This is a genomic window from Streptomyces sp. NPDC055815, assembly GCF_053616475.1.
This window is the reverse complement of the sequence record NZ_JBSHDU010000023.1, coordinates 55,995-105,827: the sequence shown is the minus strand read 5'-3', so window position 1 is coordinate 105,827 and position 49,833 is coordinate 55,995. Positions and strand designations below refer to the sequence as shown.

General features: G+C 71.8%; 55 protein-coding genes (1 of these 55 cut by a window edge). 24 read left to right on the top strand and 31 right to left on the bottom strand.

The genetic code is table 11. The features are described 5' to 3' along the window. Positions 1–209: 209 nt before the first annotated feature. Positions 210–2,009, bottom strand: coding sequence for an asparagine synthase (glutamine-hydrolyzing) (gene asnB / locus ACWGN5_RS17315; protein ID WP_453515801.1), 1,800 nt, complete (start codon positions 2,007–2,009; stop codon positions 210–212). Positions 2,010–2,155: 146 nt separating this feature from the next. Between asnB and ACWGN5_RS17310 the strand changes: the two genes are divergently transcribed. The 5 genes from ACWGN5_RS17310 to ACWGN5_RS17290 all read left to right on the top strand — a co-directional run bounded on the left by ACWGN5_RS17310 (position 2,156) and on the right by ACWGN5_RS17290 (position 6,807). Next, positions 2,156–2,881: a PIG-L deacetylase family protein gene (locus ACWGN5_RS17310; RefSeq protein WP_453515798.1), complete on the top strand. Its 726-nt coding sequence runs from the start codon at positions 2,156–2,158 to the stop codon at positions 2,879–2,881. A gap of 69 nt (positions 2,882–2,950) precedes the next feature. After that, entirely contained in the window at positions 2,951–3,919 is a 969-nt protein-coding gene (locus tag ACWGN5_RS17305) for a hypothetical protein (protein ID WP_453515795.1), read from the top strand. A 193-nt stretch (positions 3,920–4,112) separates the two neighbouring features. Then, positions 4,113–6,098, top strand: a complete 1,986-nt coding sequence (locus tag ACWGN5_RS17300) for a calcium-binding protein (RefSeq protein ID WP_453515792.1) — start codon at positions 4,113–4,115, stop codon at positions 6,096–6,098. A gap of 223 nt (positions 6,099–6,321) precedes the next feature. Then, a complete protein-coding gene (locus tag ACWGN5_RS17295) occupies positions 6,322–6,486 on the top strand; it encodes a hypothetical protein (protein WP_453515789.1) in 165 nt (54 codons plus the stop codon). Positions 6,487–6,504: 18 nt separating this feature from the next. Beyond that, the gene (locus tag ACWGN5_RS17290) at positions 6,505–6,807 is read left to right on the top strand and encodes a hypothetical protein (protein WP_453515786.1); all 303 of its coding nucleotides are present in this window, start codon (positions 6,505–6,507) and stop codon (positions 6,805–6,807) included. Between the two features lie 58 nt (positions 6,808–6,865). Here ACWGN5_RS17290 and ACWGN5_RS17285 read toward each other — a convergent pair whose 3' ends face one another. Together ACWGN5_RS17285 and ACWGN5_RS17280 are read right to left on the bottom strand one after the other, a co-directional pair. Beyond that, on the bottom strand, positions 6,866–7,627 hold the full coding sequence (locus ACWGN5_RS17285) for an MBL fold metallo-hydrolase (protein ID WP_453515784.1): 762 nt from the start codon (positions 7,625–7,627) through the stop codon (positions 6,866–6,868). Next, positions 7,624–8,208: an NADPH-dependent FMN reductase gene (locus ACWGN5_RS17280; RefSeq protein ID WP_453515782.1), complete on the bottom strand. Its 585-nt coding sequence runs from the start codon at positions 8,206–8,208 to the stop codon at positions 7,624–7,626. Before ACWGN5_RS17280 ends, ACWGN5_RS17285 begins: the two co-directional genes overlap by 4 nt. A 133-nt stretch (positions 8,209–8,341) precedes the next feature. Between ACWGN5_RS17280 and ACWGN5_RS17275 the strand changes: the two genes are divergently transcribed. The 3 genes from ACWGN5_RS17275 to ACWGN5_RS17265 are packed head-to-tail and all read left to right on the top strand — an operon-like array spanning position 8,342 to position 11,087. Further along, on the top strand, positions 8,342–9,220 hold the full coding sequence (locus ACWGN5_RS17275) for a pirin family protein (RefSeq protein WP_453515780.1): 879 nt from the start codon (positions 8,342–8,344) through the stop codon (positions 9,218–9,220). After that, entirely contained in the window at positions 9,217–10,377 is a 1,161-nt protein-coding gene (locus tag ACWGN5_RS17270; protein WP_453515778.1) for an MFS transporter, read from the top strand. Before ACWGN5_RS17275 ends, ACWGN5_RS17270 begins: the two co-directional genes overlap by 4 nt. 44 nt (positions 10,378–10,421) lie before the next feature. Then, positions 10,422–11,087 carry a TetR/AcrR family transcriptional regulator gene (locus ACWGN5_RS17265; protein WP_453515775.1) on the top strand — a complete coding sequence of 222 codons (666 nt, stop codon included), beginning with the start codon at positions 10,422–10,424 and terminating at the stop codon, positions 11,085–11,087. Here the strand turns inward: ACWGN5_RS17265 and ACWGN5_RS17260 are convergent. After that, complete coding sequence (locus ACWGN5_RS17260) at positions 11,041–12,393, bottom strand: amino acid permease (RefSeq protein WP_453515773.1); 1,353 nt, start codon at positions 12,391–12,393, stop codon at positions 11,041–11,043. The genes ACWGN5_RS17265 and ACWGN5_RS17260 overlap by 47 nt on opposite strands. A gap of 125 nt (positions 12,394–12,518) precedes the next feature. Between ACWGN5_RS17260 and ACWGN5_RS17255 the strand changes: the two genes are divergently transcribed. Both ACWGN5_RS17255 and ACWGN5_RS17250 read left to right on the top strand, forming a co-directional pair. Continuing rightward, positions 12,519–12,755 (top strand): type II toxin-antitoxin system VapB family antitoxin, encoded by a 237-nt coding sequence (locus ACWGN5_RS17255; protein ID WP_453515771.1) that lies wholly within the window; start codon positions 12,519–12,521, stop codon positions 12,753–12,755. Continuing rightward, the gene (locus ACWGN5_RS17250; RefSeq protein ID WP_453515770.1) at positions 12,752–13,159 is read left to right on the top strand and encodes a PIN domain-containing protein; all 408 of its coding nucleotides are present in this window, start codon (positions 12,752–12,754) and stop codon (positions 13,157–13,159) included. Before ACWGN5_RS17255 ends, ACWGN5_RS17250 begins: the two co-directional genes overlap by 4 nt. 129 nt (positions 13,160–13,288) lie before the next feature. Here the strand turns inward: ACWGN5_RS17250 and ACWGN5_RS17245 are convergent, their stop codons facing one another. The 5 genes from ACWGN5_RS17245 to ACWGN5_RS17225 form a co-directional block, all read right to left on the bottom strand. Further along, positions 13,289–13,918, bottom strand: a complete 630-nt coding sequence (locus ACWGN5_RS17245) for a LysE family transporter (protein WP_453515767.1) — start codon at positions 13,916–13,918, stop codon at positions 13,289–13,291. Beyond that, positions 13,915–14,226, bottom strand: a complete 312-nt coding sequence (locus ACWGN5_RS17240; protein WP_453515764.1) for a DUF2087 domain-containing protein — start codon at positions 14,224–14,226, stop codon at positions 13,915–13,917. Before ACWGN5_RS17240 ends, ACWGN5_RS17245 begins: the two co-directional genes overlap by 4 nt. 43 nt (positions 14,227–14,269) lie before the next feature. Then, entirely contained in the window at positions 14,270–14,554 is a 285-nt protein-coding gene (locus ACWGN5_RS17235) for a hypothetical protein (RefSeq protein WP_453515763.1), read from the bottom strand. Between the two features lie 103 nt (positions 14,555–14,657). Beyond that, positions 14,658–15,635, bottom strand: coding sequence for a hypothetical protein (locus ACWGN5_RS17230; protein WP_453515761.1), 978 nt, complete (start codon positions 15,633–15,635; stop codon positions 14,658–14,660). Further along, positions 15,632–15,988 (bottom strand): hypothetical protein, encoded by a 357-nt coding sequence (locus ACWGN5_RS17225; RefSeq protein WP_453515759.1) that lies wholly within the window; start codon positions 15,986–15,988, stop codon positions 15,632–15,634. The genes ACWGN5_RS17230 and ACWGN5_RS17225 overlap by 4 nt, the downstream gene beginning before the upstream one ends. Positions 15,989–16,315: 327 nt before the next feature. On the opposite strand from ACWGN5_RS17225, the gene ACWGN5_RS17220 reads away from it, so the two are divergent. Next, positions 16,316–17,278: a hypothetical protein gene (locus tag ACWGN5_RS17220; RefSeq protein WP_453515757.1), complete on the top strand. Its 963-nt coding sequence runs from the start codon at positions 16,316–16,318 to the stop codon at positions 17,276–17,278. Here the strand turns inward: ACWGN5_RS17220 and ACWGN5_RS17215 are convergent. From ACWGN5_RS17215 to ACWGN5_RS17205, 3 genes are read right to left on the bottom strand one after another with little or no spacing between them, the layout of a single operon-like run. Next, entirely contained in the window at positions 17,236–18,021 is a 786-nt protein-coding gene (locus ACWGN5_RS17215; RefSeq protein ID WP_453515755.1) for an ABC transporter permease, read from the bottom strand. The two genes, ACWGN5_RS17220 and ACWGN5_RS17215, sit on opposite strands and share 43 nt — an antisense overlap. Continuing rightward, positions 18,018–18,974 carry an ATP-binding cassette domain-containing protein gene (locus ACWGN5_RS17210; RefSeq protein ID WP_453515753.1) on the bottom strand — a complete coding sequence of 319 codons (957 nt, stop codon included), beginning with the start codon at positions 18,972–18,974 and terminating at the stop codon, positions 18,018–18,020. The genes ACWGN5_RS17215 and ACWGN5_RS17210 overlap by 4 nt, the downstream gene beginning before the upstream one ends. A gap of 43 nt (positions 18,975–19,017) precedes the next feature. After that, positions 19,018–19,683 carry a DUF4097 family beta strand repeat-containing protein gene (locus ACWGN5_RS17205; RefSeq protein WP_453515750.1) on the bottom strand — a complete coding sequence of 222 codons (666 nt, stop codon included), beginning with the start codon at positions 19,681–19,683 and terminating at the stop codon, positions 19,018–19,020. 253 nt (positions 19,684–19,936) lie between these two features. On the opposite strand from ACWGN5_RS17205, the gene ACWGN5_RS17200 reads away from it, so the two are divergent. Then, positions 19,937–20,698, top strand: a complete 762-nt coding sequence (locus ACWGN5_RS17200) for a helix-turn-helix domain-containing protein (RefSeq protein ID WP_453515749.1) — start codon at positions 19,937–19,939, stop codon at positions 20,696–20,698. Here ACWGN5_RS17200 and ACWGN5_RS17195 read toward each other — a convergent pair. From ACWGN5_RS17195 to ACWGN5_RS17120, 16 genes are all read right to left on the bottom strand, one after another. Continuing rightward, positions 20,667–21,596 (bottom strand): thioesterase domain-containing protein, encoded by a 930-nt coding sequence (locus tag ACWGN5_RS17195; RefSeq protein WP_453515747.1) that lies wholly within the window; start codon positions 21,594–21,596, stop codon positions 20,667–20,669. The two genes, ACWGN5_RS17200 and ACWGN5_RS17195, sit on opposite strands and share 32 nt — an antisense overlap. 38 nt (positions 21,597–21,634) lie before the next feature. Further along, the gene (locus ACWGN5_RS17190; protein WP_453515745.1) at positions 21,635–22,297 is read right to left on the bottom strand and encodes a maleylpyruvate isomerase family mycothiol-dependent enzyme; all 663 of its coding nucleotides are present in this window, start codon (positions 22,295–22,297) and stop codon (positions 21,635–21,637) included. Then, entirely contained in the window at positions 22,297–23,691 is a 1,395-nt protein-coding gene (gene ahcY, locus ACWGN5_RS17185) for an adenosylhomocysteinase (protein WP_453515743.1), read from the bottom strand. Before ahcY ends, ACWGN5_RS17190 begins: the two co-directional genes overlap by 1 nt. Continuing rightward, positions 23,684–24,547: a methylenetetrahydrofolate reductase [NAD(P)H] gene (gene metF, locus ACWGN5_RS17180; protein WP_453515740.1), complete on the bottom strand. Its 864-nt coding sequence runs from the start codon at positions 24,545–24,547 to the stop codon at positions 23,684–23,686. Before metF ends, ahcY begins: the two co-directional genes overlap by 8 nt. Further along, the gene (metH, locus tag ACWGN5_RS17175; RefSeq protein ID WP_453515738.1) at positions 24,544–28,002 is read right to left on the bottom strand and encodes a methionine synthase; all 3,459 of its coding nucleotides are present in this window, start codon (positions 28,000–28,002) and stop codon (positions 24,544–24,546) included. The genes metF and metH overlap by 4 nt, the downstream gene beginning before the upstream one ends. Next, complete coding sequence (locus ACWGN5_RS17170; protein ID WP_453515735.1) at positions 27,999–28,982, bottom strand: carbohydrate kinase family protein; 984 nt, start codon at positions 28,980–28,982, stop codon at positions 27,999–28,001. The genes metH and ACWGN5_RS17170 overlap by 4 nt, the downstream gene beginning before the upstream one ends. Before the next feature lie 5 nt (positions 28,983–28,987). Next, positions 28,988–30,319 carry a methionine adenosyltransferase gene (gene metK / locus ACWGN5_RS17165; protein WP_453515732.1) on the bottom strand — a complete coding sequence of 444 codons (1,332 nt, stop codon included), beginning with the start codon at positions 30,317–30,319 and terminating at the stop codon, positions 28,988–28,990. Further along, positions 30,316–30,567, bottom strand: coding sequence for a phosphopantetheine-binding protein (locus ACWGN5_RS17160; protein ID WP_369145678.1), 252 nt, complete (start codon positions 30,565–30,567; stop codon positions 30,316–30,318). The genes metK and ACWGN5_RS17160 overlap by 4 nt, the downstream gene beginning before the upstream one ends. A gap of 18 nt (positions 30,568–30,585) precedes the next feature. Continuing rightward, positions 30,586–31,041 (bottom strand): holo-ACP synthase, encoded by a 456-nt coding sequence (acpS, locus tag ACWGN5_RS17155; protein ID WP_369145677.1) that lies wholly within the window; start codon positions 31,039–31,041, stop codon positions 30,586–30,588. Position 31,042: 1 nt separating this feature from the next. Continuing rightward, positions 31,043–31,915, bottom strand: coding sequence for a hypothetical protein (locus ACWGN5_RS17150; RefSeq protein ID WP_453515729.1), 873 nt, complete (start codon positions 31,913–31,915; stop codon positions 31,043–31,045). 31 nt (positions 31,916–31,946) lie between these two features. Further along, entirely contained in the window at positions 31,947–32,837 is an 891-nt protein-coding gene (locus ACWGN5_RS17145) for a diiron oxygenase (RefSeq protein ID WP_453515726.1), read from the bottom strand. A 24-nt stretch (positions 32,838–32,861) separates the two neighbouring features. Continuing rightward, positions 32,862–33,905, bottom strand: a complete 1,044-nt coding sequence (locus ACWGN5_RS17140; RefSeq protein WP_453515725.1) for a class I SAM-dependent methyltransferase — start codon at positions 33,903–33,905, stop codon at positions 32,862–32,864. Beyond that, positions 33,902–34,744 carry a class I SAM-dependent methyltransferase gene (locus ACWGN5_RS17135; protein WP_453515723.1) on the bottom strand — a complete coding sequence of 281 codons (843 nt, stop codon included), beginning with the start codon at positions 34,742–34,744 and terminating at the stop codon, positions 33,902–33,904. The genes ACWGN5_RS17140 and ACWGN5_RS17135 overlap by 4 nt, the downstream gene beginning before the upstream one ends. A 73-nt stretch (positions 34,745–34,817) precedes the next feature. Then, positions 34,818–35,357, bottom strand: coding sequence for a MaoC family dehydratase (locus ACWGN5_RS17130; RefSeq protein WP_453515720.1), 540 nt, complete (start codon positions 35,355–35,357; stop codon positions 34,818–34,820). 105 nt (positions 35,358–35,462) lie between these two features. Continuing rightward, the gene (locus ACWGN5_RS17125; protein WP_453515717.1) at positions 35,463–36,641 is read right to left on the bottom strand and encodes a trans-sulfuration enzyme family protein; all 1,179 of its coding nucleotides are present in this window, start codon (positions 36,639–36,641) and stop codon (positions 35,463–35,465) included. 80 nt (positions 36,642–36,721) lie between these two features. Beyond that, positions 36,722–38,158 (bottom strand): MFS transporter, encoded by a 1,437-nt coding sequence (locus tag ACWGN5_RS17120; protein WP_453515715.1) that lies wholly within the window; start codon positions 38,156–38,158, stop codon positions 36,722–36,724. Positions 38,159–38,303: 145 nt separating this feature from the next. Here ACWGN5_RS17120 and ACWGN5_RS17115 point away from each other — a divergent pair, with 145 nt between their 5' ends. From ACWGN5_RS17115 to cpt, 3 genes are all read left to right on the top strand, one after another. After that, positions 38,304–39,008, top strand: a complete 705-nt coding sequence (locus tag ACWGN5_RS17115) for an HD domain-containing protein (protein WP_453515714.1) — start codon at positions 38,304–38,306, stop codon at positions 39,006–39,008. A 135-nt stretch (positions 39,009–39,143) separates the two neighbouring features. Further along, positions 39,144–40,352, top strand: a complete 1,209-nt coding sequence (locus tag ACWGN5_RS17110; RefSeq protein ID WP_453515712.1) for a Cmx/CmrA family chloramphenicol efflux MFS transporter — start codon at positions 39,144–39,146, stop codon at positions 40,350–40,352. 65 nt (positions 40,353–40,417) lie between these two features. Beyond that, a complete protein-coding gene (gene cpt / locus ACWGN5_RS17105; protein WP_453515807.1) occupies positions 40,418–40,939 on the top strand; it encodes a chloramphenicol phosphotransferase CPT in 522 nt (173 codons plus the stop codon). Positions 40,940–40,961: 22 nt separating this feature from the next. Here cpt and ACWGN5_RS17100 read toward each other — a convergent pair whose 3' ends face one another. Further along, positions 40,962–41,423: an AfsR/SARP family transcriptional regulator gene (locus ACWGN5_RS17100; RefSeq protein WP_453515709.1), complete on the bottom strand. Its 462-nt coding sequence runs from the start codon at positions 41,421–41,423 to the stop codon at positions 40,962–40,964. 554 nt (positions 41,424–41,977) lie between these two features. On the opposite strand from ACWGN5_RS17100, the gene ACWGN5_RS17095 reads away from it, so the two are divergent. From ACWGN5_RS17095 to ACWGN5_RS17070, 6 genes are all read left to right on the top strand, one after another. Further along, complete coding sequence (locus ACWGN5_RS17095) at positions 41,978–44,365, top strand: cyanobactin maturation protease PatG family protein (RefSeq protein ID WP_453515707.1); 2,388 nt, start codon at positions 41,978–41,980, stop codon at positions 44,363–44,365. Positions 44,366–44,410: 45 nt separating this feature from the next. Next, positions 44,411–44,593, top strand: coding sequence for a hypothetical protein (locus ACWGN5_RS17090; RefSeq protein WP_453515705.1), 183 nt, complete (start codon positions 44,411–44,413; stop codon positions 44,591–44,593). Between the two features lie 47 nt (positions 44,594–44,640). Further along, on the top strand, positions 44,641–44,841 hold the full coding sequence (locus tag ACWGN5_RS17085; RefSeq protein ID WP_453515703.1) for a hypothetical protein: 201 nt from the start codon (positions 44,641–44,643) through the stop codon (positions 44,839–44,841). A gap of 59 nt (positions 44,842–44,900) precedes the next feature. Then, positions 44,901–45,101: a hypothetical protein gene (locus tag ACWGN5_RS17080; protein ID WP_453515701.1), complete on the top strand. Its 201-nt coding sequence runs from the start codon at positions 44,901–44,903 to the stop codon at positions 45,099–45,101. A gap of 75 nt (positions 45,102–45,176) precedes the next feature. Then, the gene (locus ACWGN5_RS17075; protein WP_453515699.1) at positions 45,177–45,413 is read left to right on the top strand and encodes a hypothetical protein; all 237 of its coding nucleotides are present in this window, start codon (positions 45,177–45,179) and stop codon (positions 45,411–45,413) included. Positions 45,414–45,505: 92 nt separating this feature from the next. Next, positions 45,506–46,852 (top strand): hemopexin repeat-containing protein, encoded by a 1,347-nt coding sequence (locus ACWGN5_RS17070; protein ID WP_453515697.1) that lies wholly within the window; start codon positions 45,506–45,508, stop codon positions 46,850–46,852. 9 nt (positions 46,853–46,861) lie between these two features. Here ACWGN5_RS17070 and ACWGN5_RS17065 read toward each other — a convergent pair whose 3' ends face one another. Both ACWGN5_RS17065 and ACWGN5_RS17060 read right to left on the bottom strand, forming a co-directional pair. Continuing rightward, positions 46,862–47,131 (bottom strand): DUF4031 domain-containing protein, encoded by a 270-nt coding sequence (locus ACWGN5_RS17065; RefSeq protein ID WP_453515695.1) that lies wholly within the window; start codon positions 47,129–47,131, stop codon positions 46,862–46,864. 13 nt (positions 47,132–47,144) lie between these two features. Next, positions 47,145–47,501 (bottom strand): hypothetical protein, encoded by a 357-nt coding sequence (locus ACWGN5_RS17060; protein ID WP_041130492.1) that lies wholly within the window; start codon positions 47,499–47,501, stop codon positions 47,145–47,147. Positions 47,502–47,612: 111 nt separating this feature from the next. Between ACWGN5_RS17060 and ACWGN5_RS17055 the strand changes: the two genes are divergently transcribed. The 3 genes in view from ACWGN5_RS17055 to ACWGN5_RS17045 are tightly spaced (at most 49 nt apart) and all read left to right on the top strand, a layout consistent with a single transcriptional unit that may run on beyond the window. Continuing rightward, positions 47,613–48,530 carry a MurR/RpiR family transcriptional regulator gene (locus tag ACWGN5_RS17055; protein ID WP_369145657.1) on the top strand — a complete coding sequence of 306 codons (918 nt, stop codon included), beginning with the start codon at positions 47,613–47,615 and terminating at the stop codon, positions 48,528–48,530. 49 nt (positions 48,531–48,579) lie between these two features. Continuing rightward, entirely contained in the window at positions 48,580–49,500 is a 921-nt protein-coding gene (gene murQ / locus ACWGN5_RS17050) for an N-acetylmuramic acid 6-phosphate etherase (RefSeq protein ID WP_453515693.1), read from the top strand. Positions 49,501–49,533: 33 nt separating this feature from the next. Continuing rightward, positions 49,534–49,833, top strand: partial view of a PTS transporter subunit EIIC gene (locus tag ACWGN5_RS17045; protein ID WP_453515691.1) — the 5' end (the start) only. The gene runs 1,224 nt beyond the window's last position; 300 of the gene's 1,524 nt are visible here — the first part of the coding sequence; it begins with the start codon at positions 49,534–49,536; its stop codon lies beyond the right edge, outside the window.

The window sequence follows — 49,833 nt, the reverse complement described above, 5'->3', positions numbered from 1 at the left end:
GGAACGCGGAGGCGCCGCTGGGCGCGCCGTCCCGTGTGCCCACCCGTCCCGCCCCAGCGGGACGATTGCCCACACGGCGGTGGGCCGGGGCACCGCCCAGCCCCGGCGCGGGCCCCGCCGGCGGCGGCGCACCGCCCACCCCCGGCGCGGGCCCCGCCGGGGACGCCGCACCGCCCGGTGCGGGTTCGGGACGGGAAGGTCCCGGGGGTTCAGGCCGCACAGCCCACCGGGATTCGCATGCCCTGGACGACCTCCGTCCACAGCTCGTGGACCGCCAGGGCCCACAGCGCCTGGGCGTCGTGCTGCGAGGGATGGGCCAGATGCCGGGCCAGGAGTTTCGCGGCACGGTCCGCGCGGATCTTCCCGCCGAGGACCAGCCGCGCCGGCGACAGCAGTTCGCGGACGAGGTCGAGCAGCGGCCCGCCGGGCGCGAGCATCGCCGCCACCGGCAGGGTGAAGGGCTGCTTCGGGCGGCGGAGGACCGACGCCGGGAGGAGTTCCGCACCCGCCTCGTACAGCGCCCGCTTCCCCGTCCGCTCCCCCACGGGAAGGGCGCGCGCGTGGGCCACCACGGACGGCTGGCAGAAGGGCAGGCGGGCCTCCACCGCCCAGGCCATGGACAGGTGGTCCAGGCGCCGCAGGTGGTAGGCCGGGAGCCGCCATCGCGTCTCGAAGGCGGTCATCGCGGTGAGCCGGTCCGCGCCGGCGGCCTCGGCCGAGCGCAGCTCCTGCTCGATGCGGTCGGCGGCGGAGCCCGTATCGGCGATGTAGGCGCGGTAGTGGGAGGTGTAGAGGTGTTCGCGGAGCAGCCGCGGGGCCGCCGCGAGCGCGTCCGTGTAGGCGGCGGCCCAGTCGGGCCCCGCCGCCGGCGCGGCCCGCATCCGGTCGTATCCGCCGAAGAGTTCGTCGGCGCCGTCCCCGGCGAGGGCGACGGTGAAGCCGTTCTCGCGGACGGCCCGGAAGAGGGCGTAGGTGGAGAGGGTGATGGGGTCGGCGTTCGGCTGGCCGAGGTGGCGGACGGTCCGGGTGAGGAGCGAGCCGAGTTCGTCGGGGTCGACGGCGACCTCGTGGTGCACGGTCCGGGCGCGGCGGGCGACGGCGCGGGCGTAGGCGGCTTCGGAGTCGGGCCACCGGCCCCGGTAGGTGAGGTGGAAGGTGTGCAGCGGCGGCGCGTCCGTCTCGCGGGCGTGCTCGGCGGCGAGGGCGGTGACGAGCCCGGAGTCGAGGCCGCCGCTGGTGACGGCGCAGACGGGCACTTCGGCGCGGGCGAGCCGGCGCACCTCGTGCCGCAGGACGTCCTGGGTGTCGCCGACGCCCCTCGCGCGGTAGGGCCCGCGGCGGCGCACGACAGGGGCGGATCCCGGCCGTACGAGCGCGGTGGCGCCCGGCGGCAGGACGTCGACCCCGTCGAGTGCGGTGTGCGTCGAGAAGGACGTGCGGGTGGCGAGGAGCGTGTCGAGGGCGTCCTCGCGCGGGGAGATCCGTACCCCTTCGAAGGCGAGGAGGGCGGGGATCTCGGAGGCGAAGCGGGTGGATCCGTCGTACGGGTCGTGGTGCAGGTGGAGCGGCTTCATGCCCATGTCGTCGACGGCGAGGACGAGTCGGGTGGAGCCGGGCCGCAGGTCGAGGACGGCGACGGCGAACATGCCGTCGAGGTGTTCGGCGAAGGCGGGACCGTACTCGGCGTAGAGCGCGGGGAGCACCGTGCCGTCGCAGCGGTCGGGGAAGCGGTGGCCGCGGGCGGCGAGGGTGCGGCGGAGCTCGGCGTGGTTGTAGATCTCGCCGTTGAGGACGGCGAGGATGCCGGGCAGGTGGGGCAGCCGGTAGGGCTGTTGTCCGCCGCAGGGGTCGGTGACGGCGAGCCGGTCGCAGCCGAGCGACCAGCCGGGGCCGCTGAGCACCTGGTGCTCGTCGGGCCCGCCGTGGCGCTGGCGGGCGGAGACCGCCGCGAGCTGGGCCGGATCGGGGCGGTCAGCCCCGGCGGCGAAGGAGCCGAGGATCCTGCACATACCGGTCACCCTCCAAGCACGTCACGAAACCCGTTGCACCCAATGATTTGAATCTACCAAGTTTTTGAATGGCGCGTAAGTGCCATGTCCTGTTCACGCCACGGCTTGGCCTTGCGACGCCCCCGCCACCCCAACAGGCTGACCCCATGGAGGACTTCAACCGGACGGCCCCCGAGTCCCTGCTGGTCGTGGCCGCACACCCGGACGACATCGAGTTCTGCGTCAGCGGCACCGTCATGCAGTGGATCGAGCGCGGCACCCGCGTCACGTACTGCATCGTCACGGACGGCGGCGCGGGCGGCTATGACGCAGCGCTCCCCCGCCAGGCCATGGCGGACCTGCGCCGCGCCGAACAGGTCCACTCCGCCAAGCTCAGCGGCGTCGCCGACGTGCGCTTCCTCGGCTACCCCGACAGCTTCGTGGAGCCCTCCGTGGAGCTCCGCCGCGACCTGTGCCGGGTCATCCGCGAAGTACGGCCGCAGCGGGCCGTCATCCCGTCGCCCGAGATCAACTGGGCGCGCGTCGCCGACCTCCACCCCGACCACCGCGCCGTCGGGGACGCCTGTCTGCGCGCCGTCTACCCCGAGGCCCGCAACCCCTTCGCCCACCCGGAACTCCTCAAGGAGGAGGGCCTGGAGCCTTGGACCGTCCACGAGCTGTGGCTGATGACCGGGCCGACCCCGAACCAGTACGTCGACGTCACCTCCGTCTTCGACCGCAAGGTGGAGGCCCTGCGCATCCACACCTCGCAGACGGCCCACTTCGACGACCTGGCGGGCCTCCTGCGCACCTGGCTCGGCGAACACGCGACGGCCGGCGGACTGCCCCCCGGCCGCATGGCGGAGGCCTTCCAGATCGTCCACATCGACTGAGCCTTGTCGCCTCTCGGGGCCCGTGAGACCGTGCCTTCAACGCGCTGTCTTCCGGGGGGAGTTCAGAACATGGCACTGGAGAGGTCGGACGCGGACAAAGGCCTGATGGAGTCGTACGCACTGCCGTGGGTGGAGGCGAACGAGGACGACGCCCACGCGGCGGCCGACCGTCTCCGCCCCTTCGGCTCGAAGTTCGCCGACGACCGGGCGGACGCGGCCAAGGCGGTCGAACGGCTCGTCTCCAGCGGCCAGGGCGAGGCGACCAAAGCGCTCGAAGAACACTGGGCGGGCCTGTCGGGCCAGTTCACCCAGGTGTCCACGGCGGCCGGAGTGATCGCCGACGGCATGGACTCCTGCGGCGACATCGCCCGGGCCTCCAAGAACGCCGTCCTCGACCTCGTCCACAACCTCCGGTCGACGATCTCCCGCATCGGCGCGGCGGAGATGCCGAGGATCAGCGACGCCTCCCTGCAGGCGCAGGCCGCGGAGGCGGACAAGGCCAGGCCCGGGATCCAGGCCGAGGTCGACTCCGCGACCACCCGAGGCGCCGAGCACATCAAGAGCGTGCGGAACGACGCCGACGTCATGGCGCTCAAGTCCATCGCGGGACTGCCCGCGGGCTCGGGCTCCGGCTCCGGCTCCGGCTCCGGCTCCGGCTCCGGGACGGGCAAGCGGGGCGCCGACAGCATGCACCTGGCCTCCGCGGGCGGCTCCTTGTGGGGAGGCGACCTGATCCACGACGAGGACGAGCACAAGCGTGCGCGCAAGCGGCTCGGCGAGATCGCCGACCACATCCGCGACACCAGCTCGCTGCCCCTCGCCCAGGCCGGCCTCCACCTGACCGAGCTCGGCGCGAGCGGCGCCCTCGGCGCCTCCCTGGCCGCCGGTCTCCGTCCGCTCCTCGACGACCTCGTCCTCGCCTCCCGGGCTCTTGCCGACCACCTGACCGGACCCCTCTCCGGGGCGATCAAGGCGGCCGCCGAGGAGCAGAAGCGGCAGGACGACGAACTCAAGGAGCGCTTCGGCTGGTGGAAGTGAGGGGCGCGCAAGCGTGAGGCGCGGGTGCTCCTGACTCCTGGGGGGGCACTGCTCACCCCCGGGGGTTCTCCTCACCCCTGGGGGTGGCGCGACGCCGTCCAGTAGGCGCAGTCCGGCCCGCCGTGGACCGCCCGTCCGTCGCCGTCGCAGAAAGCTGTGGCCCCGCAGCTTCCGACGGACGGAGAGGTCTCGCATGCCCCTGCAATCCCCCTGGCGCCGGGCCGTGCGCGCCGGCGCGACCGGCGTCGCGGCCCTGGCACTCGTCCTGGGCCTGCCCGCCTCGGCGACGGCCGCGCCCGGCGATCTGGACCCCACCTTCGACGGCGACGGCAGGGTCGTCACGGACCTGGGCGGCTACGCGGGCGCCGACGGCATGGTCGTCCTGCCCGACGGCAGGATCGTCACGATGGGCGACGGATTCACCCTCGACACCTCCGGCGACTTCACGCTGACGCGGTACCACCCGAACGGCACGCTGGACACGAGCTTCGGCGGCGACGGCATCGTCACCACCGACTTCGGCGCCAACGAGGAGGGCCGGGGCGTGGCCCTCCAGCCCGACGGCAAGATCGTGGCGGTCGGCGCGTCCACCGACATCGCCGCCAACAGCTTCTTCGCGGCCGCCCGCTACAACGCCGACGGCAGCCTGGACACCACCTTCGGCGAGGGCGGCCGGGTGCTCACGGACGTCGACGTCGACCAGATTGAGATCGCCGAGGTGGTGGCCGTCCAGTCCGACGACAAGATCGTCGCCGGCGGATCGAGCGGCGGCGTGTGGTCGCTGGTGCGCTGGACCGCCTCCGGCGTCCCCGACCCGACCTTCGACGGCGACGGCATCGTCACCGGAACGTTCGGTCCCAGCTGCTGTGCCTGGGTCCGCGATCTGGTGCTGCAGCCCGACGACAAGATCCTCGCCGCCGGGGTGGGGAACGGCGTCACCCTGGCCCGCTACAACACCGACGGCAGCCTGGACGCGACCTTCGACGGCGACGGCCGCGTGACCACCGGCACCGGATCCGCGGAGGGCGTGGCGCTGCAGCCCGACGGCAGGATCGTCACCGCCGGCAAGAGCGGGAACACCTTCCTGGTGCGGCGGTTCACCGCCGCCGGTGCGCCGGACCCGAGCTTCGACGGCGACGGCGTCGTCACCACGGCCTTCGGGCCGGAGGACGGCGGTGCGGCGGACGTGGCGCTGCAGTCCGACGGCCGGATCGTCGCCGCCGGCACCTACGCGGGCGACTTCGCGCTGACGCGGTACAACACGGGCGGCAGCCTGGACCCGGACTTCGGCGGCGACGGCCGGGTGACCACCGACTTCGGCGGCCCCGAGGACCAGGCCGCGCAGGTGGCGGTACAGGCCGACGGCAGGATCGTCACGGCGGGGCTCGCCGGCGAGGACATCAGCTCCACCGAGAACCGGGCCCTGGCCCGCTACCTGGGCGGTGGCGGCGTCGAGCCGCCGGCGAACGTGGACGTGGCGGTGACGAAGAACGGGCCCGCCACGGTCAGCATCGGCGACACCGCCACGTACACCGTCGGCGTGGCGAACAACAGCACCACGACCGCGGCGACGAACGTCCAGCTCACCGACACCCTGACGGGGACGGCGACCATCCTGTCGGCGACCACCGACCGGGGCACCTGCACCGTCACCACCGGCCGGGTCACCTGCGCGATCGGCACGCTCAACCCCGCCGGCACCTCGGGCTCCACCGCCACGGTGACGATCGTCGCCGAGCCCTCGCGGACCGGCACGCTCACCGACACCGCGACGGTCACCACGACACCCGCCGACACCGCGACCGGCAACAACACCGCCACCCGCACCACCACCGTGAACAACAACCGCGGGTGCACGATCATCGGGACCAGCGGCAGCGACACCCTCAACGGCGGCTACAACAACGACGTGATCTGCGCCCTCAGCGGCAACGACACGATCAACGCGAGCTTCGGGAACGACACCGTCCACGCCGGGCCGGGCAACGACCGGGCCGACGGCAGCTACGGCAACGACACGCTCATCGGCGGCCCGGGCAGCGACACGCTCCTCGGCAACTACGGCAGCGACAGCCTCAACACCGTCGACGGCGTCGCCGGCAACGACACCGCGAACGGCGGCTACAACACCGACACCTGCACCACGGACTCGGGCGACATCCGCGTCAGCTGCCCGTGACCCCTCAAGGGAAGGGGCCCGGAGTCACGGAGACTCCGGGCCCCTTCCCGTACGGGCGACCAGCAAGGGCTCAGCAGGCGCCGAGGTCCTGCCGGACGCCCCACTCGCCCGTGGTGCCGGGCTCCTCGCCGCGGAGGCCCCCGAATTGACCCAAGGAGCCGAGCCCGGCCCGCCTCAACCTCGGAAGCGGTTCCTCCGCGATCCGGCCGGGTAGCTGGCGTACATGTCAAAAGGCTGGCGCTGGTTCCTCCTGGCCGCGTTCGTCGTCTGGACCGTCTTCGCGCTCCAGTGGACGGACCTCGGCTGCGACTACCCCGAGGCCTACCTGGCGGTGATCCGCTTCGGCACACCGGAGGGCCTGGAGTTCCTCCCCGCCTGCGCGGGCTGACCGGCCTAGGATCGCCCCATGACCCGACACTCGCGCTCGTACCTGTCGCTCTGGTCGCGGGACTCGTTCCTGTCCGTCGGCTCGGTCGGATCGACGCTCTCGATCGGCTCGGTCGGCTCCTTCCTCTCCGTCGGCTCGATCGGCTCCGCCGCCTCGATCGCCTCGGTCGGCTCCTGGGCCAGCCTCGGCTCCCTCCTGTCGGCCCAGTCCCGCTGGTCGGTCCTCTCCTGGCGCTCCCACCGCGGAGTCCTGGCGGCGGGAGCGGTCCTGGCGGCGGCGGGAACGGTGGCCCTGACGACGAGCACCCGAAGGACCCGCTGACACACGTCCGGCCTCCCCCGCAGGAGACGGAGGAGGCCGGGGCGGACGGCCATCCCGATCAGAGCGTTTCGGGCACCCCCGGGCGTAGCCATCGCAGCCGCCCCTTCAGGTCCGGGGCCTCGAAGGCCTCCGTGATGCGGGACGGGTCCTCCGCGAGGTGGTCCCAGGAGTCGAAGTGGAGGGGGACCACCGTGCGGGCCCCCAGGGTGCGGGCGAGGGCGGCGCCTTCGCTCGCGCTCATGGAGAAGGCGCGGTCCCCGGTGGACGGGAAGTGCGCGTCGCCGACGTGGAGGAAGGCCGTGTCGATACGGAAGCGCTCACCGATCTCCGCCAGGGCGTCGTGGCGGACGGTGTCGCCGGAGACGTACAGCGTGCCGCCCTCGTACGTGACGACGAAGCCGGTGACGGGGCCCGTGACGTGTTCCGTACCCTCCGGGCCGTGCCGGGCGGGGGTCGCCGTGACCGTGACCGTCGTGGCCCCGGCGGTGATCGTCCGGCTCTGCCAGGGGGCGAGGCCCTCCGCCCGGCCGCCGAGGCGTTCGGCGCCCTCGGGGGTGGTGAGGACGGCCCCGGCCCGGGCCAGCACCTCGCGGCCGGTGACGTCCAGGTTGTCGGCGTGCTGGTCGTGCGAGAGCAACACCAGGTCGACGGGCGGGAGTTCGGTGGCGCCCAGCGCGGGCCCGGCGGTGCGGTGGAGCGGGCGGGCGCCCGGGTAGTCGGCGGGGGCCGGGTCGAGGGCGGGGTCGGTGAGGACGGTGAGGTCGCCGATACGGAGGAGGACGGTCGCCGTGCCGAGGTAGGTGGCGGTGACGGCACTCACGCGCCGGCCTGCGCCTTCGACGCGTCGATCTTGGTCTGGAGGGAGGCCAGGAGCCCCCGGAGGAGCTCGATCGTGACCTCGTCCGTGAGGTTGCCGTCCGCGTCGAAGCGCTCGTGCGAGCGGAACACGTGCACCTCGGGCTTCACGACGACGTCGCTGTCGGTCCAGACGAAGACCTGGCGGAGGGCGAGCTGCGCCCGCACCGTGCCGAAGTTGGTCGGCGCGGCGCCGAGGATCGCGACGGGCTTGCGGTGCAGCGGGAGGCCCTCGGTCCTGGTCCAGTCGGTGGACAGCCAGTCGAGCGCGTTCTTGAGGACGCCGGGGATGGAGTAGTTGAACTCCGGCGTGGCGATGAGCAGCCCGTCCGCCGCCGCGACCCGCCGCCGCAGCTCCTGGACGACGGCCGGCCGCAGCTCGGGGGTGTCGAGGTCCAGGTCGTAGGGCGGGATCTCGCGCAGCTCCTCGTAGATCTCGATCTCCTGGCCGCCCGGGTTGAACTTCCGGGCGGCGCGCAGCAGTTGCGTGTTGTGCGAGGTGGCGCGGAGCGAGCCGGAGATGGCGAGGATCGTGGACGCGGTCATGGGAACCCCCCGTTGGTCGGGTGAGCCGGCGGGCGCCGGACTCGACAACGACGAAGCTAAACCGGTCGGTTCAGTCTGTCAACCAAACAGTTCAGTCTTGACAGTGAACTGAATGGTGTAGTTCATTCGGGTCATGGCCACTCACGCACTCACCGCAGGGCGGACCGTCGCCCGCACCGCCCGCCCCTTCCACACCCACGAGGGCGCCGGATTCCCCGTACGCCGCCCCTTCCCCACCGCGGAACTCCCCTTCGTCGACCCCTTCCTGATGATCGATCAGGTCGGCCCGACCGAACTCGGACCCGGCGAGGCGAAGGGCGCTCCCCCGCACCCGCACCGCGGCTTCGAGACCATCCAGTACGTCCTCGACGGCGACATCGCGAACGCCGACTCCCGCGGCCACCGCGCCGTCGTCCGCGCGGGCGGCGTCCAGTGGCTCACCGCCGGCTCCGGCATCGTCCACGAGGCCCTGCCCACACCGGAGTTCCTCGCCTCGGGCGGCCGGCAGCACATGCTCCAGATCTGGCTGAACCTCCCCGCCCGCCTCAAGGGCGTCCCGCCGCGCAGCCAGAACGAGGAGGCGGCCGACCTGCCCGTGGCCGTCACCCCGGACGGCGCCGAACTGACCGTGCTCGCCGGCACCAGCCACGGCGTGACCGGCCCCTTCGAGACCCGTACGCCCGTCCTCGTCGCCCATGGGCGGCTCGCGCCGGGCAGCAGCGCCGAGTTCAGCGCCCCGGCGGGGCACAACGCGATGGTGTACGTGATGCGGGGCGAGGCCCGGGTCGCGGGCGAGCACCTCCCGGACGGCCACCTCGCGGTCCTCGCCCACGACGGCGAACGGTTCACCGTCGAAGCCCCGGACGCCGCCGCCGAGGTCCTCGTCCTGACGGGCGAGCCGATCGGCGAACCCGTCGCCCGCAGCGGCCCGTTCGTGATGAACACGGCCGCCGAACTCCGCCAGGCGGAGCGGGACTTCCGGCAGGGCCTCATGGGACGGATGCCGGCGTGACCACGCTCTCGCCACCTCTCGCGGACCGGCGGGCCCCCGCCCGCACCGGCCTCCTGCTCGCGGCCCTGGCCGCACCCGCCGCGATGGGCGTCTCGGGCCCGAGCCTCGCCCTCCCCGACGCCGCCCGCGCCCTCGCCGTCACCCCCGCCGCGGCCGCCTGGCTGATGACGGCGTTCGGGATCGGCATGGCCGTCGGCACCCCGCTCCTCTCGGCCACCGCGGGCCGGCGGCGCGGCCCCCGCGGGGTCGTCGAGGCCGCCGCCGTCCTCGTCGCCCTCGGCGCGCTCCTCGTCCTCCTCGCACCGAACCTGCCCCTGACGATCGCGGGGCGCACCCTGGAGGCGGCGGGCGCGGCGGGCCTGAACGTCGCCGCCTTCCAGCTCGCCGGCCGGGACCGCTCGGGCCGCCTCCCGGGCCTGGTCGCGATCGGCAGCGCGGCCGGCGGCACCGTGGGCCTGTTCGCGGGCGCGGCGGTGGCCGGCGCGGTCGGCTGGCGCGGAGCCCTGATCCTCCCGCTCCTGAGCCTGCTCGCGCTGCGCCCGGTCCTGCGGCTTGCGGACGGGGGACGACCGGAGGCCGAGGAGTCTCCTCGTACATCCGAATCCATCGGATCCCCGGGTACGACCCCGACCCCGACCCCGACCCCGACCCCGACCCCCTCCCTCCCCCTCGACATCCTCCGAGACCGCCGCTTCCTCGCCGCCTCCGCGCTGATGCTGGGGCTCTCCACCGTCAACTTCGCCCTGCTGTACGCCGCTCCGCGCCGCGTCGCCGTACTCACCGGCTGGGGCGCGGTGGAGACGGGGGCGTTCGCGTCCGTCGCCGCGCTCGCGGGGGCGCTGCTGTCCTGGCAGCTGGTCCGCGCGGCCCCGGCGCTGGGCCCGGCCCGGCTCAAGTCCGTCCTCGCGGTCGGCTCGGTCCTGGCCCTGGTCCTCGCCGTGGCCGCGCCCTGGCCGGTGGCCGTCCTGCTCGGCTCGGGGACCAGCGCGCTGGTCACGGCCGGGGGGCAGGGGCTGCTCACGGGCGCGGCGACCGGGGGCCTGCCGGTGGCCCGGCACGGGCTGGCGATCGGCCTGTTCAACCTGGCCTTCCTGATCGGCGTCGCGGCGGGCCCCGCCCTGGCGGCCTTTGCAGACCAAACCGTTCAGTTCATATAGTGAGGCCCGCCGCCACCGAACGTACCGACCGAAGGACCACCGCCATGGACGCCTCCGACGCGACCGACGAGTACGGCATCCCGATCATCCCGGACCCCGCCGACGCCGCCTCGCGCAAGCGCCAGGCGATCATCGACGCGGCGCTCGCGGAGTTCCTCGCGGAGGGCTACTCGGCGGCCTCGATGGACGCGATCACCCGCGGTTCCGGCGTCTCGAAGGCGACGATCTACAAGCACTTCGGCAGCAAGGAGCGCCTGTTCCTCGCCGTGATCGGCGGCGTGCTGCCGAAGACGTACGCCGACCTGGAGCCCGCCAACTCGACGATCGCCGACGCCCCCGACCTGCGGGCCGCGCTCGTCCGGCTCACCACCGACTGGGCCCGGATCCTGCTGCGCCCGGACATCATGTCGCTGCGCCGGCTGGTCATCGGCGAGATCGACCGCTTCCCGCAGCTCGGCCAGCTCTGGTACCGGGTCAGCTACGACATGAACAACGGCCCGCTGATCGAGGCGTTCACCGAGCTGAACGCCCGCGGCACCCTCGACGCGCCCGATCCGGCCCTCGCCGTGCAGCAGCTGGTGGCGGCGACGATGGGCGTGCCGCAGCTCGTCCGTACCTTCTCCCCGGACGCCGAGATCGACGACGCGGAACTGACGCGGGTGATCAGCTCGGGAGTGGACCTGTTCCTGGCGCGGTACGCGCGCTCCTGACGCGCCGCACCCACGCGAGGACCAGCAGGGCGAGGGCCCAGCCCCCGGTGGTGAGCAGCTGGGTACGGCTGGCGGCGTCGCCCAGCATGAAGAGAAGCACCCCGCCGATCCCGGCGAGCGCGACGGCCGCGCGTACGGAGGGGCCGTGCAGCCGCAGGTGGGAGGCGGCGATGAGGGCCCAGACGAGCAGGATCGCGGCGCCGATGGAGTTGAGCAGGAACGGGAAGACCGTACGGGGCCAGAGGAGACTGAGCACGACGGAGACGAACCCGAACGCGGCGGAGGCGAGGACGGCGGCGTACGGGACACCCGCCCGCTGCCCTACCCGGCCGAGGACGCGGGGCGCGTCGCCGCGGCCGACGAGGACGTACAGCATGCGGGAGGAGCCGTAGATGTTGGCGTTCATGGCGGACAGGAGGGCCACGAGGACGACGGCCTTCATCAGGTCGCCGGCGCCGGGGATGCCGATCCGGTCCATGACGGCGGCGTACGGGCCGTCGGCGACGTCCGGGGCGTCCCACGGGACGAGGGTCACGATGACGGCCATCGAGCCGAGGTAGCAGACGGCGACCCGCCACATGACGGCGCGGACGCCCGCCCGGACGGCGCGGACCGGGTCCTCGCACTCGGCGGCGGCGATCGTGACGGTCTCCAGGCCGCCGAAGGCGAAGACGGCGGCGACGATGCCGACGGCGACGCCGTACCAGCCGTGCGGGAGGAAGCCGCCGTCGTGGAGGAGATGCCCGGCCCCGGGCGAGGGCGCCCCGGGCACGAGACCGCCGAGCACGCCGATCCCCAGCAGCAGGAATCCGACGATGGCGGCGATCTTCAGGCCGGCGAACCAGAACTCCAGCTCGCCGAAGTTCCGTACGCCGGCGAGGTTGCTCGCGGTGAAGACGCCCATGAAGACGGCGACCCACGCCCAGCCGGGCACGGCGGGCACCCAGCCCCCGACGATGTGGGCCGCGGCGACGGCCTCGGCGGCGACGCTCACGACGAGCAGCGCCCAGTACATCCACCCGGCGAGCAGCCCGGCCCACGGCCCGAACGCGCGCCGCGCGTGCTCGGCGAAGGACCCGGTCACGGGCCGGGCGGCGGACATCTCCCCGAGCATCCGCATGACGAGCACGGTCAGCACCCCGGCGAGGACGTACGAGACGAGGATCCCGGGCCCGGCGGCCGCGATCCCGACCCCGGACCCGACGAACAGCCCGGCCCCGATGGCCCCACCCAACGCGATCATGGCCACATGCCGCTGCCGCAGCCCGGCCCCGAGTACCCGCCCTGTCACATTTCCCCCCGACATACAGACGACCAGCGCAGGAGCCTGACGCCTGCGTCCGGGGAAGGGCAACCCGATCCCGTGGACTGAGACGTCCCGGGACGCGGGAGGGCGACGCTATATATACTCTCCACGTCGACATATACACCATGCTGCTGGAGGCTCTCGTGTCCAAGACCCTGGTCGACATCGACGACGACATGCTCGCCTTCGCGCAGCAGCAGCTCGGCACCAAGACCAAGCGGGACACCATCAACCGCGCGTTGACCATAGCGGCGTCGATCAGCGCCGACGACCGCGCCCGGGCGCTCCGATGGCTCCAGGAGAACGCCGAGGACTTCCTCGACTTCGACTTCCTGGAGGAGCAGGAGCGGTCGGGCCGGTGAACTACCTCGCCGACACGTCGGCCGTGTGGCGGCTCCTGCGCCGACAGGTCGGCGACCCCTGGCCGACCCGGGTGGCACACGGTCAGGTCTCCGTCTGCCCGCCGGTCGAAGCGGACCTGATGCGGGCCCTGCGCTCGGACCGTGACAACGAGCCGTTCACCACCATGCTGAACCAGACCTTCACCTGGGTCCCGGCACCGGAAGACCCCTGGCCCAAAGTCATCGCCGTACAGCGGGATCTGCTCGGCATCGGGCATCATCGCGGGCCGTCACCGATGGACATCCTGATCGCGCTCACGGCCGAACAGCACCGCCTGACCCTGCTCCACGTGGACGACGACTTCACAGCCATCGCCAAGGTGCGTCCGGGCATCCGGATGATCCGGCTACTGCCCGACGCCTGACGGCAGGGTCGGCGGGGCGGGGGCGGCGGTCGACGGAGGTCTTCGTGGCGGTAGGTGCGGCCGTCGACGGCGTACGAGATCTCGCACTCCTCGTTGCGGGCTCCGGAACACCGCACCCCGGCCCCCGCCTCATCCCTGCACGACGAGCCGCACCGCGAGGACCACGATCAGCGTGCTCGACGCGAGTGCCGTGCCGAGGCGGCCCCGGGCGCCCGTCAGCGTCCGGCCGAGGAGCGTGCCGCCCAGGGCGAGGAACAGCTGCCAGCTCGCGGAGGCGACGAGCGCGGCGAGGACGAAGGCCGCGCGGTCGGCGGGGGTCGCGGGCGCGGAGGGGCCCGTGGCGAGGATGAGCGCGGCGAAGTAGATCACCGTCATGGGGTTCAGGACCGTGATCCCCAGGAAGGCGAGGTAGGCGCGGCCGGGAGTGAGGGCGCCCCCGTCGTCCCTGGAGGCCAGGCCGCCCGTACGGTACGCGGCGATCGCCGCCCATCCGGCCCGTACCGCCAGCACCGCGAGCAGCACGGCGGACGCCCACCGCAGCGGGGTCATCACCGGGGCGAGGACCGGCACGAGTGCGGAGCCGCCCGCGACCGCGAGCAGGGCGTAGACCCCGTCGGCCGTGGCGACGCCGAGGGCCGCACCGGCGCCCGTACGCCATCCGGCCCGGGCCGTGACGGCCACCAGGTAGGCGCCGACCGCGCCGACCGGGATCGCGATGCCGTAGCCGGCCAGCAGGCCGGCCACCACCGCGGCCGTCACGCGACGGCGGGGATCGCGCCTCCGGGGGAGCCGGGCTGCTGCTGTCGGCGGTAGTCCGCGCCGTCCTTCGTACGGGCGAGGAACCCGCCGATCACCAGGTAGCGGCGCAGCGCCGAGAAGTCCTCGTGCACGGCGAGCAGGGCCTCGTTGACCTCGGCCTCACGGTAGGTCCGGCCGGCTTCGAACAGCGTCTCGGCGAGGTGCGCGAGCAGCGCCTCACGGCGGGCGGGCTTGCGCGGGATCGCCTTGAGACGCCCGTCGGCGGAGAACAGGTCCGCGACGGGGCGGACGGCGGGGTGACTGGTCATGCCGGAGAGCGTGACGCCGTACGCGCCGCCCCGCAAAGCATTTTCAGCGCGTGATGACGTTCACGACCTGCTGCACCCTCGGGATGAACTCCCGGGTGCCGGTCTGCTCGAAGATCGGCCGCGCCTTCTCGACGAAGGCCAGGAAGTCGTCCTCCGACTCGAAGAAGTCGGTGATCCGCCACCCACCACTCCCGTCGGGCCCGGACGCGTGCGCGATGAACCCGGCCGGCGGAAACCACTCGGCGGCCTGGATCCGCCGCGTGGTCTCCTCGTACTCCTCCTGCGTCCCGCCGGGAATCTCGACGGTGACGACGACGCCCTTGCGCATGGTCCTGCTCCTGTCACATCCGGGAAGGATTCCCGACCAGCAGACCAACCACGCCCGCCCCGCGCACGGCGACGGCACCCGAACGAGTCACGTCGTGCCGACGTCAGTCCCTGCTGGTTCTGGTGAACGTCTCCGCGTTGTGCGGTTCGTAGAAGTAGTAGTACGGCGGCATCTTCGTCTGGGGAACGACGGTGAAGTCCCTTCCCTTGTTGTCGAGCTCCAAAGTGCCGGTCCGCGCCCCGTACGCCCAGTCCACCAGGAGTGACACCGTGCAGTAACAGGTCTTCGTCTCGAAGGTGACGAGGAACTGCTCGGGGTCCGTCTTGCTCACGAAGAAGGGGAAGCCGACCGCCGGCCTGGTCACCTCGCCGTTCGGCCCCCGTGCGGGCACGGCTCGAACGACGGGAGGGCTCGTGTCGAGGTCGACCGAGAAATACCGCGGCTCCATCACCCCGCCGCACTGGCCGACGGCGACGATCGATCCGTTCGAAGGGGCTTGGCGCCGCTCCTTGATCTTCACCCGCAAGGACTTGATCGTGACCTTCGTTCCCGGCGCCTCACCGGCGAGGTCCATCTCGGCAGTCGCCGCACTGACGATCGTCCCGGCCGCCACGCGTCCGTCGCTGTGCTCCGAGAACCACGTCAGGGAGTCGTCGTTCGAGGGGCGCAGCTCCTTGAGCCGGCTCTCCGGGCGGTTCAGATAGAAGTGAGGGCATTCGGAAAGGTTCCAGCCGGATGAACCGCTGACGAGTGCCGGACCTTCCGACGGGCTTTTCGCCGAGCTCGGCGCGGAGCCCGCCTTCGACGGGCTGAGCGCGACTCCGGACCCCTGCCCGCTCTGCCGACTCCCTTGATCCTTTCCGGCTCCCGGGCCCCAGGCGATCACGGCCCCCGTGACCGCCACGGCGAACACTGCCAGCACCAGCGCGGACAGGGCGAGCCCTCTTCCTTCGTAGAGGTGGATGTGCTGGGTACTGCCCTCACCGGCCTGGTACGCCGCCCACCGACGGAACCGGTTCCGATGCGTGGTCCCGTACCCGTCGCCTCTCGGCGCCGGCGCCTCGGCGTCCTCCGTACTCACGCGCGGGGGTCCCTGAGGTGGAACACCTGCGAGCTGCCGGCACCTGCCTGGTAGGCGGTCGGACCGTGGAAGTGGTTGGCATGCACGTGCGGGCCACCCGCCTCCGGCGGACCCAGTACGGCGCGGAGCGCGGCCTCCGCCTGCCATCGATCGGCCTCGCTCAACGAGGCCAGGTGCTCGATGAACCGGCGGGTCCAGTAGTCCGCCAGATCCGGGCCGCCTGTGCCACGGGCCGCCTGCTGGTCGAGGATCGTGAGCTCCAGCGCCTCGCTCTGCTGGTCACCGCGCCCGAGCCAGCGGGCCACGCGCGCCCTGACGCTCGCCCAGGCATCGGTACCGATCGCTTGGACCACCCCCTGAGCGACCGCTCCGGCACTTGCGGTCAAAGCCTCGGAAAGCTCCGGCAACATCGCTTCCTCCTCGCGCGTTCGCTCTACCGCCGCCCGTCGACTCTAGAGCTAACAGCCGCCCCCTGTCGTCGAGTTGGCCGGGAGGATCACGGCCTTCCGGCACGACGGGACGGAGGCCGCGTACGGGGCTTCACTCGTACGGGGGTTCTTCGCGCGGTGTGTCGGTCTGGACACCTTTCGCGCGGTACGTTCGCGCAAAACGGCCCCCGTCGATGGTTCGCACCCATCGGCGAGGGCCTCAACCACCCGTGGAAGGCAACAACTCCCACCGTGATCTACCGTCACCTTAACGCGCCCTCGCGCGGCTTCACCCAGTTCTCGCACGACATCATCCGGCATCCCCGGCTCTCCTCCGACGCCGTTCGGATCCTGACCTGGCAGCTCTCCCTCCCCCAGGGCGCCCGCGAGTGCCTCTCCCGCACTGCCGAACGTGCCCGGATCGGGGCAACCGCCTTCGGGCACGCCAAGCGGCAGCTCCGGGAGGAGGGGTTCGTGCACGAGCGGCGGGTCCAGGGGGCCGGGGGCCGCTGGTCCACCCAACGGCTCGTGTCCAGCTCGCCGTTGACGGAAGACCAGGCCATCAAGATCCTCGCGCGGGCGTCGGTGGCGTCTTCGCAGGTCGTACCGAGTCCTCGGAAACCGACCGTCGGTGGGCCGACAGCCCCGTCGACCGACGGTCATCCAAAGAAAGACCCTCAGGGGAACACCTCCCACCCTCCCGCCGAGGCCTCGGACTCCCCCCGGCTCGCCGACGCCCGCGCGCTCGTCGGCGCCCTGCCCGCCCTCTCCCCCGCCCTCCGCCACATCCCGCCCGGCATGCGCGACGAGCTCGCCCGCCTCGCCGCCCGCTGGCTCGACGCCGGCCACAGCTCGCTCGACGTCCACGAGCACATCCTGCGAGGCCTCCCCGGCGACGGGACGTCCGTACACCGGCCGGGCGGCCTCGTCCGGTACCTCCTCCGCGACGTACCGCGCCGGGAGCTGCCGTCCCTGACCGTGCCGTCCCCGCGCGTGCCCGGAGAGTCGGTCTCCGTACGGCTCCGAGGCACCCGGGAGTGCGCCGGTGACCACACCCAGACGACCCTGTTCCGGCCGGTCGCCGACGAGACCATGTGCCCCGTCTGCGTGCCGCACCACGAAGGCCCGTCGCGGTCGCGACGGGCCTTGCAGGGGGCTGTTCATCAGCTCGGTCACTTGGGGTCTCGGTTGTACACCGCCTTGGACCAGAAGTAGCCGAGGGTGGCGAGGGCGAGGCACCAGGCGAGGGCGAGCCAGCCGTTGTGGCCGATCTCGGTGCCCAGGAGCAGGCCGCGGAGGGTTTCGATGGCCGGGGTGAAGGGCTGGTACTCGGCGATGGGCTGGAACCAGCCGGGCATCTGGTCGACCGGGACGAAGGTGCTGGAGATCAGCGGCAGGAAGATCAGCGGCATCGCGTTGTTGCTGGCGGCCTCCGCGTTGGGGCTGACCATGCCCATGCCGACCGCGATCCAGGTCAGGGCGAGGGCGAAGAGGACCAGGAGGCCGAAGGCCGCGAGCCATTCGAGGGCCGTGGCGTCGGTGGAGCGGAAGCCGATCGCCACGCCGACCGCGCCGACCAGGACCACGCTGAGGACGGACTGGATGACGCTGCCGATGACGTGGCCCGTGATGACCGCGCCGCGGTGGATCGCCATCGTGCGGAAGCGGGCGATGATGCCCTCGGTCATGTCCGTGGAGACCGAGACCGCCGTGCCGATCGTGGTCGAGCCGATCGTCATCAGGAGCAGGCCGGGGACGAGGTAGGCGATGTAGTCGGAGCGGTCGCCGCCGCCCATGCCCGCGCTCATCGTGTCGCCGAAGATGTAGACGAACAGGAGCAGGAGCATGATCGGGGTGAGCAGGAGGTTCAGGGTCAGGGAGGGGTAGCGCCGGGCGTGCAGGAGGTTGCGGCGCAGCATCGTGGACGTGTCGCGGGCGGCGAGGGACAGGGTGCTCATCGGGCCGACTCCTTCTGCTGAGCGGGGACGGTGGTGGTGGCGGTGAGGGCGAAGAAGACGTCGTCCAGGTCCGGGGTGTGGACCGTGAGTTCGTCCGCCTCGATGCCGGCCGTGTCCAACCGGTCGAGGATGGTGCGCAGTTCGCGCTGGCTGCCGTCGCTGGGGAGCTGGAGGGCGAGGGCCTCGTCGTCCCGCGACGCGTCCGAGAGGGCGGTTGCGGCCGAGCGGTACGTGGTCGGGTCCGTGAACCTCAGCCTCACGTGGCCGCCGGGGATCAGGCGCTTGAGCTGCTCCGCGGTGCCTTCGGCGGCGATCTTGCCGTTGTTGAGGACCGCGATGCGGTCGGCGAGCTGGTCGGCCTCCTCCAGGTATTGGGTGGTGAGGAAGACCGTCACCCCGTCCGCGACGAGTTCGCGGATGATCTGCCACATGTTGTGGCGGGAGCGGGGGTCCAGGCCGGTGGTCGGCTCGTCGAGGAAGATGATCCGCGGGCTGCCGACCAGCGTCATGGCGATGTCGAGGCGGCGCTTCATGCCGCCGGAGTAGGTGGAGGCGGGCTTCTTCGCCGCCTCCGTGAGGTCGAAGCGGTCGAGGAGTTCGGCCGCCACCCGCCGGCCCTCCTGCTTGGACAGGTGGTGGAGGTCCGCCATCAGGAGCATGTTCTCCTCGCCCGTGATCAGGCCGTCGACCGCGGAGAACTGGCCCGTGACACCGATCGCGGCCCGGACGGACTGCGCCTTCGCCGTGAGGTCGTGGCCCGCCACGACGGCCTGTCCGCCGTCGGCCGTGATCAGCGTGGACAGGATCTTCACGGCGGTCGTCTTGCCCGCGCCGTTCGGGCCGAGGAGGGCGAAGATCGAGCCCTCGGGGACGGTCAGGTCGATGCCGTCGAGGACGGTCTTGTCGCCGTAGGACTTGCGCAGCCCGTTCGCTGCGATGGCCTGGGTGGTCATGATGCGTACTCCTGGAGGGCTGCGGGTCCGTGGGGGTGGGGGGTCAGAGGCTGCGGGCGGCGATGTCGCCGTACGCGGTGGTGGCCTGGATGTTCAGGCCGGCCGTGCCGTCGTTCTTCAGGGAGTTGCTGACGCGGCCGTAGGCGGTGCCGGCGTCCAGGGAGGCGGAGACTCCGGCCGCGGCGGTGACGGAGATGTCGCCCTTCTGGGTGGTCAGCGCGATCGTGCCGCTCACGGCCTCGGCGACGTGGATGTCGCCGCGGGCGGTGGTGATGTCGGCGGAGCCGGTGATCCGGCCGACCTCGATGTCGCCGTCGGTCGCGGTGAGGCGGAGGTTGGCGGCCTCGTCGATCTTGATCTGGTGGTACGCGCCCTCGAAGGCGATGTCGCCGAGCCGGCCGACCGCGCGGAGTTCGGCGGCCGCGGCCTGGGCCTCGACGCGGGAGCCGGCGGGCAGCTGGACCGTCACCTCGATGGAGCCGGTGCCGCCGAGGACGTTGTTCTTCGACTTCGGGACCTCAATGCGCAGGACGCCGTCGGTGTAGGTGACTTCGGTCCGCTCAGCCGTCTTCACGTCGCGGCCCTTGGAGGCGTCGGCGGGCAGGATCTCGACGGTGGTGTCGGTCCGGTCGGCGGCGATGAGGTTGATGCGGCCGGCGGGGACGGCGAGGACGGCGACGATGGCGGCGGCGGTGTCGAACTTCTGCATGGTGCTTCTCCTTCGAGTGGAGCGGGCGCTTGTTCGCCTCGCTCTTTCCGATGAAGGAAAAGCTACGTTGCGTTCGACATCTCGGCAAGCAGTTCGTTGCGCGAAAACTCCATCACTGCAGGTCAGTTGCAGGATTTCATTGCAATGGTTCTGAATTTAATGCAACAAGCCACCCTCGTTGCGTTGCAATGGATTGCCAGTGAACGCTATGCTGGCGCCACGACGTGCCCAGGTGCCCACGAAGGAGACCGCGATGCCGGGAGGCAGACTCACCCAGCCCGAACGCCAGCAGATCGCTCTGGGGTTGGCCGACGGCCTCGCGTACGCGGAGATCGCCCGGCGCCTCGAACGCCCGACCTCGACCATCACACGGGAGGTCATGCGCAACGGCGGCCCCACCGGCTACCGCGCCGACCTCGCCCACCGCGCCACCGAGCGCCGCGCCCACCGCCGCAAGCCCACCGCTCCCCGGGGAACCTCCGCCGCCCCGCAGGCGCACGGGCGCGACGCGGAGGCCGTGCGCGCGTACGAGGAGACGTTCACGACCGTCATGATGGCCTCGGGCATGCCCAAGATGATGGCCCGCGTCATGGCCAGCCTCACCCTCGCCGACGAGGGGAGTCTCACCGCGTCCGAGCTCGCCGAACGCCTCCAGGTCAGCCCGGCGTCCATCTCCAAGGCGGTCACGTTCCTCGACAGCCAGGACCTCATCCGCCGGGAACGCGACGACCGCCGCCGCGAGCGCTACACCGTCGACGACGACGTCTGGTACCAGTCGATGATGGCCTCCGCCCGGGCCATCGCGCAGATCGTCGAGACCGCACGGCAGGGCGTCACGATCTTCGGCTCCGACACTCCGGCGGGCAACCGCCTGGAGAACGTCGCCCGCTTCCTCGACTTCGTCTCGGAGACCACGGCCCGGGCCGCCGAACAGGCCCGGGCCGTCCTCCACACCAAGCCCCCGGCCGCCCCGGAGGAGTCCCCTACAGCCCCAGGCGGTAGCGGATCTTCTTGACCAGCTCCGTCAGATCGGGCTGACGCAGCAGGCTGTAGTGGTCCGCGTCGAGTTCCACGACCGTCGGCGGACGCGTCGACCAGCCCGTGGCGCTCTCCAGGAACGAGTAGTCGTCCCCCTCCGCCTTGAAGAGCGTCACCGGGCAGGCCACCTGCCGCTCCGACAACTCCCGGAAGGTGTACGTGAACTCGAAGGTCTCCTCGACGATCGCGACGATCCGCCCGATCAGGTCCGGGTCCAGGGCCGGGAAGTTCTCCGCGACGTACGCCACGAAGCCCTCCCGGTCGTCGGCCGTCACGCTCGCGTCGATCGCGCCCGCGAAGACCGAGTACAGGATCGTCACGAACGCCGGGTTGTCGTACGACGCGCCGCCCGTCTCCGACGAGCGGACCTTCGGGGAGCCGGGGGCGATCAGGAACAGGTTCTCCACCTGCTCCCCCGCCGCTTCGAGGAGGTGCGCCGATTCGAAGGCGACGCGGGCCCCGAAGGAGTAACCCCACAGGGTGTACGGGCCGGTGGGCCGGCGGCGGCGGATCATGGCCACGTCGGCGGCGGCCATCTCGCGGATCGTGGCGTACGGCTCCTCGCCCCGGTTGACGCCGTGCGCCTGCACCCCGTAGAAGGGCCGGTCGATGCCGATCTCCTCGGCCAGGTGCCGCAGGTTCATGGTGTAGCCGCCGAGCCCCGGCCAGCAGTAGACCGGCGACTGCGTGCCGGCCGCGTGGAGCCGTACGAGACGGGACGCGGGCGTGGCGGCAGCACCGTCCAGCTGGTGGGCGAGCTTCTCGATCGTCGGGCGCTCGAAGAGGATCTGCAGCGGCAGCGAGGCCCCGAACGCGCGGTTGATCCGGGTGACCAGCGCGACCGCGATGCCCGCACGGGCGCGGCGCGGGCTCACACGGGGCGCGGGGTGCGAGCCCGCACGCGGCGGGCGGATCAGCGGTAGATGAGGAGTTCGTGTTCTGTGGCGCCTGTCAGTTCGTAGCGGGTGCGGACAAGGGGGCGACCCGAGTAGATCCGGATCAACGTCGCGGCGTCGCCGTGGAAGCGCGCCGCCGGCCGCCCCTCGATCTCGTTGCCGAGGGCCACCGGCTCGTCCTCCCGCCCCGCCAGGACCCCGACAAGCCGCGGCGTCTCGCGGCGTCGGCTCGTCACCGAGAGCAACGGGAGCGCCAGGTCCAGCGCCGCGCCGCAATACGCGCCGGGCTCGCCGAAGGCCTCCCGTACGTCTCCGGCGTGCACCCACTCCCCGAGCGCCACCGCGTCGAGGCGGCCGTCCTCGCGGGACGCGATGACCGGGCCGGCCTCCGTCAGGCCTCGTTCCAGTTCGTCGAGGATCCGGTCGAGCGGCCAGTCCTCCCGGTCCGCCACGTCACACGCGTTGGCCTCCGGCAGGAACACGCCTTCCTCCAGGCGGTCCTCGACGATCCGTACGAGCGCCGCCCCGCAGTGGGCGAGGACCTGCCGGGCGGTCCAGCCGGGGCACGCGGTGCGGAGCTCGTACGCCTCTTCCGGTGTGCGCCGGAGGAGCGGCATCAGCAGGTCCCGTTCCGTACGGAGGAGCCGGTCCGGGAGCCACGGGTCACGTTCGGTACGCATCAGTAGCGGTAGTGGTCCGGCTTGTACGGGCCCTCGACCGGGACCCCGATGTACGACGCCTGCTCGGGGCGAAGGGTCGTCAGGCGGACGCCCAGGGCGTCGAGGTGCAGCCGGGCCACCTTCTCGTCCAGGTGCTTCGGGAGGGTGTGGACGCCGACGGGGTACACGTCCGTCTTCGTGAAGAGTTCGATCTGCGCGAGCGTCTGGTCCGCGAACGAGTTCGACATCACGAACGACGGGTGCCCGGTCGCGTTGCCCAGGTTCAGCAGCCGGCCCTCGGACAGCACGATGACGACCTTGCCGTCGGGGAACGTCCACGTGTGGACCTGCGGCTTGACCTCGTCCTTCACGATCCCGGGGATCTGCGCGAGCCCGGCCATGTCGATCTCGTTGTCGAAGTGGCCGATGTTCCCGACGATCGCCTGGTGCTTCATGCGGGCGATGTCGGACGCCATGATGATGTCCTTGTTGCCCGTGGTCGTGATGAAGATGTCGGCCGTCTCGACCACGTCCTCCAGGGTCGCCACCTGGTAGCCGTCCATCGCCGCCTGGAGCGCGCAGATCGGGTCGATCTCCGTGACGATGACCCGCGCCCCCTGGCCGCGGAGGGACTCCGCCGAGCCCTTGCCGACGTCCCCGTAGCCGCAGACGACGGCCGTCTTGCCGCCGATGAGGACGTCCGTCGCCCGGTTGATGCCGTCGATCAGCGAGTGCCGGCAGCCGTACTTGTTGTCGAACTTCGACTTCGTCACGGCGTCGTTCACGTTGATCGCCGGGAAGAGCAGGGAACCCTCGCGGTGCATCTCGTAGAGGCGGTGGACGCCGGTCGTGGTCTCCTCCGTCACGCCCCGGATGCCGGCCGCGATCGTCGACCAGTCCAGGTCCGTGGATGCGAGGAGGGTCCGTACGACCGCCAGCTCCTCGTTGGACGCCTCCGGCAGCTCCCCCGTCTTCTGGTACTCCACACCCTTGTGGACGAGGAGCGTCGCGTCGCCGCCGTCGTCCAGGATCATGTTGGGTCCGTCGGCGCCGGGCCAGGTCAGGGCCTGCTCCGTGCACCACCAGTACTCCTCCAGGGTCTCGCCCTTCCAGGCGAAGACCGGGATCCCGGCGGCGGCGATCGCGGCGGCCGCGTGGTCCTGGGTCGAGTAGATGTTGCAGGACACCCAGCGGACCTGCGCGCCCAGCGCGACGAGCGTCTCGATGAGGACGGCCGTCTGCACCGTCATGTGCAGCGAGCCGGTGATCCGGGCTCCCGCCAGCGGCTGCGTCTCCGCGTACTCGCGGCGGATCGCCATCAGGCCCGGCATCTCGTGCTCGGCGAGGGTGATCTCCTTGCGGCCGAACGCGGCCAGTGAGATGTCGGCGACCTTGAAGTCGGTGAAGTCAGACATGCGCTGCAACTCTCCTTGCGCTCAGGATGGTTCGGTGGATTTCCAGGGCCGCCGTCGACTTGTTCAGCGTGATGTGGTGCAGGCCCGGCGCGCCCTCGTCGAGCAGCCGCAGGCCCATCGCCGTCGCGTACTCGACCCCGATGCGGTACGAGGCCGCCGGGTCGTCCTTGGCCGCCTCCAGGCGGTGCGCCAGGTCCTCGGGGAAGGCCGCGTCGCTCAGCTCGGCGAAGCGGCGGATCTGGCGTACGTCGGTGGCCGGCATGATCTCCGGGATGATCGGGGTGTCGCAGCCGGCGGCGGCGACCCGGTCCCGGAGCCGCAGGTAGTCCTCGGGGTCGAAGAACATCTGCGTGATGGCGTAGTCGGCGCCCGCCCGGCACTTGGCGAGGAAGTGCCTGAGGTCGGTCGTGGAGTCGCGGGATCGCGGATGGCCTTCCGGGAAGGCCGCCACGCCGATTCTGAACCCGCCGAGCGAGCGGACGAGTTCGACGAGTTCGTACGCGTAGCGGAAGCCGTCCGGGTGCGGTGTCCACTCCCCCCGCGGGTCGCCCGGCGGGTCGCCGCGCAGGACGAGCACGTCCCGGACTCCGGCGTCCGCGTACGCGCCGATGATGGCCCGCAGCTCGGCGACCGAGTGGCCGACGGCCGTCAGGTGGGCGACCGGCCGGAGCGTGGTCTCCGTGACGATCCGCTTCGTCACGTCGATCGTCCGGTCGCGGGACGAGCCGCCCGCGCCGTACGTCACGGACACGAAGTCCGGCTTCAGGGCCTCGACCCGCCGGATCGCGTCCCACAGGGTCTGCTCGCCCTTGTCGGTCTTCGGCGGGAAGAACTCGAACGAGTACGTGGGGGTCACAGGCGCCGTCCTCCCGCGTTGAAGTAGCTCGCCTCCGGGTGGTGCACGACGATCGCGTCCGTCGACTGCTCGGGGTGCAGCTGGTACTCCTCCGACAGCTCGACCCCGATCCGCTCCGGCCGGAGCAGCGCGGCGATCTTCGCCCGGTCCTCCAGGTCGGGGCAGGCCGGGTAGCCGAGGGAGTAGCGGCAGCCCTGGTACTCGGTGCGGAACATGCCGTCCATGCCGGCGGGGTCGGCTGCGGCGATGCCCCACTCCTCGCGCACCCGGGCGTGCCAGTACTCGGCGAGTGCTTCCGCCAACTGGACGGAGAGGCCGTGGAGTTCGAGGTAGTCACGGTAGGCGTCGGCGGCGAAGAGGCGGGCCGTCTCCTCGCCGATCCTCGATCCGACGGTGACGACCTGGAGGGCGACCGCGTCGACCTCGCCGGAGTCCTCGGCGCGGTGGAAGTCGGCCAGGCAGAGGCGGCGGCCCCGCTGCTGGCGGGGGAAGGAGAAGCGGGTCCGCTCGCCTCCGTCCTCGTCCAGGACGATCAGGTCGTCGCCCTTGGACACACAGGGGAACCAGCCGTATACGACGGCTGCCTCGACGAGGCCTTCGCGTTCGATCCGGTCGAGCAGTGCGCGGAGGCGCGGCCTGCCCTCGGTCTCGATCGTGTCGGCGTCCTTCAGTCCCCACTGGCCCTTGAAGAGGGCGGTCTCGTCGAGCCAGGGGGCGTACGCGGCGAGCGGGATGCCGGTGACGACCTTCGTCCCGAGGAAGGGGGGCTCGGGTACGGGGTTGTCGGCGGCGACGTCGGAGCGGCCGGGCGGCTCGGGCTCCCGTACCTCCGGAAGCGCCGCGGGCCGCTTGGGCACCCTGCGCTGCTTCAGTTCGGGGAGTACGGCTCCGGGGACGCCCCGCTTCACGCCCATGAGGGCGTCCATGAGGCGCAGGCCCTCGAAGGCGTCGCGGGCGTAGCGGACCTCGCCCTGGTACAGCTCGTGGAGGTCCTGTTCGACGTATGCCCTGGTCAGGGCTGCCCCGCCGAGGATCACGGGGAAGCGGGACGCCAGCCCCCGGCCGTTCAGCTCCTCCAGGTTCTCCTTCATGATCACCGTGGATTTCACGAGGAGCCCGGACATGCCGATGACGTCGGCGTTGTGCTCCTCGGCCGCCTCCAGGATCGCGGAGACGGGCTGCTTGATGCCGATGTTGACGACGTTGTAGCCGTTGTTGGAGAGGATGATGTCGACGAGGTTCTTGCCGATGTCGTGGACGTCGCCGCGGACGGTGGCCAGGACGATCGTGCCCTTGCCTTCGGCGTCCGTCTTCTCCATGTGCGGTTCCAGGTAGGCCACCGCCGTCTTCATGACCTCGGCGGACTGGAGCACGAACGGCAGCTGCATCTGGCCGGAGCCGAAGAGCTCGCCGACCGTCTTCATGCCGTCGAGGAGCACGTCGTTGACGATCTCCAGGGCCGGCCGCCCGCCCAGCGCCGTGTCGAGGTCGGCCTCCAGGCCGTTCTTCTCGCCGTCGACGATCCGCCGCTTGAGCCGCTCGTCGAGCGGCAGCGCGAGGAGCTCCTCCGCCTTCCCCGCCTTCAGGGACTTCGCCGTGGCGCCCTCGAACAGCTCCAGGAGCCTCTGGAGGGGGTCGTAGCCCTCCCGGCGCCGGTCGTGGATGAGGTCGAGGGCGACCTCGACCTGTTCCGGCTCCAGGCGGGCGATCGGCAGGATCTTCGACGCGTGCACGATCGCCGAGTCGAGACCGGCCTTCACGCACTCGTCGAGGAAGACCGAGTTCAGAACGATCCGGGCGGCCGGGTTGAGGCCGAAGGAGATGTTGGACAGGCCCAGGGTCGTCTGGACGTCCGGGTGGCGGCGCTTGAGCTCGCGGATCGCCTCGATCGTCGCGATGCCGTCGCCCCGCGACTCCTCCTGGCCCGTGCAGATGGTGAAGGTGAGGGTGTCGATCAGGATGTCCGACTCCCTGATCCCCCACGTCCCGGTGAGGTCGGCGATGAGCCGCTCGGCGATCGCGACCTTGTGCCCGGCCGTCCTCGCCTGGCCCTCCTCGTCGATCGTCAGCGCCATCAGCGCCGCGCCGTGCTCCTTCGCGAGCGCCGTGACCTGCGCGAACCGCGATGCGGGCCCGTCGCCGTCCTCGTAGTTCACCGAGTTGACGACGGCTCGGCCGCCGAGCTTCTCCAGGCCGGCCCGCAGCACCCCCACCTCGGTGGAGTCGAGCACGATCGGCAGCGTCGACGCGGTCGCGAAGCGGCCCGCCAGCTCCGCCATGTCCGCGGCACCGTCCCGGCCCACGTAGTCGACGCACAGGTCGAGCATGTGCGCGCCCTCGCGGATCTGGTCGCGTGCCATCTCGACGCAGTCGTCCCAGCGGCCTTCCAGCATCGCCTCGCGGAACTTCTTCGAGCCGTTGGCGTTGGTCCGCTCGCCGATCGCCAGGTACGAGGTGTCCTGCCGGAACGGCACATGGCTGTACAGGGAGGACGCGCCGGGCTCGGGTACGGGACTCCGGTCGAGGACGGCCGCGCCCCGGACCCGCTCCACGATCTCCCGCAGGTGCTCGGGGGTGGTGCCGCAGCAGCCGCCAACCAGCGCGGGGCCGTACTCCCGTACGAACTGCTCCTGGGCGTCGGCCAGTTCGGCCGGCGACAGCGGGTAGTGGGCGCCGTCGGCCGTCAGCACGGGAAGGCCCGCGTTCGGCATGACCGAGATCGGGATACGGGCGTGCCGGGAGAGGTGCCGCAGGTGCTCGGCCATCTCCACCGGGCCCGTGGCGCAGTTCAGGCCGATCATGTCGATGCCGAGCGGCTCCAGGGCCGTCAGGGCGGCCCCGATCTCCGAGCCGAGCAGCATCGTGCCGGTCGTCTCCACCGTGACCTGCACGATGACCGGCAGGTCCACGCCGACCCAGTCCAGGGCCCGGCGGGCGCCGATGACGGCCGCCTTCGTCTGGAGCAGGTCCTGCGAGGTCTCGATGAGCAGGGCGTCGGCGCCGCCCCGGATCAGGCCCTCGGCGTTCTGCTGGAAGGCCTCGCGGAGGGGCTCGTACGGGACGTGGCCCAGGGTCGGCAGTTTCGTGCCCGGCCCCATGGAGCCGAGGACCCAGCGGGGGCGGCCGTCGGCGGCCGTGTGGGCGTCGGCGGAGGCGCGGGCGATGCGGGCGCCGGCCTCGGACAGCTCGTACACCTGGTCCTCGATGCCGTACTCGGCGAGCGCGGCCAGGTTCGCGCCGAAGGTGTTGGTCTCGACGCAGTCCACGCCGACCGAGAAGTAGGCGTCGTGGACGGAGGCGACGATGTCGGGGCGCGTGAGGTTGAGGATCTCGTTGCAGCCCTCCAGGTTCCGGAAGTCGTCCATCGTCGGATCGGCGGCCTGGAGCATGGTGCCCATGGCCCCGTCGGCGACGACGACCCGCGTCGCGAACTCCTCGCGGAGAGATCGCCTCATGTCAGCCCCCTCAGATGGGTGACGAGGGTGGCCGTGCAGCCCACCCCGTACGTCGTCCTGATCCGGTCCAGAAGGGACTCCCGGTGCAGCCGGTACTCCTGCGTGCCCACGTAGTCGAGGACGGTCGCCGCGACCGCGCAGCCCAGCTGCGCCGCGCACCGCTCGGGCACGCCCCACAGCCATCCGGCGAGGAACCCGGACCGGAAGGCGTCGCCGACGCCGGTCGGGTCGACGACCGCGGGGACCTCGACGGCCGGCACGGCCAGCGGGTCCCGGCCCTCGCCGCGGATCCGTACGCCCGCCTCGCCGTGGGTGGTGACCCAGGTGCCGACGCGCCGCAGCACCTCGGCCTCCGGCCAGCCGGACTTCTCCAGGAGGAGGGCCGTCTCGTACTCGTTGGTGAACAGGAACCGGGCCCCGTCCACCAGCTCCCGCACCTCGGCCCCGTCGAGCCGCGCCAGCTGCTGCGAGGGATCGGCGGCGAAGGGGATCCCCAGGTCACGGCAGGTGCGGCTGTGCCGGAGCATGGCCTCGGGGTCGTCCGGGGAGACCAGGACCAGCTCCAGACGGCCGGTGCGGGCGACGACCTCGCGGAGGTCGATCTCCCGCGCCTCGGCCATCGCCCCCGCGTAGAAGGTGGCGATCTGGTTCTGGGCCCGGTCGGTGGTACAGACGAAGCGGGCGGTGTGGAGCGACTCGCTGACGCGCACCGAGTCGGTGTCCACACCGTGGTCCTTCAGCCAGACCCGGTACGGCTCGAAGTCGGCGCCGACCGCGCCCACGAGCGCCGGCCGCAGGCCGAGGACTCCGAGTCCGAAGGCGATGTTCGCTGCCACTCCGCCGCGCCTGACCTCCAGGTTGTCGGCGAGGAACGACAGGGAGACCCGGTCGAGCCGGTCGGCGAGCAGCTGCTCGCTGAACCAGCCGGGGAAGGTCATCAGATGGTCGGTCGCGATGGATCCCGTGACAGCGATACGCATCTCCCTCAGACCCCTTCCCCTTCTTGCGCCTCCGGAGCGCTCGAGTCGGCGTCGACGGTCGACCGTGCTCGGTCGCTCGTTCCTCGCGCACTGCGCGCGCTCTCCCTTTCGACGCCGCCGCGCTCCTCCGGCGCGGGCGCTGCCTTCTTCAACGACTCCACGCGGTCCGTGCGCTCCCAGGTGAACTCGGGGAGCTCGCGGCCGAAGTGGCCGTACGCCGCGGTCGCCGCGTAGATCGGCCGCTTGAGGTCCAGATCGCGGATGATCGCCGCCGGGCGCAGGTCGAAGACCTCGCTCACGGCCTGCTGGATCCTCTCGTCCGGGAGGGTGCCGGTGCCGAAGGTCTCCACGAAGAGGCCGACGGGCTCCGCCTTGCCGATGGCGTACGCGACCTGCACCTCGCAGCGCTTCGCCAGGCCGGCCGCGACGACGTTCTTCGCGACCCAGCGCATCGCGTACGCCGCCGAGCGGTCCACCTTCGACGGGTCCTTGCCGGAGAAGGCGCCGCCGCCGTGCCGGGCCATCCCGCCGTACGTGTCGATGATGATCTTCCGGCCGGTGAGTCCGGCATCGCCCATCGGGCCGCCGACCTCGAAGCGCCCGGTCGGGTTGACCAGGAGCCGGTAGCCGTCGGACTCCAGGTTCACGCCCTCCTCCGCGAGCTGCTTGAGAACGTGCTCGACGACGTACTCGCGGACGTCCGGGGTGAGCAGGCCCTCCACGGAGATGTCCGCCGCGTGCTGCGAGGAGACGACGACCGTGTCGAGGCGGACCGGGCGGTCCCCGTCGTACTCGATGGTGACCTGCGTCTTGCCGTCCGGGCGCAGGTACGGCACGGTGCCGTCCTTGCGGACCTCGGTGAGCCGCCGGGACAGGCGGTGGGCGAGGGCGATCGGCAGCGGCATCAGCTCGGCCGTGTCGTCGCAGGCGTAGCCGAACATCAGGCCCTGGTCGCCGGCGCCCTGCGCCGCCAGCTCGTCCGCCACGCCCTCGACCCGGGCCTCGTGGGCGGTGTCGACGCCCTGCGCGATGTCCGGCGACTGGGCGCCGATGGACACCGACACGCCGCAGGAGGCGCCGTCGAAGCCCTTCGCGGAGGAGTCGTAGCCGATGTCGAGGACGGCGTCGCGCACCAGCTGGGCTATCGGCGCGTACGCGGAGGTGGTGACCTCGCCGGCGATGTGGACCTGGCCGGTGGTGATCAGCGTCTCCACTGCGACCCGGGAGTGCGGGTCCTCGGCGAGCAGCGCGTCGAGGATGGTGTCGCTGATCCGGTCGGCGATCTTGTCGGGGTGGCCCTCGGTCACGGACTCCGAGGTGAACAGGCGGCGGCTCATGCCTGGGCCTCCGCCGGGGTCTTGAAGAAGTGCTGCTCGATGGCGCCGAGGGTGCGGATGGAGTCGACCTCCAGGGTCTCCATCTGGATGGCGGTGCCGCTCTCCTGCTCCAGGAGGAAGACGAACTCGACGAAGGACAGCGAGTCGATGAGCCGGTTCTCGATCAGGTCGAGGTCGGCGGCGATGTCGTCGCGCTCGGGGTGACGCTCGAGGATCCAGTTCTTCACCGTCTGCAGGCCGTCGGCCATGGTTGCTCTCCTTGTTAGCTACTGCTCGATTGAGGTGCTGGATACGGAAGGGGTGGGGGCGATGATCGGGGCGGCCACGGCCACCGCGTAGTCCACGTCGTGGCTGATGGACACGGTGATCTCGGTGATGCCGGACTCCGCGGCCATCTCGGCGGCCGCCCGGTGCAGCTCCACGAGCGGCCAGCCGCCCTCGGAGCGCCGCACGACGATGTCCGGCCACGGCAGGAACCTGCCGCGGACCCGTAAGGTCTTGAACGCCGCTTCCTTCGCCGCGATCCGCCCGCACAGGCTCAGGACGTCGAGCCCGGAGGACGTACGGCAGTCGGCGAGCTCGCCGGGAGTGAGCATCCGCTCGAAGAACCGCTCCCCGTACTGGGCGAGGAGCCTGCGGACACGGTTGACGGACACGATGTCCATGCCGAGGTTCGCCCACCCCAGGCCGCCCGCCGGCGGGGCGGCGGGACGGGCCGGCACGTCAGATCACCGGCCCGGCCGCGCCGTTCGCACCGGCGTCGAGGACGGCCCGCTCGGCGGCCTCCCAGCCGCCGTGGCGCCGGGTCAGCGCCGACAGCCAGCGCTCCAGGCCGAAGGCGACGCAGCTGGTGAAGGCCGGTCCTCCGGTCGACGCGAGCGTGATGTCGCAGCGCTCGCCGAAGAAGTTCCGGTGCGTGTTGACCGAGGCGATCGCCAGGTCCTCGTACAGGAACTCGTACTTCACCGGGGTGAGCCGCTGGAGGACCGCCTTGGAGCTGCCCTTGTCGAAGAAGGGGTCGCAGGCGGCCTCGCGGCGCAGCGGCAGGTCGAGCGCCTTCGCGAAGGACTGGATGCGGGTGGTGAACTCGGCGAGGTGGTTCTCGGCGTGCTCACGGCCGCCGATGGCGACGATCTCCCGCATGCGGAAGCCGAGCTGGCGCCGCATGCCCTCGTAGTGGGTCTCCTTGCGGAAGCACCAGGAGCAGATCGTGACGAGGGTGTCGTCGGCGACCTGGGTGCCCTGGTGGGTCAGGTAGACGGCGTAGCAGGAGGCCGAGGGCAGTCCGAGCGCGGCGGGTTCGAGCGCGTCGCTGGGAAAGCGGCCGGCGGTGGTGTCGAAGGGCGTGGTCGCGCGGCGCTCCAGGTCGAGCGGGGCGGCGACGACGGCCTGGTGGGGGAAGTTGTCGTAGTAGTCGAGCCTGGCCAGGTCGGCGGCCGGGAGGAGCGGGGGCATGGTCATGGGCCGGGCGCCCGCGGCCACCCCCCAGCCCTCGAAGGTGTCGTCGAGGAGCCGCAGCAGGCGGGTCCCCTCCGGGCCGAGCGAGGGCAGGCCCGTGGCGGACCCGACGCCTTTCTCGGGGGTCGTCAAGGTCATGGTCGGTGCACCTCTCGGGTGAGGGTGTCGCTCAGACGACGGGCAGGGTGTCGTCGGAGAAGATCCCGGTCTTCAGGAAGAAGGCGAGCGGCTTGCGGATCGCCTTGCGCTCGTGCGGCCGGCGGCGCTCGTCGGCGACGAGGGAGTTGCGCAGGGCCAGCGGGTCGGGAATGCCGGCGTCGCGGTACACGTGCGGGTTGTAGAGGGAGTTGATGCTGTAGACGACGTACCGCTTGAGGTACGCCTCGACCTCGCGGACCCGCTCGGCGCTCACGGCCTGGCACATCCGCTGGTACAGCAGGGAGACCAGCTCGCGCCCGAAGGCGATGTGGCGGGACTCGTCCTGGTGGTGGATGCGGTTGACCTCGCGGATGGTGTGGCAGAGGGAGTCGTCCTTCGCCATCCGGGAGTTGTAGTGGTCGACGAGCTCCTCGAAAAAGAGGATGCGGGTGAAGACGAGGAAGTTCTCGACCTCGGGCTCCCAGGCGGCGTCGGCGCGCATGGCGGTGGAGCCGTAGATCTTGTGGCCGTAGCGGCGGCAGAACTCGGAGAAGAACCACATGTGTTCGTTCTCCTCGCCGATGAAGTGGTGGAAGAAGTCCGAGGGGACCTCGAAGCCGGGCATGTGGATGCGGCCGACGACCTCGATGAGGAGTTCGCGGATGCCGTGCACATTGAGGCTGTAGAAGTTGATGGACTCCCACTTCGACAGGCGCTGAAGCGTTTCCTCACCGAGGGTGTCGTAGTGCTCGGTGCCGTAGACGGTGAGCAGCTCCGGCGTCATCCAGAACCGGTTCTCCTCCAGCGTCTCGGGCCACTGGAAGGTCTGGTACGGGTTGTAGTAGTCCTCGACCGAGCGCTCGCTGAGGCGGCTCAGGACTTCCATGAAGCGGTCGGTGACGGGCAGGGCGGCAACGCCCATGTTCTCGCTCCTTCGCAGGGGGATTTACGGCCGGACTTCGTAGACCGCGTTGACCGGGGTCTCCGTGGCGCGCCGCCAGCGGGTGAAGCCGGCCTCCTCGGCGATGGCGCGGAAGGCCTTCTCGCCGGAGTGGTTGCCGAGGGCGTGCGGGCCGCGCTGCGCGACAGCGACGGGCAGGCACATCACGGCGGACAGGGCCATGAACATGCGGGCGGCGGGGGTCTGGGTGTCGATGTCCTGCGGGGAGACGTTGGACTCGACGAGCATCCAGGTGCCGTCCGCGTCGAGGGACTTGTGGACGTGCTGGGCGGCGGCGACCGGGTCGCCCATGTCGTGCAGGGCGTTGAAGAAGCACACCAGGTCGTAGCCGGAGCCCGGGTAGTCGTCGGCGGAGGCGACGTCGAAGACGACGCGGTCGGAGAGGCCGGCCTCCTCGGCGAGTTCCCGCGCGATCGAGATGGCCTCCTCGGAGTAGTCGAAGCCGTGGACGGTGGCGTTCGGGAAGGCCTTCGCGATGAGGAGGGTGGTGTGGCCGACGCCGCAGCCGACGTCGGCGACGGTGCCGCCCGCTTCGAGCTTGCCGGTGACCTGGTGGAGGGCGGGCAGCCAGTCCGGGACGAGCTTGTGCTCGTACGTGGGCTGGAAGAAGGAGCCCATGCCGGTGTCCAGGGCCGCGTCGTGCTCGGCCCAGCCGACGCCGTCGCCGGTGCGGTACGCCTCGACGAGCAGGTCCTCGGTGGCGTACAGCGCCTTGAGGGCGGTGAAGAACCCGGCCGCGTACGTCACGGCCTTCGGGTCGGCGAGGACCTCGACGTGGTCGGCGGGGAGGGTGTACGTGAGGGAGCTGGGGTGCCGCTCGACGTACCCGGCGGAGAGCTGGGCGTGCAGCCACTCCTCGATGTAGCGCTCGTTCGTGCCGGTCTTGGCGGCGAGCCCGGCGGCGGTGAGGGGGCCTTCGGAGGCGAGGGCCCTGTAGAGCCCGAGGCGCTCGCCGAGGGCGACGGTCAGACCGCGGACGGCCGCGCCGGCGTCGGTGATGACCTTCTGGTGGAAGTCGTGGGCGCTCATGCGGCCTTCTCCTCCTCGTACGCCGGCAGGTCACAGGTGAACAGGAAGGAGCGGGGGACGCGCGGCACGGAGCGGGCCGGTACCGGGTAGGGCCAGCGGTCGAAGTGGGCGCCCTCCTCACCGGGCTGCTTGACCTCGCGCACGGCCCAGCCGCAGTCGGCGAGCAGCGCCTCGGGCTCCTCGGTGCCGAAGAGCCACGGGTTGCCGTCCTCCTTGAGCGCGCTCATGAAGGTGCGGGCCAGCGGGTTCTCCAGGGCGGACTTCGAGATGACGTCGCCGAGCAGCACGGAGCCGGGCGCCGCGTGCGCGGAGAGCGTCGAGATCAGGGTCCGTACGGCCTGCTCGGGCAGGAAGAACAGCAGGCCCTCGACCACCCAGAGGACGGACTCCTCGCTCTTCCAGCCGGCCTCCTTCAGGGGGCCGGTCCAGTCCTGCGTGAGGTCGACGGGCACGGCGATCCGGGTGCGGCCGGCGGGCTGCGGCTCGTCCTTGAGCATCTCGGCCTTGGTCTCCAGGAGGGCCGGGCGGTCGAGCTCGTAGACGGTGACGCCGTCGGGCCAGGGCAGCCGGAAGAAGCGGGTGTCCATGCCGGCGGCGAGGAAGACGACCTGGCGGATGCCGCGCTCCTCCACCGCCTTCACGACGGCCCGGTCGAGGTAGGTGGTGCGGATGGCGAGGAACGGCACGATGCCGCCCCCGTCGTAGCGCGCGAGCAGTTCGAAGCCGGTCTCGTCGGCGACGGTGCGCGCGTAGGGATCGGCGAACAGCCGGTCCTCGCGCTCGGTCTCCAGGGCGCGCGCGGCGGCGGTCCACTGGGCGGTGCGGGATACGGCCTCCACAGGAGGTCCCCCTTCGGTTGAGGTCGGGTGATTCGGACGGCCGTGTTCAGGGGCCCGACGAAGGAACGGTTCGTCAGGCGCTCATGGCCGGGACACAGGTCTTGGCCGGTCGCCCACAGGCGACGGGGTCCTCGGCCGCGGGCATCGACGACAGATGGTCGGCCTCGGAGTCGGCGGGGCGCCGGCGGAAGATGCTGTGCAGGATCATGCTGAACACGGCCGTCCCGTCGGCGGCCACGAGCGTGCACCGCGGCTTGACGGTGCCGGTGGCGGGGTTGAACGGCGACGGGGTGGAGCCGAGGATCTCGACGCGCGCGGTGAGGACGTCACCCGGGCGGACGGGCCGCAGATAGCGGACCTCGTCGATGCCGGGCGAGCCCGTACAGGCGCTGTAGGCGAGCAGTCCGTCGACGTAGCGCCGCATGAACATCGCCTGGGTGTGGAACCCGCTCGCGATCAGACCACCGAACGGGGAGTCCTCGGCGAGCTCGGGATCCGTGTGGAAGGGCTGCGGGTCGAAGCGCCTGCCGAACTCCAGCACCTCCTCCGCCGTGACGGTGACGGTGCCCAGCTCGTGGATGTCGCCGGGCCGGAAGTCCTCGAAGTAGCGCATCGCGCGCCCCCCTTGACCTAGGAGTCAACGTTTCCTGGCATCACCCAATCTACGAATCACTCATTTATTTTGTCAACCCAAAAGAAGGGCCCGAAGGGCCCTTCATCACGATGGTTGCTGCAGTGCTTGCTCCAGGTCGGTCCACAGGTCCTCGGCGTCCTCGATCCCCACCGACATCCGCACCAGCCCGCCCGCTATCCCCGCAGCCGCCAACTCGTCCTCGTCCAGCTCGCGATGGGAGGTGGACGCGGGATGCGCGACGAGGGTCTCCACGCCGCCGAGCGAGAGCGCGAGCTTCGCCAGACGGACGCGCTCGATGAAGGCCCGGCCCGCCTCCCGGCCCCCGGCGAGCTCGAAGGAGAGCATCCCGCCGCCGCCCGAGAGGACCTTCCGGGCGGTGTCGTACGAGGGGTGGTCCGGGCGCCAGGGGTAGTGGACGGCCGTGACGCCGGCGCGGGCCGCGAGCAGCTCGGCGAGCGCGGCGGCGTTGGCGCAGTGCTCGCGCATCCGCAGGGGCAGCGTGGGGATCCCGCGCAGGGTGAGCCAGGCGGCGAACGGGTCGGCGCAGGCCCCGAGTTCGACCGTGCGGGGCCACACCCGGCGGCGCAGTGCGTCGTCGGCGAAGACGGCGGCGCCGCCGAGGACGTCGGAGTGCCCGGAGAGGTACTTGGTGGTGGAGTGCACGACGATGTCGGCGCCGAGCTCCAGGGGGCGGCACAGGACGGGCGAGGCGAGCGAGTTGTCGACGACGCTGGTGACCCCGTGGGCGCGGGCGGCGGCGAGCAGGCCGGGCAGGTCCGGCACCTGGCCGGTGGGGTTGGCGATCGTCTCCAGGACGAGGAGCCGGGTGGCGGGGTGCACGGCGGCGGCCTCGAACTCGGCCGGGTCGTCGCCGGATATCCGTACGACCTCGATCCCGTACCGCTCGGCCAGGTCGGACAGGACGGCGTGCGTCCCGCCGTACAGGCAGCGCTGGGCGACGACCCGGTCGCCGGGCTTGACCAGCGCGAGGAGGACGCCGCTGACGGCGCCCATGCCCGAGGCGAAGGCGATGGCGCCCGCGCCGCCCTCCAGGCCGGCGAGGGTCTGCTCCAGGGCGCGCACGGTCGGATTGCCGCGGCGGCTGTAGACGTACCGCCCGTCGGGGTCGGCCATGGCGTCGGCGAGCTCGGCGGCGGAGTCGAAGGCGAAGGCGGAGGACTGCACGAGGGGCACGGAGAGCGGCCAACTACCTGAGGTGAATGGCTCGTTGGAGACGTGCACGGCACGGGTGTTCAGCTCCACGGGGAATCCCTTCCTGAGGACGGAAAAGGGGCCGCCCGACGTCCGGGGGCGGACATCGGGCGACCCCTGCTGCTCTCGGTTCAGACGGAGACCTTCTCGCCCTGCGGGGCGGGGGCGGCGGCCTCGGCCGCGACCGCCTTGTCGCCCTTCATGACGAGCAGGGTGATGACACCGCCGACGGCGGCGATGATCGCGGCGCCGACGAAGGCGGACGAGAAGCCGTCGGTCAGCTTCGGGAGGTTGCCGAGCTGGTCGGCGCCCTGGGACATGGCGACGGCGGTGAGCGCGGCGAGGCCGAGCGCGGAGCCGACGTTGTAGGTGGTGTTGACGATGCCGGAGGCGAGACCGGCCTGCTCCTGCGGGGCGTTGGCCATCGCGCTCATCATCGTGGGGATGTAGGCGAGGGACATGCCGAGCGCGGCGACCAGCGAGGCCGGCAGGACGTCGACGAGGAAGGTGCCGGTGGGCTCGACGGCCGCGAGCCAGACCAGACCGGCCGCGAGGACCAGCAGACCGCCGGCGATGAGCGGCTTGGCGCCGACCTTCATCATCAGCCGGGCCGTGATGGCCGTCATGAAGATCATGAGGAGCACGGTCATCGGGAGCAGCGCGGCACCGGACTCGAAGGCGCCGTAGCCGAGGACCTGCTGGAGGTACAGGTTGAGGAAGTACCACATCGGGATCCAGGCGGCGCCGAGCAGCGTCATCGCCAGGTTGGCCGAGCCGAGGCGCGGGACCCGCCAGACGGAGAGCGGCATGAGGGGCTCGCGGATGCTCGTCTGGATGACGAGGAAGAGGATCAGGAGGACGGCCGCGCCGACGAGCTCCAGGACGGTGGCGGTGGCGCCCCAGCCGACCTCGGGGGCCCGGACGACGGCGAAGACGGCGAGCGCGAGACCGGCGGTGACGGCGACGGCGCCGAGGATGTCGACGGAGCCGCGGCGGGACTCGACGTTCGGGAGGAGCTTGGTCGCGGCGAGGGTCGCGAGGCCGATCGGGATGTAGATGATGAAGACCCACTGCCAGCTCACCCACTCGGTGAAGACACCACCGAGGAACACGCCCGCGGTGCCGCCGGCGGGGGCCGCGGCGCCGTAGAGCGCCATCGCCTTGCCGAGCTCCTTCGGGTCGTGCATGAAGAGCATCATGAGCAGGGTCATGGCGGAGGGCGCGATGAGCGCGCCGCCGACGCCCTGGACGGCGCGGCCGACGATCTCGACCCAGGCGGACTGCGCGGCCGCGGCCACGACCGAACCGGCGATCATGACCGCCCAGCCGGAGACGAAGATCTTGCGGGCCCCGACGAGGTCGGAGAGGCGTCCGCCGAGGAGCAGCAGGCCGCCGAAGACGATCACGTAGGCGTTGAAGATCCACTGGAGCTCGCTCTGCGAGAAGCCCAGGTCCTTCTGCATCTCGGGGAGCGCGACCCCAATGATCGAGGTGTCCATGATGACCATGAACTGAGCGGCGGCGAGCACGACAAGTGCCCACCAGCGCCGGGGATTGACGGTTGACATTGCCCTGACCCTTCACTCGCTGCTGCATACCCCTAGGGGGTACCTGTGCGGAGCACCGTAGCATACCCATGGGGGGTATGTAAGACTGAGATGAGGGCGCGTGGGAAGCACTCCCTCCGCACCCCCAGCCGGGCAGAATGCCCCCATGACCGCCGAGGAAGAGCCGCAGCACGGACCGACGACCGCCGACGAGGAACGCGACCGGGATCTCCTCCGGCGCTGGAACACCACCCTGCTCGCCGCCCGCGCCGGCCGGGAGGGCCCCGACCCCGCCCCGTACGGCCGGAACCTGCTGTCCCGCTGGGCCGAGCCGCAGCGCCGCTACCACACGGTCGACCACCTGGCGGCGGTCCTGGACCGCATCGACGAGCTCGCCGACCAGGGCGGGGAGGGCGGCGAGCTGGAACTCGTACGGCTCGCGGCCTGGTTCCACGACGCCGTCTACCGCCCGGACCGCTCGGAGAACGAGGAACGCTCGGCCGCGCTGGCCGAGAAGGCCCTCGCCGAGGCGGGCCTCACCGCGCACGAGGTGGCGGAGGTGGCCCGCCTGGTCCGCCTCACGACCAGCCACGACCCGGCCCCGGGCGACCTGAACGGCGAGACGCTCTGCGATGCGGACCTGGCGATCCTGGCCACGTCCCCCGATACGTACGGGGGGTATGCGGCGGCGGTCCGCGAGGAGTACGCCTTCGTCCCGGAACCGGCCTTCCGCGAAGGCCGCGCCGCGGTCCTGCGCCAGCTCCTGGGCCTGCCCCGCCTCTTCCGCACCCCGTACGGGGCGGCGGCCTGGGAGGAACGGGCCCGGGAGAACCTGGAACGGGAACTGGCGGAGCTGACGGCCGGCCCGTGAGTCTCACATCCCGAGAAATCCACCGCCCCTGGAATGACAGGCACAAACCGCAGGTTGACGCATGTCATGCCGTCTCCCTCTGCCGAGCACACGACCGTCCCCGCCACCCCCGCTGAAGCGATACCCCCCACCCGTATGCCACTGGCCGTGTACATCCTCGGTCTGTCGGTGTTCGCGCTCGGCACGAGCGAGTTCATGCTGTCCGGGCTCCTGCCGCCCATCGCGGAGGACATGAACGTCTCGATCCCGCGCGCCGGACTGCTCATCTCGGCCTTCGCGATCGGCATGGTCGTCGGCGCGCCGTTGCTCGCGGTGGCGACGCTCCGCCTTCCCCGCAAGACGACGCTGATCACCCTCATCACGGTCTTCGGCCTCGGCCAGATCGCGGGCGCGCTGGCCCCGAACTACGCCGTCCTCTTCGCCTCGCGGGTGGTGAGCGCCCTCGCCTGCGCGGGCTTCTGGGCCGTCGGCGCGGCCGTCGCCATCGCGATGGTCCCGGTCGGCTCGCGTGCCAAGGCGATGGCGGTCATGATCGGCGGGCTGTCCATCGCCAACGTCCTCGGCGTCCCGGCGGGCGCATTCCTCGGCGAGCACCTCGGCTGGCGCTCCGCGTTCTGGGCGGTCGGCGTGGCCTCCGCGATCGCGCTCGTCGGCGTGGTGACCCGCATCCCGCACATCCCGCTCCCGGCGGCCAAGCCCCGCCTGAAGCGGGAACTGGGCATCTACCGCGACCGCCAGGTGCTCCTTTCCGTCACGATCACCGCGCTCGCGGCGGGCGGCGTCTTCTGCGCCTTCTCCTACCTCGCCCCGCTCCTCACCGACGTCTCCGGTCTCGACGAGAGCTGGGTCTCGGCGGTCCTCGGCCTCTTCGGCATCGGCGCGCTGGTCGGTACGACGATCGGCGGCCGGGTCGCGGACGCGCACCTCTTCGGGGTGCTGCTGAGCGGCATCGCCGCGTCGACGGTCTTCCTGGTCGCCCTGGCCGTCCTCGCCCCGAACCCGGTCGCGACGATCGTCCTGACCTTCCTCCTCGGCGTCTCGGCCTTCTACACGGCCCCGGCCCTCAACGCCCGCATGTTCAACGTCGCCGGCGCGGCCCCCACCCTCGCGGGCGCCACCACCACGGCGGCCTTCAACCTCGGCAACACCGGCGGCCCCTGGCTCGGCGGCACGGTCATCGACGCCGGCCTCGGCTACGCCTCCACGGCCTGGGCGGGCGCCACGATGACGGCCCTGGGCCTGGCCACGGCGGCCATCGCCCTCCGCCTCCACAAGTCCACGTCCCGCGTGGTCACTTCGGGCACCCCGCAGCAGAAGGAGCAGGCCGCCGAAGCGTCCTGCTGAGGAGCGGCGGAAATCGGGTGCGGCGCGGGCTCCGGGGTGTCTACGGTGGCGCGGTGACGGTGCGGATGATCATTCTCAACGGCGGGTCCAGCTCGGGGAAGACCGGGATCGTGCGGTGTCTGCAGGCCGTGCTGCCGGAGCCCTGGCTGGCGTTCGGGGTCGACTCGTTCGTCGACGCGCTGCCCGCGAAGATGCAGGACTCCGACGACGGGATCGTGTTCGACGCGGACGGCGGGGTCGGCGTCGGGGCCGCCTTCAGGGAGCTGGAGGCCGCCTGGGCCGGGGGGCTCGTGGCGATGGCCCGGGCCGGCGCCAGGATCGTCGTCGACGACGTCTTCCTCGGCGGCGCCGCGTCACAGCGGCGCTGGCGCGAGGCCCTCGGCGACCTGCCCGTGCTGTGGGTCGGCGTCCGGTGCGAGAGCACCGTCGCCGAGGGCCGGGAGATCGCCCGCGGGGACCGGACGGCCGGCATGGCCGCGCAGCAGGCGCGGATCGTGCACGAGGGCGTGGAGTACGACATCGAGGTGGACACGACGACCACCGAATCCCTGGAATGCGCCCGCACCATCGCGGCCGCCCTCGCCTGAGGCTCACGCTCTGGTCCGAGGCTCACGCCGACGTGAGGTCCTGGACCAGGCGCGTCATGAGCGGAGACGGTTCCACCTCCAACTCACGCCTCAGTAACCGCTGGTAGTCCTTGTAGCGCTTCACCGCGCAGGCCGTGTTGCCCTCCGCGATGTGAATCTCGATGAGGATGCGGTGTGCCGTCTCCCGGATCGGGTCGATCTGGGTGGCCGTCAGCGCCGTCTGCAGCGCCGCCAGATACTCCCCGTCCCGCCGCAGCCGCCGCGCCAGCCCCTCCAGCGCGTGCAGCCGCAGCTGGTCCCAGCGCTCCCGCTCCAGGACGAGCCACTCGTCCGGCCATTGCGGCAGCAGCTCCTCCCCGAACGCGGCCGAGAGCTCCTCGGGGTCCTCGGGCGGCCGGCGGTCACCGATCGCGTCCTGCGCCCGGCAGCGCGCGCGGTGCAGGTCCACGTCCACCACCGGTGCGAGCCGCAGCCGTCGGTCCACGCACTCCACCGTCGCCAGCGGACCCGCCCGCCGCCCGTGACACAGGGCGGTCCTGAGGTTCGCCGAAGCCCTGGTCGGGCTGCAGTCGGGCCAGAGCCGCTCGGCTGCCGCACCCCGGTACACGCCGGTGCTGTGCACGGCGAGAAGCGCCAACAGGCGCTGTGCGCCCGAGGGGAGAGGGATACGGCATCCGGCGTAAGAGAGCTCGAAGGCCCCGAGCAGTTCGAGGTATACGCCGTTCGATGACACACCCTCACTGTGCAACCGGCCGGTGGATCACGCATCCGCGCATCCGCACCTCACCGCCCCCGCCGTACGGGTCCGCCACGCCGCGCCACCCGTCCCGCGACTTTTTCGGAGCGCGGTCCGGCCCGCCGTTCCACCGGGGCTGACCGGCTGCCAAACGCCCCCTCGCACGGACCGGCAACGCCCCGGAAACGCTCTGAGGACGCTGCTTGCACATTCCGGGTGACGAACCGCCGACAACGGCCTTCCACAGTCGGACCCAGATGCTTTCGCCCACGGTGCCCTCGGGCACGGAAGGCAGGACCGAGATGAAGCCTCGGGCAGTCCTGGGAGAACTCCGCCCACGGCCGGACGCGCCGTACGGCGACCCCCGGGTGTGCGTCGCCCTGCTCGACGGCCCCGTGGACCTGTCCCACCCCTGTTTCGCCGGCGCGGACCTCACGCGCCTGGTCACTCTGGTGCCGGATCCCGCGGGCACCGGCCCGATGTCGCTGCACGGCACCCACGTGGCCAGCCTCCTGTTCGGGATGCCCGGCTCCCCCGTCACCGGGCTCGCACCGCGCTGCCGCGGCCTGATCCTCCCCGTCTTCCGCGACGGCGGAGACGGCCGGGTCCCCCAGATGGACCTCGCCCGTGCCATCGAGCGCGCCGTCGAGGAAGGCGCGCACGTCATCAACATCAGCGGCGGCGAACGCACCGACGCCGGCCAGGCCGACGCCCTCCTCGAACGGGCCCTGCGGCTCTGCGAGGACCAGGGCGTGCTGGTCGTGTCCGCCGCCGGGAACGACGGGGCCGACACCCTCCAGGTCCCGGCCGCCGTCCCCTCCGTCCTGGCCGTCGGCGCCGCCGCGGCCGACGGATCCCCACTCGACATCAGCAACTGGGGCGGCGCCTACCGGACCCACGGGATCCTCGCCCCCGGACAGGACATCGAGGGAGCCGCCCCCGGCGGCGGCCTCGCCTCCCTGACGGGAAGCAGCTTCGCCACCCCGCTCGTGGCCGGTACGGCGGCCCTGCTCGTCGCGGCCCAGCTGGCCGGCGGCGGGACAGCCGACCCGAGAGCCGCCGGTCAGGCGCTGCTCTCGACCGCCACCGCACCCGCCGACTGCGCCGACCCGGACGCCCCGGCCTGCCGCCGCGGGCTCGGCGGCAGCCTGGACGCCGTCCGGGCTCTCGCCCTCGCCACCATGAAAGAGGAGACAGCCGTGACCACTCCCGCAGCCGCCCCCACGCCGTCCGAGGCCCCGGCGCCGAACGTCGCCCCGGCCGGGCACGAGACTCCCGCACCGTACGGGACACCCGCCGCGCCCGCTCAGCCCGCGCCCCCCGTACCGACTGCCCCGCCCGTACCGACTGCCCCGCCCGTACCGGCGGGCGTCGCCGCCGACGGTGGCGCGCCTCCCCCGCCCCCGGTCCCGCCGACCGCGCCCCCGGCCCAGGCACCCGCCCCGGCCCTCGCGCCCCCGGCCCCGTCCGTCGCCGCAGCCGCCGCCCCGGTCGCACCCGCCCCCCCGACCCCCGCTGCGCCCCCAGTTCACGCCCCCCATGCCACCACAAGCGCCGGAGTACGCCCTGCGTGCGGCTGCGGCGGCGACCCGGCCGCGTGCAGCTGCGCCAGCAGTGGCAGTGGGTCACCACGGCAGTTGATCTACGCCATCGGGACCATCGGCTTCGACTACCCGACCGAGGCGCGACGCGACAGCTTCCGGCAGCAGATGCCGTACATCGATGAGAATGTCGGCGGCAAGGCGGTCGAGCAGGCACCCGACCCGTACAGCCCCAGTCAGCTCCGCGACTACCTCGCGATGGCCCCCTGGGCCTCCGACAAGCTCACCTGGACCCTCACCATGGACGGCGCCACGGTGTACGCGTTGGAGGCCGAGCCCTCCGCCGGCATGGACTGGAGCATGCCGCCCGTCACGCCGGAGGAAGCCCAGCTCAACCGCAAGAAGCCGTCAAGGGCAGCCGCCGCGAGGGCCAAGAAGGACGTCAACCCGTTCGCCAATCCGCCGGTGTCGACCGTCTACCGGGTCTTCCGCGACGCCATCGCGGGCCAGGCCCTCGACCCGGACTCGAAGAACGAGGAGGAGCGCCAGGGATACATCTCCCGCGTCTCCGTTCCCGGCGTCCTCACCGACCGCACCACGCGCCTCTACTCCGGCCAGATCGTGCCGGTGGTCGAGGTGAAGAGCCGCGGCCTGTGGACGTGGAACGAAGCCGCCCTCGTCGACGCCGTCTTCAAGGAGGTCTCGAAGGAGGCCGACGTGAAGCAGCCCGAGGACAAGCGGCAGCAGTCCAGGGTGCAGGTCCGCGACGACGCCCAGCTGCGTCTGACGATCCGCGCGTTCCTCGACAAGATCTACTACCAGTTCCGCAACCTCGGCCAGACCTCGGCCGACCGCGCGCTCAACTTCATGGGCACCAACGCCTTCCTGTTCGGCGACAAGATCAAGGACGGGCTGCTGTCCGCGAGCAGGGTGCCGGGTTCCACCATGAACCTGTACGCGCTCGACACCATCACCGTCACCAAGAGTCCCTACTGCAGGGTCGGTTCGGACTGCCAGGACGTGACCGTGACCTTCTACGACCCCGAGGACGAGCGCAGGTCCCGGCTCTCGTACCTGTTCACCATCGACGTGAGCGACGAGCTGCCGGTCACCCTCGCCCCGGTCCACACGTTCCTCGACTCCAAGTGAGGCGGAGCCGACCGGACACCCCCTCCACCGAAAGGAGAAACCCCCATGGACACCCGCCGAAACCGCCCGGGAGCCATGCCGCTCCAGGCCCGTCCCGTCCACCGCGAGGGCCCTGCGGCCGAGGCCGGGAGCACCCGTACCGGCGTCGAGGCCGCCAGGTCCTCCTGCGCCGGCATGACCGGCCCCGCCCGGCAGATGTGCTACGCCGGCCACGGCGTCTACGCCTGACGGACGACAGGACTCCGTAACCGCTCCGAGGAAGAAAGGAAACCGTCATGTTCGACGAGACCCACACCACCGAGGAGACCGGTGGCGACACGCCCCGCCGGTCCACCGCCGGACAGCTCCGGCTCCAGCTGCCGCAGCAGTCCGCACCCGTCCAGCGCGGCAAGCACCCCGAGGGCGGGGACGCCAACGGCGGTGCGGCGGCCAGCGGCCTGCTGGGCAGCCTGCTCGGCGACATCATCCCGATCTGAGGCCCCTCGTCCGAGGACCTCACGCCCCGAAACGGGAGACGTAAGGAAAGGAGCACACGATGTTCAAGGAGACCCAAGCCCACCAGGACGGCGGCGCCGACACGCCCCGCCGGTCCACGGCCGGACAGCTCCGGCTCCAGATGCCCCAGCAGTCCGCACCCGTCCAGCGCGGCAAGCACCCCGAGGGCGGGGACGCCAACGGCGGTGCGGCGGCCAGCGGGTTCCTCGGCGGCCTGCTCAGCGAGGTCCTGCCGTTCTGAGTCCGGCGTCATCGGCGGGACCGGCGGCCGCGGCCCCCGTGACCGGTCCGGTCCCGCCCGATCCGAGGAAGAACCATGCGACTCGATCTGCCGAAACAGGTGCCGGCGGTGGACCGGCGGGAGCACTACCCGCCGTACCGCATCGTCTTCACGTTCCCGGACCAGGACGCCGACGGCGAGGAGGAGCGCGTGCACCAGCAGCCGAGGGGCAACTACGGGCCGCTGCCGGCGGACCCCCCGCCGCTCGTCCACGGCTACGGCCGCGGCTGGAACTGCGCACCGACGGGCTGCCGGTGGACCGGCGTCCTGTGACGAGACCTTCGTGAGGGAAAGGGAAAGGGAAAGGGAAGGGGACGGGCCGCCCGCCGAGCGGCCCGTCCCCGCAGGAAGGAACCGAGGCCACCATGACCACAGTGAGGTCGGCCATCTCCTGGCCGAACGACAAGACGTATCTCTTCCACGCCGACGACACCTACGACCGGTACGACTCGGTCACCGGTGTACGCGAGGACTCCGGACTCCCCCTGACGTTCTGGCCCGGCATGCCCCGGTCGCCGGACGCCTTCGTCTGGTGGGGTGCGGGGAAGGCGTACGCCTTCACGGGGAGCACCTATCTGCGGTACGACGACCCCTCCAACCGGGTCGAACCCGAGTACCTGCCCCCCAACGACCCGTTCACGGTCGAGTTCGGCTGGGCCGGCCTGCCCACCGGCGCGGACGGCGGCCCCGACTGGCGTACCGGCATCGACGCGGCCTTGAACTGGGGGAACGGCAAGCTGTACCTCTTCAAGGGCCCCTCCTACGTGCGGTACGACATCACCTCCGACCGGGTCGACCCCGGCTATCCGCGCACCATCGCGGGCAACTGGACCGGGCTCTTCACCGACGGTGTGGACGCGGCGGTCTACCCGGGCGGCCGGTTCGCGTACTTCTTCCGCGGCGAGAGGTTCCAGCGTTTCGACGTGGACGCCGACCGGGTGGACGCGGACGGTCCTCTGGACGCCTCCTTCCGTCTCGCGCCCACCCCCTCCGGGGGCGTGGCCCCGGCCCGGCTGCTCACCCTCACGCAGGCGAACGGCCTCATGGCCGACCTGATCCGGCGCGGAAAACTGGCCCTGAAGAGCCCGGCGTTCGTGGACGGACCGGCCGGGATCGTGTCGCCGGCGCCGGCGCAGCGGGTCGTGGTGAGCCCGCCGGCGTTCGGTGGCATCCGCTACACGAACCAGATCGCCCCGACGGCCACGGTCATCGACAACCTCGACCAGCGCATGCTGATCGCGCTGTACCGCCTCACCCGCTGGATCAACTCCTCGGCGCCGGACGTCAGCGAACTCCTCCACCTGGGCATCGGGCACGGCGGGCCGAACCTGAAGGACTGTCACAACCAAGGCCGTGCGCTCGATCTCTCGGGCATCACGGGGGAGTCGGACGGGACCGCGTTCACCCGGTCGGTGAAGAAGGACTGGGGCAACCTGCCGCGCCCGCCCGGCGTCAAGGTCCGCATCGACCCCGCCACGGACCCCCTCGGGTACGGGCTCTTCACGACCGCCTTCCGGTTCGCGACCTTCGAGTGCGAGGCCACGGCGATCGGCCCGGCCAACAAGTGGCCCATGCCGGATCTCGGCGGCACCGGCTTCGTCATCTACCCCGACTACGCCCCGGACGCCGCCCCCGGCAGCCAGAACGCCGCACTCCGTGCCGCCCACCAGGATCACATCCACCTGCAGATCGGCGTCACCGTCCTGCCATGAGGCCGGGGCTCAGGAAACCGGCCGCCCCTTCGGCCGGCGCAGGCCCGCGCCCGTGAGGTGGCGGAGCAGTTCCTTCGAGCCGACCTCGATCGCGCCCGCCGCCACCGCGTCCGCGTACCGGTCGGAGGGGATGTCGTAGTGGTCCCGCTCGAAGGCGCGGGGCGGGGCGCCTATCGAGGCGGCGAAGGCGTGCAGCTCCTCGAAGGAGACGTCGCTGACCAGGTGCGACCACATGCGGCCATGGCCCGGCCAGGTCGGCGGGTCGATGTAGAGGCTCACTCCGGCGCTCCCGTCACGTCAGGCCGCCCACCGGGGCCACCACCACGCCCTGCTTGCCGCAGACCCAGTGCGGGTCCGGGCCGAGTTCCGGCTCCACGTCGAGGGCGTGCGGGTCGCCGGAGGCGCAGACCGGGCAGAGCGGCCAGCGTCCGTACCGTTCGAGCAGGGCGTCCTGCACGTCCTGGGCGACGAGCCCGGCGACGTACGACACCCCCTCGGGCCACTGCTCGACCCACCAGCGCCGGTGGGTCACCGCGTCCTCCACCATCGACACGACCTCGGCGGCGGCCACCTCCCGGGCCACCAGGTCGGCCAGAACCAGCGCGCGAGCGGCGTGCAGCGCCTGCTCCACGGGGTCGATGTCGTCCATGCAGTCATTGTCACCCGAGCGGGGGACAGGACGAAGGTCCCCTCCGCATCCGGGACCGAAGAGGACCCACGGGGTCTTGTCGGGCCACCCTGCCGAAAGTATCTTTCACTTGTGACCAATGACGTGAAGGAAAGTTTCACCAGCGACGCGCCCCCCGCCCCCGCCGCCCTCGCCGCCAAGGTGCGCACCCTCGCGCCGTCCATGACCCGCTCCATGCAGCGGGTCGCCGAGGCCGTCGCCGGAGACCCGGCCGGCTGCGCCGCGCTCACGGTCACCGGCCTCGCCGAGCTCACCGGCACCAGCGAGGCGACCGTCGTCCGCACCGCCCGGCTCCTCGGCTACCCCGGCTACCGCGACCTCCGCCTCGCCCTCGCCGGCCTCGCCGCCCAGCAGCAGTCCGGCCGCGCCCCCGCCGTCACCGCCGACATCGCCGTCGACGACCCGATCGCCGACGTCGTCGCCAAGCTGGCCTACGACGAGCAGCAGACCCTCGCCGACACCGCCGCCGGCCTCGACACCGTCCAGCTCGGCGCCGCCGTCACCGCCCTCGCCGCCGCCCGCCGCATCGACATCTACGGCGTCGGCGCCTCCGGCCTCGTCGCCCAGGACCTCGGCCAGAAGCTGCTCCGGATCGGCCTGATCGCGCACGCCCACAGCGACCCGCACCTCGCCGTCACCAACGCCGTGCAGCTCCGCTCCGGGGACGTCGCGATCGCCATCACCCACTCCGGCTCCACCGGCGACGTCATAGAACCGCTCCGGGTGGCCTTCGACCACGGGGCGACGACCGTCGCCATCACCGGCCGCCCGGACGGCCCCGTCACCCAGTACGCCGACCACGTACTGACCACCTCCACCGCTCGCGAGAGCGAACTGCGCCCCGCGGCCATGTCGTCACGGACCAGTCAACTCCTGGTCGTGGACTGTCTGTTCACCTGCGTCACCCAGCGCACGTACGAGACGGCGGCCCCTGCCCTCGCCGCCTCGTACGAAGCCCTCGCCCACCGCCACTCCCCCCGCAGCCGCTGACCCACACGCATTCCGGCGCCGACGACGCCGCCGTACCGAAAGAGCCCCCGTGCCCACCTCGTACTCCGAACTCCGCGCCCAGCTGGCCACCCTCACGACCGAGGCCTTCCGCCCCGAGCTCGCCGAGATCGACCGGCTGCCCACCCTGGACATCGCCCGCCTCATGAACGGCGAGGACCGGACCGTCCCCGAGGCCGTCGCCCGGCAGCTCCCCGCGATCGCCGCGGCCATCGACGCCACCGCCGAGCGGATGGCCCGCGGCGGACGGCTGATCTACCTGGGCGCGGGCACCGCGGGCCGCCTCGGCGTCCTCGACGCCAGCGAGTGCCCGCCCACCTTCAACACCGACCCGTCGCAGGTGGTCGGCCTCATCGCGGGCGGCCCGAGCGCCATGGTGCAGGCCGTCGAGGGCGCCGAGGACTCGCGCGAGCTCGCCGCCGCCGACCTGGACGCCCTCGGGCTCACCGCCGACGACACCGTCGTCGGCGTCTCCGCCTCCGGCCGCACCCCGTACGCCATCGGCGCCGTCGAGCACGCCCGCGCGCTCGGCGCGCTCACCATCGGCCTCTCCTGCAACGAGGACAGCGCGCTCGCCGCCGCAGCCGAGCACGGCATCGAGGTCGTCCCCGGACCCGAGCTCCTCACCGGATCCACCCGCCTCAAGGCCGGCACCGCCCAGAAGCTCGTCCTCAACATGATCTCGACGATCACGATGATCCGCCTCGGCAAGACCTACGGAAACCTGATGGTCGACGTCCGCGCCTCCAACGACAAGCTCCAGGCCCGCTCGCGGCGGATCGTCGCCCTGGCCACCGGCGCGCCCGACGAGCAGATCGAGACGGCGCTCGCCGCCGCCGACGGCGAGGTGAAGACCGCGATCCTGATGCTCCTCGCCGACATCGATGCCAAGACCGCCGAGCAGCGGCTGACGGCCTCCCAGGGCCACCTGCGTGCGGCGCTGCACGCGTAAAGCCTCCCCCTCACAGCAAGGCACCACCGCACCATGAGCACAGACGACAAGAACCGCGCCATCGCCGCCGCGATCCTCCCCCTCGTCGGCGGCGCCGGGAACATCAGCTCCGTGGCCCACTGCATGACCCGCCTCCGGCTCGGTCTGCGGGACCGCTCGCTCGTCCGGGACGAGGCCCTCAAGGCCCTGCCGTCCGTGATGGGGGTCGTGGAGGACGACACGTACCAGATCGTCCTCGGCCCCGGCACCGTCGCCCGCGTGACTCCGGAGTTCGAGGCGCTGGTGGCCGAAGCCCCCGCCCCGGCCCACTCCGCCGAGGAACTCGCGGACCGG

Excerpts from the sequence above, each read along its gene's own strand:
- cpt (WP_453515807.1), top strand. The coding sequence starts at position 40,418 with ATGATCATTCTCAACGGCGGGTCCAGCTCGGGGAAGACCGGGATCGTG.
- ACWGN5_RS17070 (WP_453515697.1), top strand. The coding sequence starts at position 45,506 with ATGACCACAGTGAGGTCGGCCATCTCCTGGCCGAACGACAAGACGTAT.
- ACWGN5_RS17085 (WP_453515703.1), top strand. The coding sequence starts at position 44,641 with ATGTTCGACGAGACCCACACCACCGAGGAGACCGGTGGCGACACGCCC.
- ACWGN5_RS17115 (WP_453515714.1), top strand. The coding sequence starts at position 38,304 with ATGACCGCCGAGGAAGAGCCGCAGCACGGACCGACGACCGCCGACGAG.
- ACWGN5_RS17205 (WP_453515750.1), bottom strand. The coding sequence starts at position 19,683 with ATGCAGAAGTTCGACACCGCCGCCGCCATCGTCGCCGTCCTCGCCGTC.
- ACWGN5_RS17295 (WP_453515789.1), top strand. The coding sequence starts at position 6,322 with ATGTCAAAAGGCTGGCGCTGGTTCCTCCTGGCCGCGTTCGTCGTCTGG.
- metK (WP_453515732.1), bottom strand. The coding sequence starts at position 30,319 with ATGAGCCGCCGCCTGTTCACCTCGGAGTCCGTGACCGAGGGCCACCCC.
- ACWGN5_RS17240 (WP_453515764.1), bottom strand. The coding sequence starts at position 14,226 with ATGACCAGTCACCCCGCCGTCCGCCCCGTCGCGGACCTGTTCTCCGCC.
- ACWGN5_RS17265 (WP_453515775.1), top strand. The coding sequence starts at position 10,422 with ATGGACGCCTCCGACGCGACCGACGAGTACGGCATCCCGATCATCCCG.
- ACWGN5_RS17145 (WP_453515726.1), bottom strand. The coding sequence starts at position 32,837 with ATGGGCGTTGCCGCCCTGCCCGTCACCGACCGCTTCATGGAAGTCCTG.
- ACWGN5_RS17200 (WP_453515749.1), top strand. The coding sequence starts at position 19,937 with ATGCCGGGAGGCAGACTCACCCAGCCCGAACGCCAGCAGATCGCTCTG.
- ACWGN5_RS17060 (WP_041130492.1), bottom strand. The coding sequence starts at position 47,501 with ATGGACGACATCGACCCCGTGGAGCAGGCGCTGCACGCCGCTCGCGCG.
- ACWGN5_RS17255 (WP_453515771.1), top strand. The coding sequence starts at position 12,519 with ATGCTGCTGGAGGCTCTCGTGTCCAAGACCCTGGTCGACATCGACGAC.
- ACWGN5_RS17305 (WP_453515795.1), top strand. The coding sequence starts at position 2,951 with ATGGCACTGGAGAGGTCGGACGCGGACAAAGGCCTGATGGAGTCGTAC.
- ACWGN5_RS17310 (WP_453515798.1), top strand. The coding sequence starts at position 2,156 with ATGGAGGACTTCAACCGGACGGCCCCCGAGTCCCTGCTGGTCGTGGCC.
- ACWGN5_RS17190 (WP_453515745.1), bottom strand. The coding sequence starts at position 22,297 with ATGCGTACCGAACGTGACCCGTGGCTCCCGGACCGGCTCCTCCGTACG.
- ACWGN5_RS17075 (WP_453515699.1), top strand. The coding sequence starts at position 45,177 with ATGCGACTCGATCTGCCGAAACAGGTGCCGGCGGTGGACCGGCGGGAG.
- ACWGN5_RS17215 (WP_453515755.1), bottom strand. The coding sequence starts at position 18,021 with ATGAGCACCCTGTCCCTCGCCGCCCGCGACACGTCCACGATGCTGCGC.
- ACWGN5_RS17130 (WP_453515720.1), bottom strand. The coding sequence starts at position 35,357 with ATGCGCTACTTCGAGGACTTCCGGCCCGGCGACATCCACGAGCTGGGC.
- ACWGN5_RS17080 (WP_453515701.1), top strand. The coding sequence starts at position 44,901 with ATGTTCAAGGAGACCCAAGCCCACCAGGACGGCGGCGCCGACACGCCC.
- ACWGN5_RS17300 (WP_453515792.1), top strand. The coding sequence starts at position 4,113 with ATGCCCCTGCAATCCCCCTGGCGCCGGGCCGTGCGCGCCGGCGCGACC.
- ACWGN5_RS17170 (WP_453515735.1), bottom strand. The coding sequence starts at position 28,982 with ATGCGTATCGCTGTCACGGGATCCATCGCGACCGACCATCTGATGACC.
- ACWGN5_RS17275 (WP_453515780.1), top strand. The coding sequence starts at position 8,342 with ATGGCCACTCACGCACTCACCGCAGGGCGGACCGTCGCCCGCACCGCC.
- metH (WP_453515738.1), bottom strand. The coding sequence starts at position 28,002 with ATGAGGCGATCTCTCCGCGAGGAGTTCGCGACGCGGGTCGTCGTCGCC.
- ACWGN5_RS17290 (WP_453515786.1), top strand. The coding sequence starts at position 6,505 with ATGACCCGACACTCGCGCTCGTACCTGTCGCTCTGGTCGCGGGACTCG.
- ahcY (WP_453515743.1), bottom strand. The coding sequence starts at position 23,691 with ATGTCTGACTTCACCGACTTCAAGGTCGCCGACATCTCACTGGCCGCG.
- ACWGN5_RS17120 (WP_453515715.1), bottom strand. The coding sequence starts at position 38,158 with ATGTCAACCGTCAATCCCCGGCGCTGGTGGGCACTTGTCGTGCTCGCC.
- ACWGN5_RS17235 (WP_453515763.1), bottom strand. The coding sequence starts at position 14,554 with ATGCGCAAGGGCGTCGTCGTCACCGTCGAGATTCCCGGCGGGACGCAG.
- ACWGN5_RS17140 (WP_453515725.1), bottom strand. The coding sequence starts at position 33,905 with ATGAGCGCCCACGACTTCCACCAGAAGGTCATCACCGACGCCGGCGCG.
- ACWGN5_RS17090 (WP_453515705.1), top strand. The coding sequence starts at position 44,411 with ATGGACACCCGCCGAAACCGCCCGGGAGCCATGCCGCTCCAGGCCCGT.
- ACWGN5_RS17260 (WP_453515773.1), bottom strand. The coding sequence starts at position 12,393 with ATGTCGGGGGGAAATGTGACAGGGCGGGTACTCGGGGCCGGGCTGCGG.
- asnB (WP_453515801.1), bottom strand. The coding sequence starts at position 2,009 with ATGTGCAGGATCCTCGGCTCCTTCGCCGCCGGGGCTGACCGCCCCGAT.
- ACWGN5_RS17210 (WP_453515753.1), bottom strand. The coding sequence starts at position 18,974 with ATGACCACCCAGGCCATCGCAGCGAACGGGCTGCGCAAGTCCTACGGC.
- ACWGN5_RS17160 (WP_369145678.1), bottom strand. The coding sequence starts at position 30,567 with ATGGCCGACGGCCTGCAGACGGTGAAGAACTGGATCCTCGAGCGTCAC.
- ACWGN5_RS17280 (WP_453515782.1), bottom strand. The coding sequence starts at position 8,208 with ATGACCGCGTCCACGATCCTCGCCATCTCCGGCTCGCTCCGCGCCACC.
- ACWGN5_RS17095 (WP_453515707.1), top strand. The coding sequence starts at position 41,978 with ATGAAGCCTCGGGCAGTCCTGGGAGAACTCCGCCCACGGCCGGACGCG.
- ACWGN5_RS17110 (WP_453515712.1), top strand. The coding sequence starts at position 39,144 with ATGCCACTGGCCGTGTACATCCTCGGTCTGTCGGTGTTCGCGCTCGGC.
- ACWGN5_RS17150 (WP_453515729.1), bottom strand. The coding sequence starts at position 31,915 with ATGACCTTGACGACCCCCGAGAAAGGCGTCGGGTCCGCCACGGGCCTG.